The sequence below is a fragment of the Clostridiisalibacter paucivorans DSM 22131 genome, assembly GCF_000620125.1.
In the GTDB taxonomy this organism is placed as follows: domain Bacteria; phylum Bacillota; class Clostridia; order Tissierellales; family Clostridiisalibacteraceae; genus Clostridiisalibacter; species Clostridiisalibacter paucivorans.
In genome coordinates, this window is sequence record NZ_JHVL01000006.1 from 1 (window position 1) to 57,671 (window position 57,671).

Here is a 57,671-nt window from a genome sequence, read left to right on the forward strand (position 1 = left end):
AAAGAATTATCCTTCGCTAATTATTCTATAAGTATATTTTAGCCTTAGGATATCTCTTTGTAAAAGTGTAATAAGAAATAAAATAAATTAATATGCTTAGAACACTTTTAAGAGTGGTTCTAAACATATTATACGAGGAGATGAATGATATGAAAAAAGTTTTGAATTTAAAATCGATTTTATTAGCTATCATGATAGTTTTTGTATCTTTAGTGAATGTAGGCTGTGGTGGAAGTGCCAATGAAGATTCAATTGATGAAGGTGAAAAGGATGCTGCAAATAAAGAGATTGTGTTGAATACATTCGACCATGAGGTAAAATATGATAAAGTACCTGAAAGAGTAGTAAGTATGAACCTACATACTACTGAAAATTTATTGGCATTGGGTCTTGGAGATATGATTGTAGGAACAGCATATGGAAATGCAGAAATATTACCAGAATATAAAGATATATATGAGAGTATACCTGAATTGGCAGAAAAATATCCATCGATGGAGGTACTTCTTTCGGTAGAACCAGATTTTGTATATGGAAGAAGTTCGGCATTTGGAGAAAAGGGGACAGCTTCTGTAGATACTTTGGTTGAAAATGGTATAATGCCCTATGTATCTAAGGCTACTTATACTCAAGGAGCAACAATAGAAGATACATTTGAAGATTTTTATAATTTAGGAAGGATATTTGATATAGAAGATAGAGCGGAAGAGTTAGTAAATGAAATGAAGATGAAAATTGAAAATGTACAATCAAAGACAGATAAAATAGACAATAAATTGAGGATATTTGTATATGATAGTGGAATGGATCAGGCATATACCGCAGGAAAGAGTCTTCAGACTAATATAATATCTTTAGCAGGAGGTAAAAATATATTTGATGATATAGAGAAGACATGGGCTAAGGTCAATTGGGAAACTGTAGTTGAAAGGGACCCAAATTGTATAGTAATAAATGACTATGGCAATACATCAGCTGAAGAAAAGATAGAGTTTTTAAAAAGTAATCCTGCCCTTTCTGAAATAACAGCAATAAAAGAAAATAGATTTGTAATTTTACCATTACCCAGTGTATTTACAGGTGTGAGAAATGGGGATGCAGTTGAATATTTAGCTAAAGAATTTTATCCAGAATTATTCAAATAATTTGGTGGAAAATGATGATTGACATAGTTAGGAAAAACAAACTTATATTTTTTTGTATGTCCCTTATATTATTGCTAATTTCAATAATAATGGCAGTTGGATTAGGACCTGTAAATATAGAATTTGGAACAGTATGGAATGTGATATTTTACAAAATTATGCCTGAATCGCTTAAACCTAATAGAATATGGAAAATAAGTACAGAAAAAATAATTTGGAATATAAGGACTCCTAGAGTTATATTAGGATGTATTGTAGGTGGAGGACTTGCCCTTACTGGTGTATCCATGCAGTCTTTTACTAAGAATCCATTATCTGAACCATATATTTTAGGGGTATCATCAGGGGCATCTACTGGTGCTGTGGCAGTTGCATTAACTGGGGCATTAAAACATTTTGGTATATTTGCCATGCCTATGGGGGCCTTTTTTGGTTCATTGGCATCTTTAGTTCTAGTATATAATCTGGCTAAAACTAGACGGGGAATAATGCCAGTACGGCTTATATTGACAGGGATTGCAGTGTCTGCTATGTTTACATCTATAACTAATTTTATAGTATTTAATGCCAAAAATGAAACTGGTATTAGAACTGCTATGTTTTGGATGATGGGAAGTTTAGCAGGGGCCAAATGGGATTATGTATTTATTCCTTTATTTGTATTGGGTATTTCATTTTTAGTCCTTTTTTTCCTCAGTAGGGCGATGAATACCATGCTTCTAGGGGAACAAACTGCTATAACACTGGGAATAAATATAAATGTAGTTCGAAGGATTATAATTGTAGTATCATCACTTACAGCAGGGGTTATAGTAGCTGTAAGTGGTTCTATAGGATTTGTTGGACTAATTATTCCCCATATAGTGAGAAATATTATGGGTTCTAACCATAGATGGGTAATTCCCATGTCATTGATAAGTGGAGCTATATTTGTAGTATGGGCAGATGTAGCAGCAAGACTGTTGGTAGCACCACAGGAATTGCCCATAGGTATAGTAACTTCCATGACAGGAGCTCCATTTTTTGTATGGTTATTGAAAAAAAATAATTATTCTTTTGGAGGTTAAATATATGCACCTCAAAGTTGAACAATTGAAGTATAGAGTTGAAGATAAAATAATATTAAAAGATATAGATATGTATGTAAATCCTGGAGAGTTTATTGGATTAGTTGGTCCAAACGGCAGCGGGAAATCTACTTTACTGAAAAATATTTATAAGGTTTTGAAGCCTACTGTGGGAAATATATATTTGGATGATTATAATCTAAATAATATGTCTAATAAAGAAGTATCTAAAAAGTTAGCTGTAGTATCCCAAGAATTTGATTCTGGATTTGATTTTTCTGTGGAAGAGATAGTAACTATGGGTAGATATCCTCAAAAAAGTTTTTATGAAACTAGTAATAAAGAAGATAGAGAGATAGTGTTAAATGCTTTAAGAAAAGTAGGGATGTTTGATTTTGTAGATAGAAGTTTTTTTAGCCTTTCTGGAGGAGAGAAGCAAAGGGTGCTCATAGCCAGAGCATTGGCTCAAAAAACGGATTTTATTATAATGGATGAACCAACAAATCATTTGGATATAGGATATCAGATACAAATAATGGATTTAATTAAAGACTTGCAGATAACCACATTGACGGCAATACATGATTTAAACATGGCTGTGATGTATTGTGACCGTATATATGTTATGAAGGAAGGAAAAATAATTATATCGGGTAATCCTAAAGACATATTAGATAGAGCATTGATAAAAGATGTGTTTAATGTAGATTCTCATATTAGATATAATGGGATGCTCAAAAGGATACAAATAGATTTTATTTCAAAGAAAGATAGAATGATTTGATTATAGTATAAAATCTCCTTAAAAATTTAAATTTTTAAGGAGATTTTTATGTCTAATATTCTATACCTTTGTTTTTAGATATATCATCTGAAATTATTGATGTTCCTTTAAGTACAGTACCTGATTCAACTGCAGGTTGAACTGATGGGTTGCTGGGATAATTTTCACCATCATGCTTAAGCCTTGCATAGAAACTTTCAATTCCTCCTCCAGCTACATGCATGATAATATCATTCCAGCCATTAGTTTTTTCTTCACTTATTATTATTGGATTATTAACTAGACTGAATTTAGATATAAATTCATATTCTCCATCTTCTGATGAAAAAATAGCTCCACTACATCCACCAGAACCACAAACTGGCATTCCAACAAGGAATACAAAGGTTTCAGGATTTTCGTCTCCGTTTAGGTCGATTTTGTTATAATAGTATCTAATATCATCTCTGTCTTTTTCTAATTCATAAACCTTGGAAAAGGCTTCTTCTAATTCTTCATCTCTTTTAGTTTCTGATTTAACATATTCTAGATTTGAAAAATCTATTTCATCGGTATTCTCAAATTTAAGTAAATCATCTTGAGATATGTCTTCGGACTCACTATTTTCTGCATTTTCGTTAGCATCTTCTGTATTAGAATTTCCAGCACAAGCGGTTAAGGAAAATACTAATAGCAGTAGAACAATTGAAATATAACTTCTTTTTTTCATTAAAATCACTCCTTAATCAATATTATATATATATTATAATGAGTATTAAAGTATTAAAATTTACAATAAAATTACATAATGATTACATATTATTTAAACTGATGATATAAGTATCATGATTTTTTAATGATTTAAAAATAGTTATGGGTTACAATATATATATAACATATGAAGAATGGAGGATTAAGAGATGAGAATATTTAAGAAAGGCACTACATATGCAGTGGGTATATCTATAGTAATTGCATTAGCTGTAATATTATTAATAGATAGTGATGCTCCTGAAATTTATGGGGAGTCAGCTATAGTAGTAGATATTGATAATAATAAAATAATTTATGCTAAGAATATAGATAAGAGACTATATCCTGCCAGTACTACTAAATTAATGACTGCATTGATTATGGCTGATAGAAAAACAGAGAATGATATTTTCAACTATAGTGAAAGGGTAAGGAAATTGGATGGCAGAAAATTAGTGCTACCTCCAGGAGAAAAAATTTCTGCCAAAGAGGCTATGAACGCTATGTTGATTTTTTCAGCTAATGATGTAGCCCATATGATAGGAGAAAATATTGGTGGTAGTGTAGAAAAATTTGCAGAAACTATGAATAAAAAGGCAATGGAATTAGATTTACAAGATACTAATTTTATGAATCCTAGTGGATTACCTGATGAAAATCATTATACTACGGCATTAGATCTATCTAAAATAGCAATGGAAGTAGCTAAATATCCATGGATTATGGACACTATATCTAAAGATGAGCATATGTTCATAACTGAGACTAGAAAGATACAAATTCCAATCAATAATACCAATCTTTTGTTGGGAATTAATGGATGTAATGGTGGGAAGACAGGTCATACCGATGCAGCAGGATGGTGCTTAGTTTCATTTTATGAAAGAGATGAGAAAAGACTAGTAGGGGTAGTTATGAAATCTCAAGATCAAGATACAGTATTTAAAGATATGGAAGTTATTATAGACTGGAGCTATGATAGGATAAAAGAAATAAAAAATATAAATATATTTAATATGTAACTTCTGTTACGGCAATATTTTTAAAGGGCTAGTAGAATAATGTTAAAGGTACAGATTTTTAACTGAATATGAATTATTATAGATTATTTAAAAGTTTAAAATCTTTGATAGTTATAGTTTTGGCATTAAAATCTATAAGTTTATCTTTCCGCATTTTATTTAATTCTCTAGACAATGAAGGTCTCCTGATACCGAACCTTTCGGCTAAAGCTTTTTTTGAAATATTAAGTTCTATAACTAAACTATTTTGTCTATAGTACTCATATATTAAAAAATCTATAATACGCTCTCTAATAGTTTTTAGTGAGATAGAGTTAATTTTATCTGTAAGTATAAGGGCTTTATCTGATGTAGATTTAAGAAAATTTACTAAGAAAAGTTCATGCTTTTGACAGAGTTTAATGATTAGCTCTTTTTTTATGTGCAGAATAATGGTATTAGATCTACAACTTATGGTCATTGGATAAATATTTTTACTAGAAAAAAGCAAATTCCCTCCAATAGTATTTGGTGCAGCAAAAGATGACAAAGTTAATACACTGCCCTTCTCATCTATTTTTTGAACAAAAAGTTCCCCTTCTAAAATTATATCCATAGTACTACATCTTTCATTTTGAAAATAAAGGATTTCATCTTTTTTATGCTTAGAGATTCTGCAAAGGGTAACATGGAAAAATGTTGATAGTTCTTCATTTGAGAACATGTTAAAAAGTTCCATATGAGATATTATATCAATATATTTTTTTATATGCATAAATTACCTCCATTAGTAACCAAGGTTACTGATTATTTGTTTATTTAAAATTATAATATAAAAAAGATATATTATAAAGAAAAATGAACAATTGGAGGTAAAAAAATGATGGAGTTTTTAAGATTAGATATTTTTACCATACTGTTATGGGTTATAACGGTTATGGCTTTTTTTATTTCATTATTAAAGGATAAAAATAAAACTTTAAAATCCATGGCAAAATCTAAAAAGATGATGAAGAATATGGTTAGTCAGATTATAGCCATACTTCTTTTGATAGGACTGATGTTAACTTTTATGCCACCTGAAATTATAAAAGATTATTTAGGTAATGAAAATTCTTTTATAGCCACAACCATATCAGCATTAATAGGTAGTATTACTTTAATACCTGCATTTGTAGCCTTTCCGTTGGTTGGATCCTTGGTAGATATGGGAGCTAGCTTAGTACCTGTAGCAGCTTTTTTAACCACATTAACCATGGTGGGTGTAGTAACTTTTCCCATTGAAAGGAAAGAATTTGGTATGAGGTTTGCTTTAATTAGAAATTCTATGAGTTTCATATTTGCTATATTGATAGCTATTATTATGGGGGTATTGATATGAAATTGATTAAAAAAACAAAAGAGAACAAGTTGATAACTGGTATTATATTTATTTATATATTATTGAGTTTTTTAAATATAGATAAGGCAACCACATCTATGAAAAATAGTACTTATTATATTATAGAAATGATTCAAATTCTTCCCATAGTATTTATAGTGACTGGATTAATAGAAGCCTGGATACCAAGGGAAATTATAATGAAAAACTTAGGAGAACAGTCTGGCCTAAAGGGAGGAATTATTTCTTTTGTTTTAGGTAGTATTTCTGCAGGACCTATATATGCAGCATTTCCCATAAGCAAACTACTTCTTAAAAAAGGAGCTAGTATATACAATATAGTAATTTTACTTAGCTCTTGGGCGGTGGTTAAAGTACCCATGCTAGCTAATGAAGCTAAATTTTTAGGACCAAGTTTTATGACTATAAGATGGATATTTACTATTATTTCTATATTTTTTATGGCCTATATAATATCTTTAATGGTTGACAAGAAAAATATACCGGAGTTACTAGAAAAGTCTACAAATATGAATCAAGATGGAAATGGGGAGGAATTAAGTTGAAGAAAAAGGTAGTAACATCTATAATTGTAATAATAATTTTGGGGGGACTTTTCTCAATTATTAAGAAGGAAAAAAGCCGGGACCATACTCAAGTTAATAATAATAAGGATTTAGGTATTCCAATAAATACTACAGAGATTTCTATGGAAAAATTAGACAACAAAATTGTATATATGGGAGATTTAGTACCAAAGGAGATATCAAAGGTATCTTCTAAGGCTCAAGGACATATAGAAAAAATATATGTTGATAATGGTGACATGGTTAAAAAGGAACAAATTCTTATGAAATTAGAGGATAAAGATATAAAATTAAAAATTGAAAAATTAAATATACAACTAAAAGAGGCACAATTGAATCATGAGTATCTTTTAAAAGAATTAAAAAAGACCCACGAATTATTTGTTGAGGAAGCGATATCTAAAACACAGTATGAAAAAATAGAACATGAGGCAAATATGGCTGAATTAAAAGTAGAGGAGGTAAAATCTAGCTTAAAGGAACTTAGATCAAATTTGGAAGATACGGTTATTAGGGCTCCCATTGATGGAAGAATAACGGGATTAGACAATGTAGTTGGAGATATGGTACAGAGGGGAAATCCCATACTTATGATAGATAGTATAAAAGAACTTTATGTAGAGGTTCAGATGCCAGAATCGGATATTATGAAATTGAAAAAAAGTAAAAAAGTATATTTGAACTTTCCTAAGATAGACAAAGAAATGGAATCAATGATAAGTAAACTACCTGAAAACATCAGTACAAAAACCAGGGTAGGAGCAGTTGAAATAGGGCCTATAAAATTAAAAGCCTATGAAGATATTATATTAGGTAGGACCATAGAAATATATTTTATTATAGAAGAATATTCTGAAGCTTTAGTGGTTGAAAAAGACGCAATAAAAACCATAGGCAATAAAAATGTAGTATATTTAATAAAAGATAATAAAGCAATAAAGAAAGAGGTTAAACTAGGTTTTAGTCAAAGAAACAAGGTGCAAATAAATGGAGATATAAAAGAGGGTGAAATTGTTGCAAATAGTAATTTAGATTTATTATATGATGGTGCTAAGGTTTTTATTTTTGAAGGGATTGAGTAAAATGAATATAGGAAAAATATCTGTTAAAAATAAATATCTTGTAATTTCTATTGTAATAGCAATAATAATATTTGGGATATATTCCAACATGACTATTAAAACCCAATTATCTCCTGATACCAGTGCCCCTAAGGTTACAGTTATCACTCAATACCCTGGGGCATCGGCTCAAGATGTTTCTCAAAATTTAATAAAGCCTTTAGAAGAGGATTTTGGGAAATTAGAGGGTATATCAAAAATAAAATCAGACTCCTTAGATAATATGGGAATTGTTCATTTGTTTTTTAATTATGGTACTAATGTGGATAATGCATCTATTGATGTACAAAACACCATAAATAAAATTAAAGATAGATTACCAAAGAATATAAAAGACCCAAAAGTTCTCAAATTTAATACATCAGATAAACCTGTAATGACTCTGGCTTTAACCAGTAAAGATATGGATATACAAGATATAAGAAGAATGGGAGAAGACAAAATAGCCTATGAGTTACAACTTATAGATGGAGTTGCAGCTATTGAGATTTTTGGGGGATATATAGGAGAGATAAAAGTAACTATTGATGAAAATAAGTTAAGTGCTTATAATCTAAACTTATTCCAGATATCTAAGGTTCTTGAACAAAATAATATAATGGCACCGGGGGGGAATATTAGGGACGGAAATAAAGAAATTTCATTAAAAATAGATGAAGAATTTAGTGATATGGAACAATTAAGAGGTTTAAGGATTCCCTTAATGGATGGAAATTATATTAAATTGGGAGATGTGGCACAAATAAGTTACGGAGTAGAAGAATTGGAAAGCATGTATAGAAATAACGGTGAAGAAGGCATTGCATTGATGGTTATGAAAAAGCAGGATGCCAATACGGTGGAAACCATAGAAAATATAAAGGGAAGATTAAAGAGCTTAGAAAAAAAATATCCATCTATAAATTTTGAAATATCCCAAGACGATTCAATATTTACTAATCAGATGGTAGGGAATATGACATCTAGTGTATTTATGGCTATACTATTTACTGCCATAATAATTTTATTATTCCTTTCTAACATAGGCCAATCTTTAGTAGTGGCAATATCTATGCCATTGACATTTTTGAGCACATTGGGATTAATGAAATTTTTTGATATGAAACTGGATTTAGTAACATTATCTGCATTAATATTAAGCATAGGTTTTGTGGTAGATGATGCCATAGTTATAGTTGAAAATATAATGAGACATAGGGAAGAAGATATGGGAAAAGGGATTTTAAAAGCTGCAATAGATGGAACCAATGAGATAGCTCTTTCAAGCCTTTCGGGAAGTACTACCACATTAGTGGTACTTATACCTTTATTATTTATAGAAGGATTTGTGGGAGAGATGTTTAGACCTCTATCTATGACTTTAATATTTGCATTGACATCTTCGGTCATTATTTCATTTGTAGTTATTCCAATTATAACTATTGCTGTGGATAAATTTTCCTTTAAAAGATTACAAATCATAATAAATATACTTTCCAAACCCTTCAATAAAATAATGGATAAAATTTTAAAGTTTTATCTCCATATATTGAAAAAAGGGTTAAAGACTAAATTCATCTATATAGTAGTTATTATATTACTTTTATCTAGTGGTATGGCTTTAAAGAATAAAGGAATAGAAATGTTACCTAAGTTTGACAGTGGTACCACATATATAACTGTGGAAATGGAACCGGGTACATCTATAGAAGAAACTTCAGAAACTATGAAATATATAGAATCTATACTGGATAAGGAAGAGAATATTATGGGGTATGATACTCAAATAGGTTATGAAAGAGATAGTAATATAATGAATGACTTTAATACTATGGGGGTCAATCAAGGGGTTATAACCATAAATCTAAATACAAGAAAGGAAAGAGAAGAAACCATATGGGATTTTCAAGGGAGGATAAGGAAGGAAATAGAAAAAATTCCTGGTATAAAGAAATTTGTAGTCAAGGAACAAGGGGGTACTGCAACTACTGGAACAGTAGCACCAATAGATATAAAAATAAGTGGTGAAGACCAAAGAATACTATATAATATAGCATTGGAACTGGAAAGGGAAATTAAAAGTTTAAAGGGTATAGTCAACATCTATAAGAGTTTCCATATGGACAGTCCTCAATTGACCATAAAAACAGACCCTTGGAGAATACAAGAGTTAGGAATGAACAATAGTTCAGTTGCCAAGGAAATAGTGGCCATATCAGAAGGAGTTGTCTCCACCGATCTTAAAATGGAAGATAGGGATGAGGGAATAAAAATAGTATACAGTAAAGAATCTAGGGGGAACATTGAAGATATAATGGACAAAACTATAGATACTCCCACCGGTGCAAAAGTGCCTTTAAGAGATTTAATTTGGATAGAAAAGAAAACTAGATCTAATATAGTGACAAAGGAAGACTTGAAATATACTATTGATATTTTAGGATATACTGAGGGTAGAGCATTTAGTCATATAACAAAGGATATAGATAATGTAATAAAAAAATTCCCTGTACCTAAAGGTTATGAAATTTCACTTTCGGGAGAACAGGAGGACTTAAAAGATTCCATGAAAGATATGATTTTTCTATTGGTTTTAGCTGTAATATTTGTATATTTAGTGTTGCTACCCCAGTTTAAGTCATTTATATATCCACTAATAATTATGGCGGCTATTCCTTTGGTTATAATTGGAATTTCTCCTGCGTTGATACTAACTAATAAATATATATCTATGCCAGTACTTTTAGGATTCATTCTTTTAGCGGGTACCGTGGTAAATAATTCCATACTTCTTATAGATTTCTTCATAGAAAAGAGGAAATCAGGAGCTACTGCTGAAGAAGCAGTTATCTATGGAGTAAAAAATAGATTTAGACCAATAATGATGACAGTTCTATCAGATGTAGTAGGGATGCTTCCTCTAGCTCTTCAATTAGCATTGGGAGCAGAGAGATTCTCTCCATTAGCAATAGCAGTAATAGGTGGAATTTTGGCTTCGACTTTTATAACATTATTACTAATTCCTACGATTTTTTATTGTTTAGAAATTTAATTTATTTAGTCTAATGAAAAAGGTATAAAAGCAATCGCTGAGCTTATAATCATATGTTTATCAATAGTCTGAATTTATTATACAAATGTTTTTGACAATAGGTTTAAAACATTTGCATGAAAGGAAAGATATTTAGTAGAAAAACAAAAGGATATATGAAAATTTTGAAAAAAGTAGGGAATAAAAGGTTGAGAAAATAATAAAAAAATAGGAGGAAAAATATGAATTGTATACAAATCATGGTTGAAGAGCATGAAAATATAAAAAGAATGTTAAAAGTTACTACAAAATATTGTATGGATATATTGGAACATAAAAAAGTAGAATATGAAGACTTTTTTAAGATAATAGATTTTATAAGAAATTATGCGGATAAACACCACCATGGTAAGGAAGAGATAATGTTATTTAATAGAATGGTTGACGAAATAGGAGGAGCAGCAGAAAAGCTAGTCAAATTTGGTATGCTAGTAGAGCATGATATGGGAAGATTTTATATTCAAGAATTGGAATTTGCTGTTAGAGAAGTGTTAAATGGAAACCAAGAGGCAAGATTAAAGATTATAACATATGCTATGTCTTATGTATATCTTTTACAAAGACATATAGAAAAGGAAAATGAGGTTGCATATATATTTGCTGAGGAGAATTTGAAGCAAGAGACTTTAGATATAATAAATGAAGAGTGTGCCAAATTCGAAAAAGAGGCAAAAGAAAATCAAATGCAACAAAGATATTTAAATTTATTATATGAGTTAGAGAAAAAAATATAGAATAAGTTAGTAGTTTACAGTAAACTACTAACTATTAACTGTTTTTATACATCTATCGTTATATTAAAAACTATCTTTAATAAAGATAGTTTTTTTATATTATTCATATTTGATATAATAGATAAATGAGTAGGGAATCAATAGTATTTTATAAAATTATTGGGAGTGAGGATATTGATATTCCAAGAAGAGAGAGAATTAATTGTAGAGTATGGGAAAAAGTTAATTAAAAATAATTTAACTAAAGGTACTGGAGGCAATATAAGTATTTTTATAAGGGAGGAAGAAGTTATAGCAATAACCCCTAGTGGTATTGATTATTTCAAAATGAACCCAGAAGATGTGGTAATTATAGATTTACAAGGCAATGTGATAGATGGAAGTAATAAGCCATCAAGTGAATATTCAATGCATAAAATTTTTTATGAAAGAAGAGAGGATATTAATGCTGTAGTACATGTACATTCTACATATTCAACTACTTTAGCATGTATGCATTGGGATTTACCTGCTGTAAGTTATTTAGTGCCCGTTGCAGGAGGAAATAATGTAAGATGTGCTGAATATGCTACATTTGGCACTGATAAATTAGCTGAAAATGCCTTTGAGGCAATGGAGGAAAGGTATGCTGTTTTTTTGGCAAATCATGGTCTATTAACTGGAGCAAAGGATTTACCAAATGCATTTAGTAAGGCTGAAGAGATTGAATTTTGTGCGGAGATATATTATAGGACTAAGACATTGGGAGAACCTAAATTGATACCAGATGAAGAAGTCAATAATTTGTTAGGGCTATTTCAATCATATGGGCAAGTTAAAGTTAAAAAGTAATTCAAAGAAAGGTAGGTAGTTATGGAAAGAGTAGATGAAGGGTTAGCCTTTATGCTTAAATATGAAAATGTAGCATGGTATGAAGATGGCAAGGTACGTATATTAGATAGGAGGGTCTATCCTACAGAAGTAAGATTTGTCACATGTGATAACCATGGACAAGTGGCACAGGCTGTTGCAGATATGGTTACTCAAAGTGCAGGGCCCTATACTGCAGCAGGTATGGGGATGGCATTAGCGGCCCATGAATGTAGGGATTCATCATCTAAAGAGAAAATAGATTACTTAAATAAAGCAGGGCATAGATTGGCCAATGCTAGACCAACAACTGCAAATAGGATGTCTTTAGTAGTTAAAGGATGTTTGAAAGTTGCTAAAAGGGCCATGGAAAGTGGAGAAAAATTGGATGAAGCTATATTTAATCACACTGTTAATGCGATGAATAATCGCTATTCAAGGATAGGCATAGTAGCAAAATATCTAGCAGACATGTTTCCTGAAAATGGAAATGTCATGACCCAATGTTTTGGGGAAACTATTGTAGGTATGATGTTAAAAGAAGCCAAAAATCGAAATAAAAATGTAAAGTTATTTTGTCCAGAAACTAGACCATATCTACAGGGAGCAAGACTTACTGCCAGTGTAGCATATGACCAAGGATTTGATGTTACTGTAATTACTGATAATATGCCTGCATTTACTATGAAGACTAAGAATATAGATGTATTTACATCGGCAGCAGATTCAATCTGTTTAGATGGACATATAGTAAATAAGGTTGGCACTTTACAAATAGCTATTGCAGCTAAGTATTTTCAAGTACCGTATTTTGTTACGGGGATTCCTGATAAGGATTATAAGAATATTTCTCAAGTTAAGATTGAAGAAAGGGATCCTAATCAGGTATTAGAATGTAGAGGTATAAAGAATACTATGGATGGTGTTAAAGGCTATTATCCATCCTTTGATATAACTCCACCTAGTTTAATTAGTGGAGTAGTTACAGATAAGGGAATATTAAGTCCTTATGATGTGAATAGATATTTTGAAACTAAAGTAGAGGATTACTATTAGAGGAGTTGATGATTTGTCTAGATTCAATTCACATTTTAGAATGGAGCCAAAGGATGCAATACTTTATGCAAAGGAAAAGCTAAATATATTTGATGAAAATGACCATTTAGAAGCAAAAGAAATAGGTGATGGAAATATAAACTATGTATTTAAGGTATGGGATGTGGAAAACCATAAGTCAGTTATAATAAAACAAGCTGATATACTTCTTAGATCTTCAGGTCGCCCTTTAGATATTGATAGAAATAGAATAGAAGGGAATGCACTGATATCACAATGGAGATTGGCAACTGATCTAGTACCTAAAATATATAAATATGACCCTGTTATGTGTATATTGGCTATGGAAGATGTATCTGATCATGTAAATTTAAGGAAAGGACTATTACAGAGAAAAATCTATCCTAAATTGGCAGATCACATAACTACTTTTATGGTTAATACACTATTACCTACTACAGATTTAGTTATGGATTCGGGTAAAAAGAAAGATAATGTAAAAAAATATATAAATAAAGATATGTGTAAAATATCAGAGGATCTTGTATTTACAGAACCATATATTGACTATAAAGGAAGAAATATAGTGATAGATGAAAATATGAATTTTGTAAAAAGGGAAGTTTATAGTGATAATAAATTAATACTTGAGGCGGGAAAACTAAAAAATTTATTTATGAATAATGCTCAAGCATTAATCCATGGCGATTTACATTCTGGTTCTATATTTGTAAGGAGAGACTCCACTAAGGTCTTAGATCCAGAGTTTGCCTTTTATGGTCCAATAGGTTATGACTTGGGTAATGTAATAGGAAATTTATTTTTTGCATTGGCCAATGCTTACGTGACTGAGAATTTGGAGGATATAACAGAATTTATAAATTGGATGGAAAATACTATAAAAGATATTGTAAGTCTATTTAAAGAAAAATTTATAAGTTTGTATAGAGAAATAGTAACGGATGTAATGGCAAAACGGGAAGACTATATGAGGTGGTATTTAGATTCAGTATTATCTGATACTGCAGGTATAGCTGGACTTGAGATTATTAGGAGAGTAGTTGGAGACTCAAAAGTATTGGACATTACTAGCATTGAAGAAATTAGTCAAAGGGTTAGATGCGAAAGGATTTTGATATTAGCAGCTAAATCATTTATAAAAGATAGAGACAGTATAAATACAGGAGATAGATATTTAGAAATTTTTTATGAAGTTATGGAAATAGTTAATAGTTAGTGGTTAGTAGTTGTTGGTGGGAGTTTTATGGATTTTATAATTGTCAATCAATAGGGCTATCTTGATCAAGATAGCCCTATTAATTGATGTTTATCTATAGGGACAATCAGGTCTACCGGGTCTACCAGGGCCATAGCCAGGTCTACCAGGGCCATAGCCAGGTCTACCAGGGCCATAGCCAGGTCTACCAGGGCCATAACCGGGTCTACCAGGGCCATAGCCAGGTCTACCAGGGCCATAACCGGGTCTACCAGGGCCATAGCCAGGTCTACCAGGGCCATAACCAGGTCTACCAGGACCGTAACCAGGTCTGCCAGGACCATACCATGGGTTCCAAGGATTATACCCATAAAAATTCATGAAGGGATATAAAGACAAATATGGATTTTGTCTATATCCTGGATTATATTCATAATCGTCTCTGTTTTGGCTATTCATTTTGACTCCTCCTTTTGTAATAGTTTATTCATCAATTTCTTGTTAAGTTACTATATGTGGTATAATCATTGTATAGTTCAATATATAAGGAGTTGAGAAGATGAGCAGTGATAGATTAAAAAAACAGATAGATTTTTTGATAGAGATAGATAAGATTAAAAATATATTTAGACAGACAGACCTCATGGATGGTTCAAGAAGAGAAAATGATGCTGAACATTCTTGGCATCTAGCTATGATGACAATATTACTTTCTGAATATGCAAATGAAAAAATAGATGTACTTAAGACTATTAAGATGGTACTGATTCATGACTTAGTAGAGATAGATGCAGGAGATACCTTTTGCTATGATGAGAAGGGATATGAAGATAAAGAGGAAAGGGAAAAAAGAGCAGCAGATAGGATATTTAATATATTAGAAGAGGATCAAGCAAAGGAATTGAGAAGATTATGGGATGAATTTGAGGCAATGGATACCCCAGAAGCAAAGTTTGCAAATGCAGTAGACAGAATGCAACCAATGATACACAATTATGTAAATAAAGGTGGTAGCTGGATTAGACATGATGTAGAAAAAGAGCAAATAGTAGAAAGGGCTAGACCTATTGAAGAAGGGGCTGAAGAATTGGGCAAATATATAGATAAATTAATAGAAAATTCTCTAAAAAAGGGATATATTGCCCAGGAAAAACATAGTGAAGATTATAAGGCTTATGTAGATGGATCATATCTAAATGGCAATGTGGGATATGGTGCTGTTATTTTAAACGATAGTGATGTAGTTGAAGAGATTTATGGTAGAGTTACTCGACCTGACTATATAAACTCAAGACAGGTTGGAGGAGAAATAATGGCTGTAATCAACACTTTAAAATGGTGTGGGAAAAAAGGGCTAGATAAGATTTCTATATATTATGATTTTGAAAATCTTGAAAAATGGGCTACGGGTAGATATAAGACTAATAATAAAATGACTAAATCATATAAATCATATATAGATAATTGTAATATAGATATTAAGTGGTATAAAGTGGATAGTCATACTGGCGTAAAATGGAATGATAGGGCTGATGAACTAGCCAAGAAGGGAGCAAATATTAAAGATATAGAGGATGTAAGCAAAGACCCCTTTATAGAAGAATTAGAAAATGCAGTGGATTTATTAATTGACAAATTAGTTGATTGGGGATATGAAGTTAATTATAAAGGTATATATAATGGTAACTGTGCTAAATTACAAGTATTAAAGGACATAGAAAAGATAGGCCATATAAATATATATAATACTAAGAATAAACATCTGAAACCTTATTATGGAGAGATAAAAGACGAAGATGAGAAGAATAAATTAAGTGAGATTATAGATAGAGAGTTGGAAGAATTAAAATAATACATTGGAACATTCTTTGATAACAAAAAAACAATGGTGTAATATCTTTTTTTCTGGGTAATTTTAATAATAGGATTAAAATATAAAGGAGAGAATGAAATGCAGAAGAGAAGATTAATTGTTATCGGTGGTGTTGCTGCAGGAATGAGTGCGGCATCTAAAGCTAGAAGACTAGATCCAGATTTAGATATAGTAGTATTTGAAAGAGGAGAATATGTTTCTTATGGAGCATGTGGGTTACCTTATTATATAGGAGGACTTACAGAATCTAAAGAAAGACTCATAGCTAGAACACCTAGGGAGTTTGAAAAAATGGGTATAAAGGTATTTACTAGCCATGAGGTTATAGATGTAAATTTTGAGGAAAAAACAGTTAAAGCAAGGAATGTTAAAAATAATGGTATATTAACAAAATCCTATGATTCACTTGTTATAGCTACAGGAGCTGAGCCTATAATAGTTCCATTTCCAGGTGTAGATTTAGAAAATGTATTGACATTAAGTACTATACCAGATGCAGATAAAATTAAGGAAATTGCATCTAATGACGACATTAAAGATGTAGTTTTAATAGGTGGAGGTTATATAAACCTTGAATTAATAGATGCAATGACTTTATTAGGAAAAAATGTGAGAATAATAGAACGTATGGATACATTGCTAAATAAATTTGATAATGAATTTGGAGAAATGGTTAAAAAAGAATCAGAAAAGCATGGGGTATCAGTACACACTGGAGAGTCATTGGAAGAAATAATAGGCAATAATAAAGTAGAAAAAATTAAAACAGACAAAGGAGAATATCCTGCTGATTTAGTAATAATGGCATTGGGTATAAGGCCAAATACAGGATTTATAAAAGATAGTGGGATAGAGATGTTGAAAAATGGTGCAATAGTAGTAGATAAAAAAGGAAGAACTTCTATTCCTGATGTATATAGTGCTGGAGATTGTGCGACTATATATCATAAGATTAAGAAGGAGAATGTATATATTCCATTGGGAACTAATGCCAATAAACAGGGAAAAATAGTAGGCAGTGTAATTGGAGGAGAAGATATAAACTTCAGTGGTATATTGGGAACAGCTGTATTGAAGCTTTTAGATATGACATTTGGTATGACAGGTTTAACAGAGAAAGAGGCTAAGAATTTAAGTATTGATTATGGAACTATAACAGTTGATGCACCTAATCATGCAGGGACATATCCAGGTATGAAAAAAATTACTATAAAATTGGTCTATGAAAATAATACGCATAAGATATTGGGTGCACAATTGGCAGGTGAAGATGGAGTAGCTAAACGTGTTGATGTTTTAGCACTTGCTATAGATCGAGGTATGACAACAGAGGAATTGGGAATGGTTGATTTTTCATATTCACCACCATATGCAACCCCATGGGATGCAGTGGCTATAGCGGCCAATGCAGTAAAATAGAAATATAATTAGTACTTGTATAGCTAATAGTTGATATTTAGTAGTTTAATAATTACTAAATGTTAACTATTAGTTTTTTTATTTTATATCTTGTCAATAACCATAGGTCTATTTACTTTTTATAAAATAAAGGATAAAATAGAATAAAAATATGGAGAATAATGACTATGAAATTGGAAAATAAAAATATTAGAAAACAAATAATAAAGTTGGCATGGCCTGCAATACTGGAAATGATGTTACATACTTTAGTATGGACTGCAGATACTGCTATGGTTGGTAGATTAAACCCAGTTGCAATTTCCTCTGTTAATTTAAGTTCTCAAATTATGTTTACGGTGAGTAATATTTTGGGGGCATTTGGTATAGGGGCTACGGCTATGGTATCTAGATATATTGGATCTAAGGATAGACAAAGGGCTGAAGAGATTGCATCTCAAGCTGTGGGATTTAGTATATTAATAGGGCTATCAGTAGGGATTCTAGGTATTTTTTCTACAGACACTTTATTCAAATGGATAGTAAATGATACAGAGGTTATAAATCAGGGAACAATGTATTTGAAAATAGTATATATAGGTGCAATTTTCTTAATACCTCTTATGGTAGGCAATGCTGTATTACGAGGAGCAGGGAATACAGTGATACCCCTTGTTGCAGCAGCATTTGCCAATGTTTTCAATATAATAGGTGATTACTTGCTTATATTTGGTAAATTTGGGTTTCCAGAGATGGGCGTAAAAGGTGCTGCTATTGCAACAGGAAGTGCACAGATAGTAGGTGCTTTAGTAACCTTCTTTTTCTTGATTAGGGGAAAGTCTGGTATAAAAATAGATATTGTTAAAATATTTGTATTTAAGTTAGAATCTCTAAAGAAACTAATCAAATTAAGTGTTCCAGCTATTTTTGAGATGTTCATGAATGAAGGAAGTAGATTAGTGTCCTCTTTTTGGATAGCCCAATTGGGAACAGTGGCATTTGCAGCCCATTCTTTAGCTGTAGCGGCAGAGTCCATATCTTTTATGCCTGGATTAGGATTTGCTATAGCGGCTACAACTTTAGTAGGTCAAAATCTGGGTTCTGAGAATGTAGAAAAAGCTGAATTAAGTGCAAAAAAATCTACAGAATATGGTGTCTTCTTTATGGGATTAATAGGAATTGTATTTTTTGTATTTCCTTTTCAGATAATGAGATTATTTAGTACCGATTTAAAGACGGTGGGATTAGCTGCACAGTGTATAAGAGTCGGTGCATTTGAACAAATACCTATGGCATTGGGGATGGTAATGTCAGGTGCTTTGAAAGGAGCAGGAGATACTAGAGGACCATTTAAAATATCTCTGATAACTAATTTGTTAGTAAGAATGCCATTGATATTTATAGTTGTGTTTATAATTAAAGGACATATTGCATATGTATGGGCTATAACTGCATTTCAATTTTTGGTGGAAGGTACATTAATGACTATTAGATATAAGAAAGGAAATTGGAAAAAGATAAAGATTGAATAAAGGAAAGTTAGTAGTTAACGGTTAGTAGTTATTAGTTTAATGATGAAATCCGTAGGATTTCTACCATCAACTACTAACTACGAACTACCAACTATTAACTAACTCTCCTTTATTCATTTTCGATTTTTGAACCATAACATTCTAATACAGGAACTACAAACATGAATCCGATACCAGGTTTAGATATATAATTTAATTTTTTATTTATCATTTCTGTTGCTTTATTTAATTTATTTTTTTCTCGTATAATACTGATGATGGTCTTATTATAGGGTTTATCACCTTCCAAAATTTTTCTTATACTGGCAAACATGGGTATGTCAACATTATGCTCAATAAGCACTTTTCCCATACCTACACTGTCTATGGTGGTAGCACCTACACCAATTTCATAAAAGATTTCCATGATTTCATCTAACATATGTACATCATTTAATATTAAAAATAAAGCATACATTTTAGGAACCCCCTTTGTTGAAAATATAATTTATATAAATATATTATAGCATTTTTAACTGATGTATAGTTAAAATGTTTAAAATTTTTACATCTAGGAGGAAATTTCTCTAAAAATTTTGACAATAACCTTGCTTTTAAATGCTCTCCATGTTATAATTATAAAAAATGAATATTATTATTGCACAATGGGGTGCATTAGTTAAGGCGAAGAGGCTTGCAATGGAATGTATAACTATGTTCTAGAGCAGGCCTTTATTTTATTCGGAATAATTATTTAAGGAATGATTATCTATGGAAAAATTAGAAAAGCAAAGAATTGTTCAAGAATATGTACCGGGCAAACAAGTTACATTGGCGCACCTTATTGCCAACCCAGAGAAGAGCATCTATACAAAATTAGGTCTAACTGATGAGTATACAGATGCCATAGGAATACTTACAATAACCCCCAGTGAAGCAGTGATAATAGCAGCAGATGTAGCGACTAAAGCAGCAAATATAGATATAGGATTTATAGATAGATTTAGTGGCTCTTTAGTTATTACTGGTGATGTGGCCAGTGTAGAATCAGCTTTAAAAGAGATATTACATTTATTGAGTGATGTATTACTATTTACTCCTACTAAAATTACAAGATCATAAGAAGGAGATATAATGAAAAAAATTATATTAATTGGTCCAATAGGATGTGGGAAGACTACCTTTGTTCAATCCTTAAAAAATATATATAGGAGATATAAAAAGACCCAGACTATGGAATATTATGGTAATATCATAGATACTCCAGGAGAGTACTTAGAAAATAGAAGGTTTTATAATGCACTAATTGTAGCATCTTTTGATTGTGATGTAATAGCGTTGCTTCAAGACAGTAGTAGTAAAAGATGCATTTTTCCTCCAAATTTTGCAAATATATTTACTAAACCTGTTATAGGTATAATCACTAAAATTGATAAAGAAAGTAAGTGTCTAGATTTTTCTGAAAAGTGCCTCAAACTAGCAGGAGCATCAAAAATTTTTCAAATAAGTGCAATAGAAGGAATTGGGTTAGAGGATGTAGAAGAATATATAAAATAAAGCTGTTAATTATTTGCCTTTGTTAATGGGTAAATATCATATAAATGAAGATATGTTAAGGGGGACAATGCAATGAAATACAGAATAGTAGTAGCCGATGATGAGCCTATTACTAGGATGGACCTCAGTGAGATTCTCAAAGAGGAAGGCTACAATGTTGTAGGGGAGGCTTCCGACGGATTTGACGCAGTAGAATTATGCAGAAAATTCAAACCAGATTTAGTGCTCATGGATGTAAAGATGCCTATTTTAGATGGAATAAAGGCATCCAAAGTTATTATTAATGAAAAATTAGCTAAAAGTGTGGTTCTATTGACGGCTTATAGTGGAATGGAGTTTATAGAACAAGCTAAGGAATCGGGAGTTATGGGATATATAGTTAAGCCCATAAGCAAAAAAAATTTGATACCTACAATTGAAGTTGCAATATCTAAAGGAGAAGAGATAGAAAAAATCAAAGATGATGCACAGAAAATAAAGGATAAATTAGAGGCTAGAAAGGCAATTGAGAAAGCAAAAGGGATACTTATGGAGACAGAAAATATATCAGAAGAAGAAGCCTATAATAAAATTAGAAAGCTTAGTATGGACAAACGATGTCCCATGAAGAGCATTGCATCTGCAATTATAATGAATAATTTATAGTACACAGTATATGGGAGAGATTATAATGCTTAGAAAGTTATGTAAAAAATATACTGAGCTTGATCAGTCGGATATAAAAAAGCTTGAAAACATATCGCAAATACTTCCGATAATAGCAGATTTAGTAAGGGCAAATGTATTTATAGACTGTGCGACCAGTGATCCTAATGCTGCCATAGTAGTTGCAGAAGCTAAACCTACTACATGTCCTTCTATGTATGAGTATTCTGTAGTTGGAGAACTGGCATTAAGAAAAAATGAACCAGCAGCCCTTAGAACATTGGAAATAGGTATGGCGACTAGAGATTTGAAAGCCATAACCCAGGAGAACAAAACAGTAAGACAAAGCGTTGTTCCTATACATAACGATGCTGGAGATGTTATTGGGGTATTGATAATGGAGGAAGACATAACTAAAGATGTAAAACAGGATAGAAAGATGGAGTTCTTGGCTGAGACAACAGAGCAGTTGACCGAGACATTACTAAATTTTAGAGATAGTGAATACACTGTGACTTACCATATAAATGATGCAATAGTAATGTTTGACCAACAGGGTATTGCAACGTATGGTAATCCAGGAGCTAAAAAACTATATAAAAAATTAGGATATAGAGACAGTATAATAGGGATGAACTTCGATAATTTAGTCTTAGATGGAAATTCTTTTAATAAACTTATAAACGAGCCTTGCCTAAAGGTATCAGAAGCAACAGTTGGAAAGTTGACACTGCAAATAAAATATGCGGCAATGAAGCAAAAAAATAAGATAGTAGGCGTTACAATGTTGATAAAAGATATTACAGAGGTGAGGGAAAAGGAAAAGGAACTTATACTTAAATCTGTTGCAATAAGGGAAATACACCATAGAGTTAAGAATAATTTACAAACTATTGCAAGTTTACTGAGTTTACAGTCAAGAAGAATAAATAATGATTTAGTAAACAAGGCATTTAATGAAAGTATAAATAGGATACTTAGTATAGCTGTTACCCATGAAATATTAGCCCAAAATGGTGTAGATGATGTAGATTTAAAGACTATAGTTACAAAGATAAAAAACAGCACTATAAAATATGGATTGCCTTGTATGAAAAATATAAAGATATCTGTAGAAGGGGATAGCCTTACTATTAATTCAGACAAGGCCACATCTATAGCGTTGGTAGTAAATGAATTATTACAAAATTCCTTAGAACATGCCTTTGATGGTAAAACGGAAGGGTTTATAGAAATTTGGATTCAAAAAGGAAGTATGTATTCTAGTATATCAATCATTGATGATGGAAGAGGATTTGATGTTAAAGCTATTAAGATGGGTAGTTTAGGATTAAATATAGTTAAAAGTATAGTTAAGGATAAATTACATGGTCACTTAAACATAGATTCCACTGAAAATGGAACGAAGATAATATTTGACTTTAAAAATGAATAGAAAACACAAAGACGTGTTTTTGTAAAAAGGCGAAGGGGCCTAAAGGGTATGGAGACATACTTTTTAGGCCCCTTTTTGCATTTGACTGGAGGGATTGTTTTGAAGGAAGAAATATTAAGCGTAGGAATAGATATCGGAACATCGACTACCCAATTAGTATTTAGTAAGTTGACCATTGAAAACACAGCATCTGCCTTTTCCATACCTAAGATAAACATAGTAGATAAAGAAGTAATATATAAAAGCGAGATTTATTTTACTCCTCTAAAATCGGATACAGAGATAGATGGAGAGGCAGTAAGGAGAATAATAGAAGATGAATATGGCAGAGCAAATATAAAACCTAAGGATGTAGATACTGGTGCAGTGATAATAACAGGTGAAACAGCTAGAAAAGAGAATGCCAGTTTAGTTTTAAATAAGTTAAGTGGATTGGCTGGTGACTTTGTGGTTGCCACAGCGGGGCCAGATCTTGAATCAATAATTGCGGGAAAGGGAGCAGGAGCAGATTGTCTTTCTAAAGAGAGAAGGACTGTAGTGGTCAATTTGGATATAGGTGGAGGCACTACAAATATATCAGTGTTTAAAGATGGAGAGATTTTAGATACCACATGTTTAGATATAGGTGGTAGATTGATAAAGATTGATCCAAATAATATGAAGGTAAGGTATGTATCGGAAAAAATAAAAAGATTAGCCAATGGTATAGGGGTTGTGATAGAGGTAGGCAAAGGTATAACCCTTAACGAAATAAAATCCATAACTAATAGAATGGCAGAAATAATTGAAGAGGTATTGGGGGCTAAGAAGATTACAGAAGATCTAGGGTTAATCTTAACCACGGAGGATTTAAATAGAGATTATGATATACAATACATATCTTTCTCGGGAGGGGTTGCTGACTGTATATATGATGAAGATACTGATAGAGATAATTTTCAATATGAAGATATAGGGGTTATTCTTGGAAGAAGCATAAGAAATAGTGATATGTTTAAGAAATTCAATATATATGAATCCTCTGAAACCATAAGGGCAACAGTTGTTGGAGCAGGAAGTCATACAACAGATATAAGTGGAAGCACTATAACATTTACTAAGGATGTTTTCCCATTGAAGAATATACCTATTCTAAAACTGTCCAAAGAAGATGAAAGCCTAGATTACAAAAGATTAAGTGAGAGGATAAGACAAAAAGTAAACTGGTTTAATCTAGATAATGGAAATCAACAAGTTGCATTGGCATTAAAGGGGGTGAAAAACCTAAGTTTTAAAGAACTTCAAGATATGGGTCAGAGTATTATTGCTGGAATGAAGGACATATTGAACATGGATATACCATTGATAGTAATAGTAGAAAATGATATAGCAAAGGCATTGGGTCAAACAATGCATAGATATCTGGAATATAAGAAGGACGTAATCTGTATAGACAGTGTAAAGGTTAAAAACGGGGACTTTATAGATATAGGAAAGCCGTTGGCTAATGGTAGAGTTGTTCCCGTGGTAATTAAGACATTAGCTTTTGGATATTAATATTTAAATATTAATTATAAAACTAAGAGGTGAAGATGTATGAGATTAAAAACTAAGTTATTTGGTGAAGTGTATCAATTTAGTTCAGTAAAAGAGGTGTTGGCTAAAGCCAACGAAGAAAAATCTGGGGATAGATTGGCAGGAGTAGCAGCAGAATCAGTAACAGAAATGGTAGCAGCAAAAGAGGTGCTTAGCAATCTTACCCTTAAAGATTTGCGTAATAATCCAGTGGTTCCCTATGAAGAAGATGAAGTAACTAGAGTAATACAAGATGCAGTAAATGAAAAAATATATGGGGAAATTCAGAATTGGACAGTGGGAGAGCTTAGGGAGTGGATTTTGGATCATAAGACTAAGGAAAGCGATATCAAGAGGATTAGTAGAGGACTTACCAGTGAAATGGTTGCAGGGGTTGCAAAATTGATGTCAAATCTTGACCTGATATATGGTGCTAGTAAGATTAGAATAACTGCTCATTGTAATACTACTATAGGTCTTCCAGGTACACTTTCTGCCCGTGTTCAACCTAACCATCCTACAGACAATATTGACGGTATATTGATATCTGCAATGGAGGGTCTATCCTATGGGTGTGGAGATGCTGTAATAGGATTGAATCCTGTGGATGACACAGTTAACAGCGTAAGTAATGTATTAAAGGCATTTGCAGACCTCAAGAATAAGTGGAAGATACCTACTCAGGCATGCGTATTGGCCCATGTTAGCACTCAAATGAAGGCCATAAGAAATGGAGCACCATCTGATTGTATATTCCAGAGTATAGCAGGTACCCAAAAGGGTAATGAAGCATTTGGTATATCTACTGCTATGTTAGATGAAGCCAGAGAATTAGCATTGAAGGAAGGCACAGCCACAGGCCCCAATGTAATGTATTTTGAAACTGGTCAAGGATCTGAATTGTCTTCTGATGCTCATCATGGCGCAGATCAAGTGACATTGGAGGCAAGATGTTATGGATTTGCTAAGAGATATGAACCATTTTTAGTTAATACAGTGGTTGGATTTATAGGACCTGAATTCTTGTATGACAATCATCAAGTTATAAGGGCAGGACTAGAAGATCATTTTATGGGTAAATTGACAGGTATATCAATGGGGGTTGATGCTTGCTATACAAACCACATGAAGGCAGATCAAAATGATATAGAAAATTTAGCAGTATTACTTACAAGTGCAGGCTGTAATTACTTCATGGGTATACCAGCAGGCGACGATGTAATGCTCAACTACCAGTGTACTGGTTATCATGAAATACCAACATTGAGAGAACTATTAAATTTGAGACCTACAAAGGAATTTGACCAATGGTTAGAAAAAATGGGCATATATAAAGATGGTAAGTTAACAGAAAGGGCAGGTGACGCATCTATATTTCTTAAGTAGGGGGAATTTAAATGAAACTTAAGACTAAGCTGTTTGGAGTTACTTATAAGTTTAATTCTATAAAAGAAGTATTGGCCAAGGCTAATGAGGAAAAGTCAGGCGATGGTTTGTTAAAGATAGGCGCTGAGACATCTCAAGAAAGGGTTGCAGCCAAGAGAGTTTTAAGTGAACTGACATTGGAAGATTTAAGAAAGCATCCCACTATTCCCATGGAAGAGGATGAAGTCACAAGGATGATAGATAATCTGATAAATGAAAGAATTTATAATGACATAAAAAACTGGACAGTGGGATATTTAAGAGAGTATATATTGCAACATGATACCAGCGAAGAGGATATAAAAAGGATTAGTAAGGGGCTTAATGGTGAAATGATAGCTGGGGTTGCGAAATTGATGTCTAATATGGATTTAGTTTATGGAGCAAGCAAGATTAATGTCTGGGCTAAAGCCAATACTGTGATAGGTAGACCTGGAACATTGTCTTTTAGACTTCAAGCAAATCACCCTACTGATGATATAGATGGTATATTGGCATCTATGATGGAAGGTCTATCCTATGGATGTGGAGATGCAGTAATTGGAATAAACCCAGTGGAGGACACAGTGGGAAATACTATGAAAATTATGAACTGCTTATACGACTTTATGATGAAATGGAATATACCTACCCAGACATGTGTATTGTCCCATATATCTACCCAGATGGAAGCAGTAAAGAGGGGAGCTCTGGTATCAGTATTTTTCCAAAGTATAGCAGGCACTGAAGATGCCAATAAAGCCTTTGGAATAAATCAGTTATTATTGGATGAAGCTTTTGAGCTTATAAAGAAGCAGGGAGCGGCTCCTGGTCCCAATCTTATGTACTTTGAAACGGGTCAAGGTGCAGAGATGTCATTGGATACAGACCATGGTGTAGATGAGATGACATTAGAGGCTCGAACTTACTGTATTGCTAAAAAGTATTTTCCTTTTATGGTAAATAATGTATCAGGTTTTATAGGACCAGAGACATTGTATGATGGTAAACAGATGATACGGGCTAATCTAGAAGACCATTTTATGGGTAAACTTGCAGGGCTACCTATGGGAATGGCACCATGTTATACCAATCATACAAAGATGGATCAAAATGACCAGGAATCAGCAACTATGTTATTGGCATTAGCTGGGTCTAACTATTATATGGGAGTACCAGTAGGGGATGATGTAATGCTAAGTTATCAGGATACCAGCTTTCATGATGATGCAACCTTGAGAGAGCTGTTAAATAGAACACCAGCCCAAGAGTTTTTTCATTGGTTAATTAATATGGGGATAATGGATCAAGATGGCAAACTAACAGCAAAGGCTGGAGATCCTTCAATATTTCTAAAAAATGGAGAGGTGAATTAAATGGTATCTGAAAGAGAATTAAAGAAAATTGTAGAACAGGTATTAACAGAGTTAGGGAGCAAATCTCCTGTAGAAGCTGAAAAATGTACTACACCACAGTGTACAGAAGTAAATGACATAGATGATGGTGAGTTGACTGACATAACAACGATTAATTTAAAAGAGCAGTTATTGGTTCCAAATCCAGAAAATAAAGAAGAATATTTGAGTATGAAAGCCAAGACACCTGCTAGAGTAGGTGTATGGAGGGCAGGTCCAAGATATAAAACTGAAACTTTGCTTAGGTTTAGAGCGGACCATGCAGTTGCAATGGATGCTGTATTTACTAATGTAGATGAAGAGATTATAGGGGAAATGAATCTATTTACTGTCAAGACTAAATGTAAAGACAAAGATGAATATCTTACAAGACCAGATTTGGGAAGAAAATTTGATGATGAAGAGATTAATAAGATGAAAGAAAAATGTCAGATGAATCCACAAGTTCAAATAGTAGTTGCAGATGGTCTAAGTTCAACAGCTATAGAGGCTAATATCAGGGATATACTACCTGTAATAACTCAAGGACTAGAAGGATATGGAATAAAGATTGGAACGCCTTTTTTCATAAAATTTGGTAGGGTGCCTGCAATGGATGTTGTATCAGAAGTTACTGGGGCAGAGGTTACTTGTTTATTGGTAGGAGAAAGACCTGGTCTTGCTACTGGAGAAAGTATGAGTGCATATATCGCATATAAGGGTACAGTGGGAATGCCAGAGGCAAGAAGGACAGTAGTTTCTAATATACATCAGGGAGGAACAGCATCAATAGAAGCAGGAGCACATATAGCGCACATTATAAAAGAAATGTTAGATCAAAAGACCAGTGGTCTAGATCTTGAATTGTAGAAAAATGGGAGGGATTATTAATGAGAAACGATCCAATTCGTGCACAAGTACTAAGTGTTAAATTGATTCCAAATATTGACCCAGATTTGGCTAAGGCACTAGAGCTGGGACCTGAGCATAGGAGTATAGGGTTAATAACTACTGATATTGACGATGTTTCTTATACAGCTTTAGATGAGGCCACTAAAAAGGCCGATGTAGATGTGGTTTATGCAAAGTCTTTTTATGCAGGAGCAGCAAATGCCTCTACTAAGTTAGCAGGTGAATTTATAGGTATATTGGCAGGGCCAAATCCTGCAGAGGTAAGAAGTGGATTAGATGCAGCAGTTGATTTTATAGAAAATGATGCATGTTTCTATAGTGCCAATGAAGATGATTCAATTGCATATTATGCCCATTGTATATCAAGAACTGGAACATATTTATCTAGTATGTGTGGAATACAGGAGGGGGCAGCTATAGCATATTTGATAGCACCTCCAATAGAGGCCATGTATGCTTTAGATGCTGCATTGAAGGCAGCTGATGTTAAGATGGTACAATTTTATGGGCCACCATCTGAAACAAACTTTGGTGGAGGATTATTGACAGGTAGTCAATCAGCATGTAAGGCAGCTTGTGATGCTTTTGCTGCAGCAGTACACTTTGTTGCAGATAATCCAGCCAAATATTAATTGAGAAATTGTGGTGATAATTATGAAAAATAGAGCCCTAGGAATGATAGAAACATATGGATATGTGGGAGCAATCGAAGCCGCCGATGTATGTGTAAAGGCAGCCAATGTTGAATTGGTGGGCTGTGAATTTATAAGGGGTGGATTAGTGACCATTCATATAAGAGGAGATGTAGGAGCTGTAAAGGCATCAATAGATGCAGCAGAGACTGCTGTGGTAAAGGTAGGAACACTAATATCTACCCATGTAATTCCTAGGCCCAGTGATGATGTAGAAAAGATATTGCCTTCTTACGATCCAGATCCAGAAAAAAAAGAAGAAGATATACAGCAGGATGACAAGGAGGATAAAAAGGATATTGAAGAAGATGAGATACATTCAGCAGAAAAAAATGGGGAAACAAGTGGGGAATATGTAGACGAGGATGAGGAAGAAGAAATAGATACAAATGAAGACGAATTGAATGATGAAGAAATAGATTTATCATTTAAAACTGGGGATGAGCTTAAGGAGATTAAAACAGTTAAGCTAAGATCATTGGCTAGAAGTTTAGATGATAAATTTGAAGAACCTTTCCCTATAGAAAGAAATCAAATTAAATATTCTAGAAAAAAAGAACTTATAGAAGCTATATTGAAATTTTATGAAAGGGTGAAGTAGGTGGTGATTAAGGATAAAGATTTAAAATCTATACAAGAAGTGAGAGAACTAGTAGAAAAAGCTAAAGAGGCTCATCGTATATTTAAAAAGAAGAGTCAAAAGGATATCGATAATATAGTAAAGGCTATGGCAAATATAGCTTATAGAGAGTCAGATAGATTGGCAAAAATGGCAGCAGCGGAAACAGGGTTTGGTGTATATGAACATAAGATAATAAAAAATAAGTTTGCAAGTAAAGCTGTATATGAATATATAAAAGATATGAAGACCATAGGCATAGTTAATGAGGATAAAGAGAATAAAGTAATAGAGATAGCAACACCAGTTGGAGTAATAGCAGGGCTAGTACCTTCGACAAATCCTACATCTACAGCTATTTATAAGGCGCTTATAGCAGTAAAATCAGGAAATGCCATAGTATTTAGCCCTCACCCATCGGCACTTAATTGTATTAGAGAAACTGTGCGAATATTGGAAGAAGAGGCAAAAATAGCAGGGGCACCAGAAGGATTGATAAGTTGTATGTCTATACCTACTATGGAAGGAACAGATGCATTGATGAAGCATAGAGATGTTGCATTAATATTGGCCACAGGTGGTTCAGGCATGGTGAAGGCTGCATATAGTTCAGGAACTCCAGCATTGGGTGTAGGCCCTGGAAATGTACCTGCATTTATAGAAAAGAGTGCAGATATACCTCTAGCAGTGAAGAGAATAATGGACAGTAAGACATTCGACAATGGTACAATATGTGCTTCAGAACAAGCTGTAGTTACACAAAATTGTATAAAAAATCAAGTAAAGACGGAATTCGTAAAACAAGGTGGATATTTTTTAACTGGAGAAGAACTAGATAAAGTAGGGAACACAATCCAAGACAGAAGTGGCAAATTCAACTCAGCTATTGCAGGAAGGTCTGCTATAAAAATAGCAGAAATGGCAGGAATAAAAGTGCCTAATGATACAAGGGTGCTAATAGCAGAGCAGACAGAAGTTGGCAGACAATATCCATTTTCTAGAGAAAAGCTTTCTCCCATATTGGCTTTATATGCTGAAGAAGATTGGGAAAGGGCTTGTGACAAATGTATTGAATTGCTGAATTATGGTGGGCTAGGTCATTCTTTAGTTATTCATTCTAAAGATGAAGATATAATAAAAGAATTTGCATTGAGGAAGCCTGCATCAAGGATATTGATAAATACACCTTCATCGCAGGGAGGTATAGGTGCAAGTACTAATTTAGCACCATCATTGACATTGGGTTGTGGGGCTATAGGAGGAAGTGCTACATCAGACAATGTAAGTCCATTAAACCTAATAAATATTAGAAGGATGGCCTATGGCATAAAGGAATTAGAAGATATAGCAGACGAGTATAAAGATGAGTGTAGTCAAAGAGAAGAAAGATTTAATAATGTGGATGTTGAAAGAATAGCAAAACTTGTCATAGCCGAATTAAAAAAAGGTAAATAGTCTTAATAAAAATAAATTTTAATGAAATTAAAGGAGGAATATACAAATGGCTAATACGAATGCATTGGGAATGATAGAGACTAAAGGATTGGTAGGTTCTGTAGAGGCAGCAGATGCCATGGTAAAGGCGGCAAATGTAACACTTATTGGAAAGGTACATGTTGGTGGTGGCCTTGTAACTGTAATGGTTAGAGGAGATGTAGGGGCTGTTAAAGCAGCTACAGATGCTGGGGCAGCGGCAGCAGAAAGAGTTGGAGAATTGGTTTCTGTACATGTAATTCCAAGACCTCATAATGAAGTGGAACTAATATTACCTAAACTTGAAGGATAATCATTCTAGGTATTGCCTGGTCTATATGGACCAGGTTTAGACCTAAAAAAGGATGTGATAATAAATGAAAGTTTTGACTGAGGCAGAACTTAGGGCAAGGCTTAAAAAGGAAAAAACAGATGAGCTCATTGTCAATTCTAATATTATAATTACTCCTTCTGCTAGGGAATATTTGAATGAAAAAAATATTAAATTGGTATTTGAAGATGAGGTAAAACAGGCTAGTTCAAAACCAGATAATCAAAAGCATAAAGAAGATAAAGAGGAGAGGTTTGTACCAAAATATATATGTAGATATACTGGAGGGTATTTTGATGACAAACCTGAACATATGACTCAGTTATATGGTAATGAATTGGTTTTTAAAGATCATCCCAGTATAGTATTTAGGGGTAAACTTGATAGTCTCCAATCGAAAATACTTGAGGTACAGGTGATGGCAGATAGAGATAAGTGCCAGAAGTTGGTTGATGAGATACAAGAAATACTTCGATTTGTAAGAAATATACTTAAAGCAGAGGTTATTAATGAAAAAATAGAAAATATAAGTATCCTGGGACTAAAGGAAGAAGAGGTTAGGGAAATGTCACATAACCCTAAAAAGCATCTAGGAGTAGAGCATATATTGCCTGATTATAAAATGGGAGAATTGGTAATAGGATTAAATGCCATTCGAAGTAGTGTTAGAGAAGCAGAATTGAGTTCTATATCTCTGGAAAGAAAAGATATAATAAAAGCCCTCAATAGATTGAGTAGTGCAGTATATGTAATGATGTGCAGGTATTTGGCTGGATATTACAACTAATGGGAGGTGAACCGATGGATGAAAGAATGATAAAGGAAATAATAGGTAGAGTAGTAGAGGGACTATCACAAGAAGAGAGTGAAAAAGGTATTATACCCATTGAGGCATCAGCAAGACATGTACATCTTAGTAAAGAGGATGTAGAAAGACTTTTTGGAAAGGGCTATAGGCTCACTCCTAAGAGAGAATTATCCCAGCCAGGACAATTTCTGAGTAATGAAAGGGTCACATTAATTGGACCTAAGGGCATGTTTAAAAATGTGGCTGTATTAGGGCCAGAGAGGAAAAACACCCAAGTAGAGGTTTCCAAAACAGATGCCATATCTCTAGGGATAAAGGCACCTGTTAGGGAATCAGGAAAAACAACAGGAAGTTCATCCATATATCTATCATCGGGAAAAGATATGATAAAGGTTGATGAAGGAGTTATTATAGCAAAGAGACATATTCATATGCCACCAGATATAGCCAATAGCTTTGGAGTAGAAGATAAACAAATAGTATCGGTGAAGGTATTCAGTGATAGACCAGTTATATTTGAAGATGTATTAGTAAGGGTAAGCAAAGACTACAGTTTAAATATGCACATAGATTTTGATGAGGCAAATGCGTGTAACTTTGAAAATGGCATTAAAGGAAAAATATTGACAGAAGAGGGGAAATGGCAATGATAGATTTTACAAATTCCGATAGTATAATCGCCCAATTGGAAGAGACTATTAAAAACCCTAAAAAAGTGAAGCAAGGAGAAGAATTGCTGGTAGGTGTGGATTTAGGTACAGCATATATTGTATTGGTTGTATTAGATAAGGACAAAAGACCAGTAGCATGTGAAATGGAATTTGCTCAAGTAATAAGAGATGGACTGGTTGTAGACTATATAGGTGCTATGAAAATAGTGAGAAGTCTTAAGGAAAGAATAGAAGAAAAGATAGGAGTAGAGCTTACCAAGGCAGCCATAGCAGTTCCACCAGGAACAGGTGAGAGGGACAGTAAGACCCATATGTATGTAGTACAGGGAGCAGGTATGGAAGTAACTAATATATTAGATGAGCCTACAGCTGCCAATGCAGTGCTGAATATAGATAATGGAGTTATTGTGGATATAGGTGGAGGTACCACTGGATTATCTATAATTGAAGATAGTGAAGTAGTATATGTAGCTGATGAAGCTACAGGAGGAACCCATTTAACATTGGTTATAGCTGGAAGTTACAAAGTTAAATTTGAAGAGGCAGAAAAATTGAAGACATCTTCGGACAAACAAGATGAAGTTTTTCCTGTGGTAATACCTGTAGTTCAGAAAATGGGAAATATAGTAAATACTCATATTAAAAATCATGATGCTAAAGAGATATATCTTGTGGGAGGTACTAGTTGTCTAAAGGGAATAGAGACAATTATAGAAAAAGAAACGGGAATAACTACTATCAAACCTAAAAATCCATTTTTAGTAACACCTTTAGGTATTGCTATGAATTGCAGGATATAAAGGATGTGATATTTAGATATGAATTCAATGGATACTAAAGAGCTGATTGAATATATAACTAGGGAAGTTATGAAGAGGATTCAAAACACTAATACAGATAAGTTGAATGAAAGAAAGGATAAGATTTTAACTGTAGATTTTTCAATAGAAAATGTATTGGAAAAAGTCAAGGAAGATTTTCATATAGATCATTTGGAAGATTTAAATGAAGATGTAGTTGTAGATTCCTATAAATATATTTTAATAGGGAGTATGACTAATAAGGAACTAGTTAATATTGCATTGGGATTGCCAAATGATAAAATCTCTTCCATTATAATAGACTTTATATTACAAGGCAAAAGGGTGTATGTGTTAAATGAAGGCATCAAATATCACAAATATAAGGACAGTTCCAATATACCATTTTATAATATGATGAAATCTTATGAAGAAAGGCTTGAAACCTTTGGAATAAATTTTGTAAATGAAAAAGAGATATCAGGATTGTTTGCTGATAATATGAGGGCAAAAGAGTCTGTTGATGAAAATGTTGATAAAAATAACCAATATGTAATTAAAGAAAAAATAGTGACGGAATCTCTAATAAGACAGATTCACCAAGGAGGATATACAGAGGTTGTAACAAATAAAGCCACTATAATAACTCCTTTGGCAAAAGACTATATAAGGACCAATGGCATTGGTATCTTTACCAAATAAATTTAAACGAGGAGGAAGGTATTTATGATAGTTGGAAAGGTAGTTGGAAATATATGGGCTACAAGAAAAGATGAGGCTTTAAATGGACTAAAGTTTTTAGTTGTAAAACCTTTAGATTATTCTTCGGGTAAAGACCTTCCTACTGTGGTAGCAGCTGATACCATTGGAGCAGGAATAGGAGAAACGGTATTAATAGTAAATGGTAGTTCGGCTAGAATGGCCTTAGGAAGAAAAGACATTCCCATTGATGCAATAATAGTTGGAATAATTGATGTAGTTGATGTAGAGGAAGATTAAATGGGAAAAGAGGTGTTGGTAGAACATGGATTTATTACAGAAAATATATGAAGCGGGAGTTGTGGGAGCGGGAGGTGCAGGATTTCCTACCCATGTAAAATTAGATTGCAAAGTAGAATACCTTATTATAAATGCAGCTGAATGTGAACCTCTATTAAATACAGATAAATATATCATGATGAATAGAGGGGAAGAAATAATAAAGACTGTAGAAGAGGTAGGAGAGTTTGTAGAGGCTAAACATCTTATTATAGCCCTTAAAGAAAAATATACAGAGGAAATAAATAGTCTGAAGGACATAATTAAAAGATTAAATTCAAATGTGGAATTATTCTATCTAGGTAATTACTATCCAGCAGGAGATGAGCAGATGATGGTATATGAAGTAACAGGTCGGTCTATTCCTGAGGCAGGGATACCATTGGATGTGGGTGCAGTAGTTACCAATGTAGGGACTATAGTCAATATTGGTGAAGCAATGAAGGATAATCCTGTTGTAGATAAGTGCATAACTGTAGTGGGAGAAGTAAATAATCCTACAATGCTTAAGGTACCAGTAGGTATATCGGTTAAAGAGTGTATAGATGCAGCAGGTGGCACTGATCTCAATGAATATGCTGTCATAATAGGTGGCCCTATGATGGGGACTATAATAGATGATAATGAAACCCATAAAAATCACATCAAAAAGACTGATGGTTCTTTGATAATATTGCCTAAAGATCATTATATAGTACAAAGGAAGAGGAAACCTCTTCAGACTATAATAAATGAAACTAGATCGGCGTGTATCCAATGTAGATATTGTACCGATTTATGTCATAGATATCTCATAGGTCACAAATTGAGACCACATAAAGTTATGAGGAATATAGGTATGTCGGAGCAGGATGAAGAGATAATGAAGGAAGCGTTGATATGTTGTGAGTGTGGAATATGTGAGTTGTATTCTTGTCCTATGGGACTTTCACCTAGATTAGTAAATGTATATGTTAAAGGAGAGCTGAGAAAGAAAGGTATAAGACCAGAAAAGGGTAGTACAGATATTGAGAGCAGAGATATGATTGAATATAGGAAGATTCCTACAACAAGGCTTATGGCAAGATTAGATATACTTAAATATTATAATCAAAATATAGATGATATAAAGGAATTGTTTCCTAAAGAAGTTACCATACCATTGAGTCAACATATAGGAAAACCTGCCAGTGCCGTAGTAAAAGTTGGAGATAATGTATCTAAGGGTCAACTTATAGGAAAGGTAGAAAGAAATGATATGGGGGCAAATGTACATGCAACCATAGATGGAAAGGTGTTGGAGGTATCAGATAAGGTAATTATTCAAAGGGAAGATAATGGGGTGATTTTATGATAAGGACCATAGGACTTCTGGAACTAAATAGTATAGCTAAGGGGATAGAAACAGCTGATGCTATGATAAAGGCTGCCGAAGTAGAATTAATACTTTCAAACTCCATATGTCCTGGGAAATATATAGTGCTTATTTCGGGGGATGTAGGAGCGGTAAAATCCTCTGTAGAGGCAGGAAAAGAAGTAGGAAGACAATATGTAGTAGATGAGTTGATTCTACCCAGTATACATCCTCAATTGATTAATGCTATAAATGGTGCTACACAAATAGGGGAAGTAAATGCCATAGGAGCAATGGAATTTTTCAGTGTAGCTACATCAATAGTAGCAGCTGATGCGGCAGCAAAGGCTGCATTGATAAATCTTATAGAAATAAGATTAGGTTTTGCTATAGGAGGAAAGTCTTTTGTTACATTGAGTGGAGATGTAAGTGCTGTAAAGGAGGCCGTCGAAGCGGGAAGTATGATAGGTAAAGACAATGGTATGCTTATAAGTAAGGTGGTTATCCCATCTCCTAGAAAAGAATTATTTGAAAAATTGTTATAGATGGGAGGGATAATATGGGAAAGGTATTGCTTACTAAAAAGAATATAAATCAATATGTATCTAAGGGTGATGAAAAAATATATATTGGTAAGGATATGATACTAACTCCCGGTGCTAAGGACATAATTAGAAATATGGGCCTAACAATAGTATATGGAGAAAAACCAGAGGAGAAAGATTGTGACTACTGTTTTGACCCTGAGATTGTTAAAAAGGATATATTGAAGATGTTAAAAGAAGATTATGGTATTAGTGATGAGGTAAGACTTAATGAGCTGTGTAATGAGACTTTAAATAGGATTAATAAAAAATAAAGGAGGCAAATATTATGGCTGTTAAAAATGCGTTGGGAATGGTAGAAACTAGAGGTTTAATAGGATCTATTGAGGCAGCAGATGCTATGGTAAAGGCAGCAAATGTCACATTAATAGGTAAGGAGCAAATAGGAGGAGGATATGTAACTGTGATGGTTAGAGGGGATGTAGGTGCAGTAAAGGCATCAACAGATGCAGGAGCAGCCGCCGCCGATAGAGTTGGTCAATTGGTATCAGTACATGTAATTCCAAGACCACATGAAGAAGTAGAATGTATTTTACCCAAGGTTAAAACTGAATAGGTAGAGTGGAGAGTAGCATTGAAATCCTTATTTCGATGATAAAGGGGGAGAATAAATGAGTATTAATGAAATTATTGTATATATAATGGTAGTTTTTATGGTATTAGGTGCAATAGACAAGATAATAGGAAATAAATTTGGTCTAGGTGAACAGTTTGACGAAGGTTTTATGGCAATGGGTTCTTTGGCTATAGCTATGGTAGGGGTTGTATCATTGGCACCAGTACTTGCTAAAATACTTACTCCAGTGGTATCTCCTATATATAGTGCATTGGGAGCAGATCCGGCGATGTTTGCTACAACACTTTTAGCCAATGATATGGGAGGATATCCCTTGGCTATGGAAATGGCCCAAACTAAGGAAGCAGGACTTTTTGCAGGACTTATCCTTGGAGGTATGATGGGACCTACAATAGTATTTACAATACCGGTAGCATTAGGGATAATTGAAAAAAGAGATCATAAATTTTTAGCTACAGGTATATTAGCAGGTATAATAACTATACCTATTGGATGTTTAGCTGGAGGAATTGCAGCAGGATTTGAAATATCTATGATACTGAGCAATTTAGTACCTATAATTATAGTATCTTTGCTTATAGCACTGGGGCTTTGGAAAATGCCCAATAAGATGATAAAGGGATTTACTGTATTCGGTAAGGGAGTGGTTATAGTTATAACTGCAGGAACGGCAGCTATAATTGTAGAAACCCTTACAGGAATAGTTATAATACCGGGAATGGCACCAGTTTGGGATGGTATAGAGATAGTTGGATCTATTGCATTGATGTTAGCAGGAGCATTTCCTATGGTTCACTTTATAACTAAAGTATTTAAAAAGCCATTGCTTAGTATGGGTAAAGTTTTAGGTATGGGAGATGTGGCAGCAGCTGGTATGGTAGCTACATTGGCAAATAATATACCTATGTTTCAATTGATGAAGGATATGGATGATAGAGGAAAAATTTTGAATGTGGCCTTTGCAGTAAGTGCAGCATTTGTATTTGGTGATCATTTAGGATTTACTGCAGGAGTTGCAAGAGATATGATATTCCCTATGGTTGTTGGAAAACTTGTTTCAGGTATTACAGCTGTTATGGTGGCCATGTTAATTGCCAATAAGACCCTTGGTAAGACAGCCAAAGCTGAAGAGTAATGGGGGTATAGATTATGGTAGATATAGATACTAAGATAGTGGAAGAAATTGTTAGAAGGGTATTAAAAGAACAGTTGGATGCAAATAATGATTTTAAAAAGGAAACTGACAAAAGTGGAGTTGCAGTTATAAAGACAAGTACAGTAAAACCAGAAAAATTTGATACAGGAAAAGAAGGAGATAAGGTATATCTGAAGGATGTATTGAATCTAGAGGAGAGTCCTAGGTTAGGGTGTGGAGTAATGGAGATGGAAGAATCCACATTTGATTGGACATTAAAATATGACGAGGTTGACTATATAATAGATGGAACATTGGAGATAGTTATAGGAGATAGAAAAATAGTAGGAAATAAGGGGGATATAATCTTTATACCTAAAGATACAGCAATAAAATTTAGTTGTCCCCAACATGCAAGATTTGTATATGTTGTATATCCAGCAAATTGGGAAGCATTATAAAGCTAAGAGTTAAAAGATAAGAAAGAAGTTAGTAGCTATTAGTTAGTGGTTAGTAGTTGATGGTTGAAATCTTATGGATTTCATCATTAAACTACTTATTACTAACCATTTAACTACTAACTTTTTCATATGGACACAAATTTTATTAAATATTTATTTTATACCTCTATCATAATTGTATGTTATTGACAATATGGGAAAAAGATTCTCCGTCTATTTTTATAATGTAAAACAATGTTAAATGGGTATAAATAAATAATAAAGAGTTTTTTAGAATAATAGTAAATTATATACAAAAAATGGGGGGACAAAAATGTCTAGAAAAAATGGCTTTAAGGTTTGGATGAAGATAGCATTATTGTCATTTGTAATCTTAGGTGTGTCTGTTTATCTAGAGATGGACATTCTTTCGGAACTAAAAAATGTTAGTTTAAACAAAACCCAAAAAGAGGTAGAAGAAATATCTAAAGGGGAAGCATTGAGATTGGAAAAGGAAATAGAAGTGGTACAGCGTACAGTGGAAGGCCTTGCACAGCATATAGGACTGCTTACAGAAAACAATAAATTAGATAGGCAATCGGTTATAATGCTTTTAAAAAATAGTTTAGAAAAGAATAAAAATATTATAGCCCATGGTTCTGGATGGGAAGTGAATAGTTTTGACCAAGATGATTCATCATATGCAGGACTAAAGTCACTGGGAAGTGATAAAAATGGAAGATTTCTACCATATGCCTATAGGGGTGATGATGGCCAGATAGGGGTAGATGTATTGGTAGAATATGATGTGGAGGGTGCAGGAGATTGGTATCTAGTACCTAAAAGGACTAAAAAACCCATATTGACAGAGCCGTACATATATCCAGTAAATGGAGTGGATGTGTTGATGACTACTATATCCTATCCTGTATTGGACAGCAAAGAAAACTTTTTAGGAGTAGTAACAGCAGACATAGGGTTGGATTATTTGAGTAATAGAATAGAAGAGATTGAAAGTATAAAGAATTTAAAAGGATCATCTACAATAGTCTCTAAAGAGGGAACAGTAATATGTAGTAATGTAAATGAAAACCCTACATTCCAGTCTCTAATGGATGAAGGAATAATCAATGATGAAATAATGGATAATTTAAGTAAATATAATAAAGGGAGTTTTTTTACTGAATTAGCTGGAGAAAAGGAAGAAGATTTAGTTGTCTATCAGCCTATTAATTTTAATGATATGGACACTGTGTGGGGCTATATAACCAATATACCTAAAGCTCAAATACTTAAAGAATATAATTCAATATATAGAACAGATATAATTTCCATAGCAATTATAATAATTATATCTATAATATTGATAATACTAATTACTAGAGGTATAAATAACCCTATAAAAGAAATGATACTGCTTATGCATAAAGCAGAGCAGGGTGATTTGACCAATGTGTGGAAAAAAGAACGGGGAGACGAGTTTGGAGTATTATTTAAGAGTTATAACAATATGGTAGTAAATATCAAAAGTTTAATAAATAGTGCTAAAGAGTCAGGGATTGTTGCTAACGAAGAAACAAAAGCATTGTCAGAAATATCAGTACAAAGTGATAGAGCTGCCAATGAGATAGCAGAAGCCATGGACCAGATGGCGAATAGTATATCTGACCAGGCTAAAGATGCTGAGGAAATAGCCCAAAAGACTACTGAATTAGGAAATGGAATAGAGAGAATAGGTAGACTAATAGAGGGAACGTTTGACATTGCTCAGGAAAGCAATAAGATAGGTGATAACGGCATTGAAATAATAAAAAAATTGAGCACCAAAACGCTAGACATAGCAAATAGCATAAAAGTTGTGGATACTACTATAGATGATGTAAATGAATATGCTCACAATGCTGAATCTATTACTCAATTGATTGATGATATAGCCGAGCAAACGAATCTATTGGCATTAAATGCATCTATTGAGGCTGCTAGAGCAGGAGAGGCAGGTAAGGGATTTGCAGTAGTAGCTGATGAGATAAGAAAGTTAGCTGTTGAAGTCTCTCAAGCTACAAATGATATAAGAGAGAGGATACACAATATTCAAGACAGTTCTAAAAATGCTGTAATGGCCACAGAGACTGTAAAAGAAATGCAGGAGGAACAAGAAAAATGGCTCAATGATACTAATGAAATATTTAATCATATATCTAATTCACTTTCAGATTTAGTTGGAAACATGGAAAATGTGACCAAGTACGCCCATGAAATAGAAGAAGGAAAAGATACGATTGTTGAGGCCATAAATAATATTTCAGCAATAACTGAGGAAAACTCTGCTGGAACTCAAGAGGTTTCTGCTTCTGTAGAGGAGCAACTAGCAACTATGGAGTCATTGAATAGACATGCTGAAAATACAAAAAAATCATTTGAAAAACTATTGGAAGATATAAAAAGGTTTAAAGTAGATTAATTTTAATCTACACTCCCGCAAAAAAAGTTAAAAAAATCCTTGACATAAGTTAATAAACTTTGTATAATATCTTTTGTCGGTATCAGTAAATAATGCGGGAGTGGCGGAATTGGCAGACGCGCTAGACTTAGGATCTAGTGCCATTGGCGTGGGGGTTCGAGTCCTCTCTCCCGCACCATAGACATAAAAAAACCAATGGTTTGTCCATTGGTTTTTTTAATATGTATCTCATAATTGAATTAGAATAAGTAATCTTAAAAAATGACTATATTGGATAGGCAAATTATTTATGATATAATATAATGGTTAATTGATTAGAATATATTGACTGGACAAACATTTAGTATTTTAAAAATACATAAATTAAATTGGATGAGGAGGAACGAAGTTGAGTTCAACAATCGTAAAAAAAGAAAATAATAATGTAACATTAAAAATTGAGGTAAGTTCAGAAACATTCGAAAAGGCTATACAAAAATCATATTTAAAAAACAGGGGTAGATTTAATATTCCTGGATTTAGAAAGGGTAAAACTCCAAGAAAAATAATTGAATCTAGATATGGGGTAGAAGTTTTTTATGAAGATGCAGTTAATTTTGTATTACCTGATGCATATGATAAAGCAATAGAAGAACATGATTTAAAACCTGTAGATAGACCTGAGATAGATATAGAAGAACTTGAAAAGGATAAACCAGTTGTATTTAAAGTAGATATAACAGTAAAGCCAGAGGTTAAACTAGGAGAGTATAAAGGAATAGAAGCAGAAAAAGTAGAGTATAATGTAACAGAGGAAGATGTGGAAGCAGAGCTTAAAAATATGCAAGAGAGAAATTCCAGATTAATAGCTGTTGAATATAGAGCTGCTAAAGAAGGAGATACAGTAGTTATAGATTATGAAGGATATGTGGGAGATGAACAGTTTGAAGGAGGTACAGCTGAGAATCAAACACTGGAATTAGGATCAAATACCTTCATACCTGGATTTGAAGAACAATTAGTAGGTAAAAATGTAGAAGATGATGTAGATGTAAAAGTTACATTCCCAGAAGAATATCATTCAGAAGAGTTAGCTGGAAAGGAAGCAATATTTAAAGTTAAAATTCATGAAGTAAAAGAAAAAGAATTACCAGCATTGGATGATGAATTTGCTAAAGATGTAAGTGAGTTTGATACATTAGAAGAACTAAAAGCAGATCTAAAGAAAAAAATGGAAGATGAAGCAGAGCAGAAAGAAAAAAATGAAACTCAAAGTAAAGTTATAGAAAAAGTATTAGAGGGAGTCGAAGTAGATATCCCAGAAGCTATGATAGAAGCTCAAATAGATTCTGAAATAAAGAATTTCGAATATAGACTACTTTATCAAGGACTTAATATGGAAAAATATCTCTCATTAACAAATACAAAAATAGAAGACCTTAGAGAACAAATAAAACCTACTGCAGAAAATTTTGTTAAAACAGATTTAGTTTTAGAAGCTATATCTAAAGCAGAAGAAATCGAAGTAACAGAAGAAGAAGTAGAAAAAGAGTTGGCTAAATTAGCTAAACAATATGACCAAGACTTAGATAAATTTAAGAAAAATATGAGAGATGAAGATTTAGAATACATCAAAATGGGTATAATTAAAAGCAAGACGGTAGATATGCTTGTAGATAATGCAAAGCTTGTTTAATCAATATACTATCGTCGGTTTAATTTGCAAAAAATTAACATGGAGGGATAGATATGGCTTTAGTACCTGTTGTTGTGGAACAAACTAATAGGGGAGAAAGATCTTATGATATTTATTCTAGACTTTTAAAAGATAGGATAATTTTCTTAAGTGACGAAATCAACGATACCACAGCAAGTTTAGTGGTTGCTCAGTTGTTATTTTTGGAGGCTCAAGATCCAGATAAGGACATTCAAATATATATAAATAGTCCAGGTGGATCAATAACAGCGGGTTTTTCAATATATGATACTATGCAATATATAAAGCCTGATGTATCTACTATATGTGTAGGTATGTGTGCTAGTATGGGAGCATTTTTACTTACTGCTGGCGCTAAAGGTAAGAGATTCGCCCTTCCAAATTCAGAAATAATGATACATCAACCATTGGGAGGAACTAGAGGTCAGGCAGAAGATATAAGAATACATGCTGAAAGAATATTGAAGATGCGAGATAAATTAAATGAAATAATAAGTGATAGAACAGGCCAACCACTAGAAAAAGTTGAAAAAGATACCGATAGAGATTTCTTTATGTCAGCAGAAGAAGCTAAAAAGTATGGTATAATAGATGAAGTGATAACTTCTAGGAAATAATTTTGAGAGAGGTGTCTTAATGTCAAGATTTGACGATAAGCAACTCAAATGTTCTTTTTGTGGCAAATCACAGGATCAGGTTAGAAGGCTTATAGCTGGACCTAATGTATATATATGTGATGAATGCATTAATTTATGCCAAGAGATAATTGATGAAGAATTCGATGAAGCTGTGGATGTGGAGATGAAAGAACTGCCAAAACCCATGGAAATAAATGAGATTCTTAATCAATATGTCATTAAGCAAGATAGGGCAAAAAGGGCATTAGCAGTTGCAGTTTATAATCATTACAAAAGAATAAACAAGAAAACTTCTTCTTCAGATGTTGAATTACAGAAGAGTAATATAATTATGCTTGGACCCACAGGTTCAGGTAAGACATTATTAGCCCAAACATTGGCTAAGATATTAAATGTACCATTTGCAATAGCTGATGCAACATCATTAACTGAAGCGGGATATGTTGGAGAGGATGTAGAAAACATACTCTTAAAACTTATTCAGGCAGCAGATTATGATATAGAAAGGGCAGAAAAGGGGATAATATATATTGATGAGATAGATAAAATAGCAAGGAAATCAGATAATCCATCAATAACAAGAGATGTCAGTGGTGAAGGTGTTCAACAGGCATTGTTAAAAATACTTGAAGGAACTGTAGCCAGTGTACCACCTCAAGGAGGCAGAAAACATCCCCATCAAGAGTTTATTCAGATAGATACTAGTAATGTATTATTTATAGTTGGTGGAGCTTTTGATGGTGTAGAAAATATTATTCAAAATAGAATAGGTAAAATGTCTATGGGATTCGGGGCAGACATAAGAAGTAAAGAAGCGAAGGATATAGGCGAAATATTAAAGCATATACAGCCTGAAGATTTATTGAAATATGGTCTCATCCCTGAATTTGCAGGAAGATTACCAGTCATGGTGTCTCTTGATCAATTAGATGAAGAAGCCCTTATAGACATATTGACTAAACCTAAAAATGCATTGGTTAAGCAATATAAGGAACTGTTCATGATGGATGGAGTAGAATTAGAATTCGAAGACCAAGCACTAAAGATAGTAGCACAAAGGGCAATAGAAAGAAAAACTGGAGCCAGAGGATTGAGGGGCATACTTGAAGAAATAATGTTGGATATAATGTATGAAATACCCCATAGATCTGATATAGAGAAATGTGTTATAACAAAGGATACCATCCTTAAGAAATCTGAACCTACTTTAGTTCTTTCTGAAAAAAGAAAGAAAAAGGGAAAGAAAGGTGAAGAAGAGTCAGCTTCTTAAAAAAATGTCCACATTGGTGTGGACATTTTTTTATATATTGACTATTTATATTTGTTTGGGTAACATTGTAGTAGCATGGGTAAAATATTTATAAATATATTTTAAATTAAAAGAGAATAATAGTTTTGCTATTTGAAGGAGTTGATAGTGTGGATAGCTATAAGATAAAAAGTGAAAAACGAGAAATACCATTGATACCGTTGAGGGGATTGTCTGTATTTCCTTATATGGTAGTCCATTTTGATGTTGGACGGGATAAATCTATAAATGCATTGGAAGAGGCCATGGTAAATGATTCTTTGATATTTTTGACGGCACAAAAAGAAGCAAAGGTGGATATTCCTACCCCTGAAGATTTTTATAAAGTGGGAACAGTTTGTAAAATAAAGCAAATGTTAAAATTACCGGGAGATACCATAAGAGTTTTAGTAGAAGGTATAAATAGGGGAAGAATAACGGAGATATTAAAGGAAGAACCATACTTTGAGTCAGAAATAGAGGAAGTAATCTATGAAATAGATGAATCCAATAAAGAAATAAAGGCAATGATGAGATTAGTGGTAGAGAGATTTGAAGAATATGTAAGTTTAGGCAATAAAATTTCTCCCGATGTAATAGTTACTGTAGATGAGATCAAAGAACCTGGAAGATTGGCAGATGTTATTTCTTCGTATATACATTTAAAGCCAGATAATAAACAAAAGATATTAGAGGCATTTGATCCATATAAAAGGTTAGAGGTATTGCATATAATACTTGAAGAGGAAATAGAAGTATTACAAATAGAAGATAAGATATCTAATAGAGTAAAGAAACAGATAAATAAAGTTCAAAAGGAATATTATCTTAAAGAGCAGTTAAAAGCTATACAGAAAGAACTAGGAGAAGGGGAAAGCTTAGAAGAAGAGGTCTTAGAATACGAAGAAAAAATCAATAAAATTAAAATGCCTGATGAAGTAAAGGAAAAGGCATTAAAGGAAGTAAATAGGCTTAGAAGGTTGTCTCCTGCATCGGCAGAAACTGCTGTAATTAGAAATTATGTAGAATGGATTATAGAGTTACCTTGGGATAAACAGACTAAGGATAGAGTAGATATAAAAAAATCTAGAGAAATATTAGACAAAGACCATTATGGACTTAAGGATGTAAAGGAAAGAATTCTAGAATATCTAGCTATAAGAAAATTGGCTAAGGATATGAAGGGTCCTATATTATGCTTAGTTGGTCCTCCTGGTGTAGGTAAAACATCAATAGCTAAATCAATAGCGAGATCAATAAATAGAAAATTCGTACGAATGTCTTTAGGTGGAGTAAGAGATGAAGCAGAGATAAGGGGACATAGAAGGACATATGTAGGAGCTATACCAGGGAGAATAATATCTTCTATAAAAAAGGTGAAGTCCAAAAATCCTGTATTTTTATTTGATGAAATAGATAAAATTAATAGTGATTTTAGAGGAGATCCAGCTTCAGCTTTATTGGAAGTATTGGACCCCGAACAAAATAGTACATTTACAGACCATTTCTTAGAGGTACCCTTTGATTTGTCCAAGGTTATGTTTATAACTACAGCAAATACAATCAATACTATTCCGAGACCATTATTAGATAGGATGGAGATAATTCGAGTATCTGGTTATACAGAGGAAGAAAAATTGGAGATAGCTAAGGGATATTTGGTAACTAAACAGCTTAAGGAACATGGTTTAAAGGAGAAAAACATAAATATATCAGAAAATGCATTGAGAGATATAATAAATAACTATACCAGGGAAGCAGGTGTTAGGAGTCTAGAGAGGAGTATTGCCACTGTATTTAGAAAGTCTGCAAAAAGAATTGTAGAAGATAAAGTAAAGACTGTAAGGATAAATAGTGGAAATCTAGATAAATACTTGGGCATACCTAAATATAGATATGAAATGGCAGCTAAAGAAAATCAGATAGGTATAGCGACTGGTCTTGCATGGACAGCAGTTGGAGGAGAAACATTGTCTATAGAGGTTACTCCAATGGGTGGAAAAGGCAAATTACAGCTCACAGGGAAACTGGGAGATGTGATGAAGGAATCTGCAATGACAGGAATAAGTTATATAAGATCTAAAGCGAAGGATTTAAATATAAATGATGATTTCCATGAGAAACAAGATATACACATACATGTGCCAGAGGGAGCAATACCTAAAGATGGACCATCGGCAGGGATAACTATGGCTACAGCAGTTATATCAGCCCTTACCAATATCCCTATAGATAGTGCATTGGCAATGACTGGAGAAATAACGTTGAGGGGCAGAGTTTTACCCATAGGAGGAGTAAAAGAAAAGGTACTTGCAGCTAATAGGGCAGGTATAAAGAAGGTATTATTGCCATATGAAAATAAAAAAGATATGGAGGAAATACCAGATAAAATTAAGAAGAGGTTAAATATAGTATTTGTCAAAACCATGGATGAGGTTTTAGACCATGCCTTAGTTACAGAGGAGAATGAACATGAAAATTAAAAAGGCAGAGATACTTGCAACTGCTGTTAGGGAGAATCAATATCCTGAAATTGGTCCTCCTGAAATAGCATTTGCAGGTAAATCAAATGTGGGAAAATCATCTTTGATAAATACCCTTGTAAATAGAAAAAATCTAGCCAGGACCAGTGGACAACCAGGGAAAACTCAAACTTTAAATTTCTACAATGTAAATGATGAATTTAGGTTCGTAGACTTACCAGGATATGGATATGCTAAGGTATCCATGAAGGAACGAGAAAGATGGGGAACGATGATAGAAAATTACTTGGTAAATAGGCAAACCTTAATAGAGGTATTACAATTAATAGATATAAGACATCCTCCAGGAGAGCATGATATAATGATGCATAATTGGATAAGATCTTTTGGATATAAGGGGTTAGTCATAGCTACTAAGGCGGATAAAATATCTAAGGGAAAATGGATGAAACATATGGCTATTATAAAAAGAGATCTAGGCATACAAGATAATAATCTAATCATACCATTTTCAGCATCAAAGAAAATAAATAAAGATAAGGTATGGGAAACATTAGAATCAATAATCCCTGTGGAATAGTATCCACAGGGATTATTTAACTTTAAAAACAAAAACGGCCATTTGGCCGTTTTATGTAATATTAGTCTTCTTTTTCAAACATATCTTTACCTGCACCACAAACTGGGCAAACCCAATCTTCTGGTAATTTGTCAAAAGGAGTTCCTGGTTCTACACCGTTATCAGGGTCTCCTTCAGCAGGGTCATAAACATATCCACATGGTACGCATACATATTTGTCCATAATAAAAAACCTCCTTTGAAAGTTTCACTATAATTTAGTATAATTGTCTACGAGAATTATATACCCTCATAGTGATATTTTAAACTAAAAATAATAAAAAAGCAATAGAGTCTAAATTGGACAAAATAAAGATTACAACATATACTTTTTGGGTAGAATATAATTAGAAAATCGAAATAATATATAATAAGGGGATTAAATAAAATAATTCTAGGTGGGTGTGGTTAAATTGTGCTATATAATAAAGAAGACTTTATCCAGTGATTTATTAGAAATGAAATCAGCATTGCAAGAAATATTAAAAAGTTTACAAAATGTTTTAGTGGACGAAACAACCCTATTTGATGCAAGACTCATACTAGACGAGTTAATATGCAATGGTATAATACATGGAAATAAATCTGATACTAGAAAGAAGATAGATGTATTTGTAGAAGTAAATGTTGATAACAATAAATACATCAAAATAGAGGTATCAGATGAGGGCAGTGGATTTAAATATGAAAGGGAAGCATATGATCCAATGAAATTGACCATAGGTGGAAGAGGGCTAAAGATTGTAGATGAATTAAGTGACGAGTTTTTGATATTTGAAAACAGGGCCATATCTATAAAACATCTCTAATAAACTCTAATATGCTTTGTTTACTTTTGATTGATTAGTAAATAAAGTATATTAGAGTTTTTTTAATGAAAAATAACTATTAACTAATAAATATATATGTTATAATATCCTATAAAAATTGAAAGAAAAGGTGATGTAATGGTAAAAAAGAATGACGTCTTAGAGCTTACTATAGAAGATGTAAAATTTCCTAATAAGGGAATATCAAGTATAGATAATGAGAATATAATTATAAAGAACACTATTAAAGGACAAAAAATTAAAGCTAGAATAAGTAAAAAAAGGGGCAAAAAGATAGAGGCAAAGGTAATAGATGTATTACAGAGATCTCCTCAAGAAATAGTGCCTAAATGTGTACATTTTGAAAACTGTGGAGGATGTATATATCAAAACTTACCTTATGAAGAACAGCTTAAACTCAAATCTTCACAGGTACAAAGATTATTGTCAGAAGCAGGAATAGAGGGATATGAGTTTTTAGGCATAGAGAAAAGTCCATTAGAATATGAATATAGAAATAAAATGGAATTTACTTTTGGAGATGAAAAGAAGGATGGACCATTGACATTGGGGATGCATCAACAAGGGAAATTTTATGAAATACTCACAGTGGATAAATGCCAGATAGTAGACAATGATTTTACAGAGATATTAATGACTGTGTTGGAATATTTTAAGGATGAGGGGACATCTTTTTATCATAAAAAGACTCACCAAGGAGTAGTTAGACATTTGGTAGTAAGAAAGGCTGCTAAGACAGGAGAAATACTTATAAACTTGATAACATCGTCTCAACAGAAACTTCAACTGGAAGATTTGGTAGAAGATTTGAAGAATATAGATTACAAAGGTGTATTGAAGGGAATACTTCATACAATAAATGATGGTCTAGCAGATGCAGTAAAGAGTGATGAAATGCATATACTGTATGGTAGTGACTATATCACAGAAGAATTATTGGGGCTTAAATTTAATATATCGGCATTTTCTTTCTTCCAGACAAATTCATTTGGAGCAGAGAAGCTATATTCCATAGTTAGAGATTTTATAGGGGAGACAGAAAACAAGACTATATTTGACCTATACTGTGGTACAGGAACTATAGCCCAGATAATGGCACCAGTAGCTAAAAAGGTAATAGGCATAGAGATAGTAGAAGAAGCAGTAGAAGCAGCTAGAAAAAATGCTAAACTAAATGGATTAGATAACTGTGAGTTTATAGCAGGAGATGTACTTAAAAAAGTAGACGAATTAAAAGAAAAGCCAGATATAATAATATTAGACCCTCCAAGGGATGGCATACATCCAAAGGCTATAAACAAGATAATAGACTTTATGCCCGATGAATTCATATATGTATCATGTAAACCTACATCCTTAGCTAGAGATTTACCTGTATTTGTAGAAAGGGGATATAAGGTAGATAAGGTAAAATGTATGGATATGTTTCCTCATACACCACACGTTGAAGCAGCAATTCTGATGACGTATTGTGGTTTGGGTAAAGAATAATAGGGTTTGACCACAACATGTAGTGGTTTGAAGATGAAATTTGGGTCAAAAATTGGTGAAAAAGCACCCTTTTTTGACCCTTTTAAATAGGGAGTTTGACAGATGACATTGGATAAATATGGATATTTGAAGGGCAATTTGAAAAAAGTAGATAAACACTAGGAGCAAATTAGAACTTAAATATTTTAATGCTTTCCGCTTTATGTTAAATTTATAAATAATATAGTTAGTTATTTAGGCTGGTTATTATTTTCAGGATAATTTATATTCTTTTCTTTAAATTTTAAAAAACTTATAAAATTTTCTAAGTCCTTCAGACTACTAGTTGTTAAATTATAAATATCATCTAAAGGGAAAGCAGAGCAGTAATTATCCTCATTTTCTTTTATCCATTTATAATCCTGGAAATTAGATATACCGACTAAATAATCTAAACTGGTATTTAAAAGTTTTGCTATAATTATAGCATTTTGTAATGTAGGCATTTTTCTGCCACTTTCATAATATGATATGGTACTCTGGGTTAGGTTAAGTTGCTTTGCTAATTCATCCTGGGTTAAGCCCAAATATTCTCTTAGCTGTTTTAGCCGATGTGAAAACATTAAAATCACCTCTAAATTAATTATAATATGATTTTAATAATAAAATTAAACATATGACTTATAGAAATATTATTTGAATTATATGTCCAATAGGCATATAATTAAATTGTCTATATATTTGTTTATATGTCTTAAAATAAGTTTTAAAGCTTATATAAATATGGAACATTGGGTCTAAAGATGTTATATTTTAGTTATATGCTAGCAAAAATATAAGTTACAAATATAACTAATACGAGGGGTTAATGATATGGATTTAAAAGATAAATTAAAATAGTAAATTTCAGCGCTGTAGTGCTTCCAGTTAGTATAGGAATAACTGAATTTATGAAGATGGATAGCATTGAACAATTAATAGGGCGAGCTAATGAGGCACAATATATGGAAAAAGCAAAGGGCAGAAATAATGTTCAAGTTATATAAAGAAATATATAACTGTATAGGAGGGATTCTATTGTATAGAATGTTTGATGGGTCAAATAAAGATTTTAACCTGAATTATAAATTAAAAGAACAATTATCTGATTTTTGCAAATCTCTTAATTTTGATGGTTGGAATATTTTAATGCTTAACAGAGATAAAAGATATGCTTTCGTATTCATGTCTTCAATGGAGGATTCAATAGATAGCTTAAATATACAATCTAAAGTATTCTTTGATATCTCAAAGGAAGATTCCTACCTATGTAAAGCAATTAATGAAAGTAAAATTATTATTTATGATGGAGATTTCAAGAATGATACCCAAAAGTCTTTAAACAAATTAAATGAGGAAAATGCATCAGAAATGTATATTCCTATAAATTCCACAAGGTCTAATAATAGTATCCCTATAGCATGCATCTATTTATTTAAGAAAAGTGCAATAGATAATAATGTTAACAACTTAATTAAAAAAAATTGTATTATTTGTCAAATGGGATATATTGAATCTCTAGTTCAACTACATAATTATGAGTATGTAAATAACAGAAGATTCTTTGACATTATCCATACAATTACTGAAATAATTGGAACAAGGGAACCCTATATGAAAAATCACCCTTATAATGTAGCATACTTAAGCAATATAATTGGGGTTGAGATGAAACTGAGTGATATTCAATTATATAAATTATATATATCATCCTTACTCCATGATGTGGGCAAGCTTTATGTCTCAGAATATATTTTAAATAAGACAGGGCAATTAACAGAGGAGGAATTGCTTGAACTACAAAACTATCCTATTCATAGTGGTAGAATAGTTGAAGATTTAATATATGGCTACTACAATCTTGAGGGAGTTGATGAAATCGTACTAAACCATCATGAAAGATATGACGGAGCTGGTTATCCAAATGGGATTAAAGGTGATGATATCCCCTTAGAAAGTAGAATTATTTCCATTGCAGATGCAGTTGATGCAATGCTTTGTGAACGAAGTTATAAAAAGCCAAAAACAATAAGTGAAGCTATACAAGACCTTAAAAAGAATAGGGGTAGTCAATTTGACCCACAAATTACAGATATAATGATAAATAGATTAATACGAAGACAAGAGGATAGGGAAAAGCTCTTGGAAGAACCAGTTATAAGTGGTACCATAGAATTTTTAACAGAAACAGAGTCATATCAACTACAGGGAACCCTAATTAAAACTGAATTTGCCTATAGATTTAAGGTAAGTAAATATGACCAACACCTACTAAAACAAGTATCTGATCCTTCAGATATTAAAAAGGTTAGCTTCCACACAGAGGTTACTGGAATCATTTTTGAATATGGTGCTACAATTATGGAGATAAAAGAAGCAGAGGTATATATTTCAAAGCTTACACCAAAGGTTACAAAGAATGCCTTTAGTTTACCCTGGTTACTAGATGGGATTATAAGGTTTAAAAATAACACTGTACTTAAAATTACTATAAATAAGGTAGGTGGTAATTATCTTGACTTCTATATACTAGACGAAGATTATAGTGATGTTAAGATATTTGATGATGTAAATATGGTAAGAATAAAATTTGAAGAAGAAGATATAATAGTTTCCGGGAAAATAGATAAAAAAATAAAGCTAGGAAGAAAATTGCACTGTACCTTTATTTACTTAAATATTCTGGAAAGCACAAGAGATACTATTTTCAAGCATATATTTAGTAAACAAACTGCTTTTACTAGAAATCTTAATAATATGCTTAAATAATATGGTTAATTGGTCTTTGAATGTCTATTATTACTTGGAAAAGCCTGTATGTTTATCTATAAATTATAAGGGGTTTATAATAGTAAAGCATCTAATCATCTCAAATCCATTATAATAGTATTTTATTGTATATTTATGCTATATTATAATAGGTTAAATTCAGTATAATGATGAATTATACTGAATTAGGGGGGAGAGAGTTGAAATTTAATAAAAAGTTTAAAAATATTAAATCAAAAGCCATTTTTATTCCACTAATAATAGTATTAATGTTAAGTATTATTGCTAGTGGTATTATTAATGGAATAAAAAAATCACAATACAATAATTTAAAAACGGAGTCGTTAATTTTTGCTAAAAATCACTCCCATAGTTTAAGTAAAGTCATTGAAGCAAATGAAATTATCAATAGGTTACTTGAAGAAAAGTTACAAATTTCCAGTAGAACAATAACTTTTTACGATGGGGAATTTAGTAATAATTTACTTAATGAAATGGCTCAAAATTTAAAAATAGATAAAATATATTACTATAGCTCAGAAGGTAAAATAATATATTCTAGCGATGCAAACTATATAGGGTGGAAGGTATATGAGGGGCATCCAGTTTATGAATTTATGAACAGTAAAAATGAAAATCTTGTAGAAGACATAAGAAGGGATACGGAATCAGAATTTTATTATAAATACGCTTATTTTAGATTGCCACATAACGGTTTTATCCAGGTAGGTATTTCGGCTGATAAAATACACGATTTTCTCGAAAACTTTGATGTACAAGATGTACTTGAAAATCTAAAAGAAAATACAAAGGCTGTTGAGATTTGTTTAATTGATAATAATTTTAAAATTATAAGCAGCACTAATCTGGAGATTATTGGACAAGAGATAGTTGATGATAAAGTTAGAGAGATGATTTTAAAAAACAATGAATACAGCCAGATAGATAGTACTGGTGATGAGAATGTATACGATATCTATGTACCAGTAGATTATAATAATGATAGGATAGGTACTCTTCACTTTACTAAATCCTTAAAAGAGATGGAGGACTTTGTAAAATCAATAAATGTGGTATGGAAGATAAGCATTTTTGTAATATTCATTTCTATGGCATATATAATTTTTTATATATATTACGAAAATAAGCAATTAATAAAGTTAGCTTACTATGATTCACTAACAGATCTACCTAATAAAAAATACCTAATAGATCATTTGACAGAGGATATTGGAAAAGATAAAGATTATAACAGAGCAATATTACTAATCAACTGTATTGATTTTAAGTCTGTCAATTTACTATCTGGTTACCAATATGGCGATAAGGTCCTAAAGAAAATGTCTATTGAAATAAAAAAGATTCTAGATTCAAATCATATGGCATTTAGATTTACAGCTGATAGGTTTGTAGTCTATGTAAACAATTATCAAGATAAGGATGAATTAATCTTACTATCAAAAAGGATTGAAAGTGCACTAAAGGGAATTTCCATAATTGAAAGTAAATATATAGATATACAAATTGGAATCGTTGAAATAAACAACAACTACGAAGATGTGGATCAAATATTAAAGGATGTTTCCATTGCTTTAAATCATATTAATGATAATGATAATAATTATATATTCTTTAATAGTGAAATGGAGAAGATAATTACACGGGAGAATTATATAGAAGGAGAACTCAGAAAATCTCTTGCTCAAGAAAATACTGAAAAGATATATTTGGAATATCAGCCTCAGGTAGAATTAAAAACTAATAGAGTCATTGGATTTGAAGCATTAGCACGTATGAAGACTGAGAAGCTTGGATTTATTTCTCCACTAGAGTTTATTGATGTAGCTGAAAGAAAACATTTGATTGCACCACTGGGTGACTTTATTCTTAAAAAAGCCTGTAGTTTTTTAAAAAGATTAAATATGGATGGGTATAAAGAAGTTAAGGTTGCAGTTAATGTTTCAGGTATTCAATTATTACGTGATGATTTTAATATCAGCGTAGAGAATACTATAAACAAAGCAGGAATAAATGGGTCAAACTTAGAACTAGAAATAACTGAATCAATATTAGTTAAAAACTTTGATTTGATAAATGAGAAACTTGAAAAATTAAGAGGAATGGGTATAACAATTGCACTAGATGACTTTGGCACAGGATATTCATCATTTGCCCGCCTTAGGGAGTTAAATATTGATTTAGTAAAAATTGATAAACTATTTATTGATGGGATAATTTGCAGAAAATATAATGAGCTAATCACTGGGGATATTATTTCCATGTCTCATAAAATCGGACTAGCTGTTGTGGCTGAGGGTGTGGAGGTTGAAGAACAGAAGCAATACCTAATTGACTATAACTGTGATTTCATGCAAGGATACTTATTTAGTAGACCCCTTGCAGAGGAGAATGCTTTGCAAATTTTACAAGATAATATGAACAAATTATCTAAAAAAGATGGTTAAAGATAAGATATGAGATACCATGAATTTATTATCATTTCTATGTTAATTTATAGCACAATAATCTCTTTGATGTACAGAAGTTTAAAGTTTAAAACGAAAAAGGTTCCAAATTTAGAAGAGCTGAGGGATAGTAAGGAGAAATTAGAGCTTATACTAAACTCTACAGCTGAAGCAATATATGAGATTGATGATAAAGGGAATTGTACTTTTTGCAATAGGCGTTGTTTAGAAATCCTTGGATACTATGACCATAGTGATCTTCTAGGTAAGAACATGCATACTCAGATTCATCATAGTTATAAAGATGGTAGTCCTATGTTTATAAAGGATTGTAAAATCATTGAATCTTTGAAGACAGGTATAGGAGCACATTCGGATGATGAGGTTTTTTGGACATCAGATGGAAAATTTTTTGATGTAGAATATCGTTCTTACCCCAAATTAAAAGATAGAGAGGTTATTGGTGCTGTAGTAACCTTTGTTGATATAACAGAGGAGAAAAAGACGCGGGAGGAAATAATTTATTTAAGTTGTCACGATCCACTGACAGGCCTTTATAATAGGATGTTTTTTGAAACTGAACTGAAACGTTTAGATACTGAAAGGAATTTACCTATATCTGTTATTGTTGGGGATGCTAATAATCTAAAGCTTACTAATGATGTATTTGGGCATTCTGTTGGTGATGAACTATTAAAGAAGATATCAGAAGTATTTAAAGGGGTTTGTAGGTCTGATGATATTATAGCACGTATAGGTGGGGATGAATTTGTAATCCTTTTACCAAATACAGAGGCAAGGGCTGCAGAAAAGATTATTAAAAGGATAAAAGATGAAATTTCTAAGGAAGAAATTATGGCTATTAAAACAAGTATATCAATGGGGACTAGCACTAGGGAAAATATCGGCCAGGATATTTTAAATGTATTAGAGGATGCTGAAAATAAAATGTATTACGATAAAACAATTAATAGTAAAAATAACAATATAGATCAGATAAGAGGAATAATAGATTCATTACATGAAAATTATCCTAGAGAAAAAATACACTCTAAGAATGTTAGCAGGTTAAGTCAAGCTATAGGTAGAGCAATGAATCTATCTAAAGAAGAAACGAGGAAACTACAAGACGCAGGATACTTGCATGACATAGGTAAATTAGTTTTAGATGATAGGATAATTGGAAATGGGCCAGTTACTGAAAAAGAGATTCGAGAGTACAAGCGGCATTCTGTTGTAGGCTATAGAATTTTAAATTCATTTGATAAGACTTTAGATTTAGCCAATGTTGTTTTAGCACACCATGAACATTGGGATGGATCAGGATTTCCCAAAGGATTGAAGGGTAATGAAATTCCATTGTTAGCTAGAATCATTGCAGTAGCAGAGGGCTACGATTCAAAAACAAATGAAATGAATAAAATTATTATGAAGAAAGAGGATGCTATAGACTATATTAAAAAAGAGTCAGGTATAAAGTTTGACCCATATATTGTAGATATTTTTATAAAAAGTATAAAGTAACAATTACAAGTTCAATGATGAGTAAAAAAACTAACATATTTAAGCTATAGTCAAGAAATAAGCTGTAGTTAAAAAAACAGAGGGTATAACGAGGGCAAAGTTGAGGTCATGAAAGACCAAATAAACTTTGCTCTTTTTTGTGCCTAAAAACAGAAAGGAAGGATTGAGATCAATGTCAAAATTCTTTATGTATGAAACATCCTTGGAGGGGATAGAGCAAGTGGCCGTAGAATTCACCAATTATGCCTCCTTACAGTCACATTCTTGGGAATTCCTGACATGAGACCTAATCCTATTTATTTCATAAATAGGATTAGGGTTTCAAAGGCTATGGTAGACATATGATTTGTGGATCAGGACATTTTGAATATGACCATAATCTAGAAGAGTATATTGATTTTAAAAGATATGGACAAGTAAAAATGAATAATGAAATTGGAA

General features: G+C 32.5%; 55 protein-coding genes, 1 tRNA gene and 1 pseudogene (1 of these 57 running past the window's edge). 51 read left to right on the plus strand and 6 right to left on the minus strand.

Annotated features, from left to right (window positions below; genetic code table 11):
* Positions 1–149 precede the first annotated feature (149 nt).
* The 3 genes from Q326_RS0103825 to Q326_RS0103835 are packed head-to-tail and all read left to right on the plus strand — an operon-like array spanning position 150 to position 2,996.
* On the plus strand, positions 150–1,145 hold the full coding sequence (locus Q326_RS0103825; protein WP_026894178.1) for an ABC transporter substrate-binding protein: 996 nt from the start codon (positions 150–152) through the stop codon (positions 1,143–1,145).
* A 14-nt stretch (positions 1,146–1,159) separates the two neighbouring features.
* The gene (locus tag Q326_RS0103830) at positions 1,160–2,212 is read left to right on the plus strand and encodes a FecCD family ABC transporter permease (protein WP_051531099.1); all 1,053 of its coding nucleotides are present in this window, start codon (positions 1,160–1,162) and stop codon (positions 2,210–2,212) included.
* A gap of 4 nt (positions 2,213–2,216) precedes the next feature.
* Positions 2,217–2,996 carry an ABC transporter ATP-binding protein gene (locus Q326_RS0103835; protein WP_026894180.1) on the plus strand — a complete coding sequence of 260 codons (780 nt, stop codon included), beginning with the start codon at positions 2,217–2,219 and terminating at the stop codon, positions 2,994–2,996.
* A 52-nt stretch (positions 2,997–3,048) separates the two neighbouring features.
* Here the strand turns inward: Q326_RS0103835 and Q326_RS16545 are convergent, their stop codons facing one another.
* Positions 3,049–3,705, minus strand: a complete 657-nt coding sequence (locus tag Q326_RS16545; protein ID WP_026894181.1) for a hypothetical protein — start codon at positions 3,703–3,705, stop codon at positions 3,049–3,051.
* A 190-nt stretch (positions 3,706–3,895) separates the two neighbouring features.
* On the opposite strand from Q326_RS16545, the gene Q326_RS16550 reads away from it, so the two are divergent.
* Positions 3,896–4,750 (plus strand): D-alanyl-D-alanine carboxypeptidase family protein, encoded by an 855-nt coding sequence (locus Q326_RS16550; RefSeq protein WP_051531101.1) that lies wholly within the window; start codon positions 3,896–3,898, stop codon positions 4,748–4,750.
* Between the two features lie 76 nt (positions 4,751–4,826).
* Here the strand turns inward: Q326_RS16550 and Q326_RS0103850 are convergent, their stop codons facing one another.
* On the minus strand, positions 4,827–5,504 hold the full coding sequence (locus tag Q326_RS0103850; protein WP_026894182.1) for a Crp/Fnr family transcriptional regulator: 678 nt from the start codon (positions 5,502–5,504) through the stop codon (positions 4,827–4,829).
* A 105-nt stretch (positions 5,505–5,609) separates the two neighbouring features.
* Here Q326_RS0103850 and Q326_RS0103855 point away from each other — a divergent pair, with 105 nt between their 5' ends.
* From Q326_RS0103855 to mtnK, 8 genes are all read left to right on the plus strand, one after another.
* Positions 5,610–6,110 (plus strand): permease, encoded by a 501-nt coding sequence (locus tag Q326_RS0103855; RefSeq protein ID WP_245592054.1) that lies wholly within the window; start codon positions 5,610–5,612, stop codon positions 6,108–6,110.
* On the plus strand, positions 6,107–6,676 hold the full coding sequence (locus Q326_RS16555; RefSeq protein ID WP_051531102.1) for a permease: 570 nt from the start codon (positions 6,107–6,109) through the stop codon (positions 6,674–6,676). The genes Q326_RS0103855 and Q326_RS16555 overlap by 4 nt, the downstream gene beginning before the upstream one ends.
* Positions 6,673–7,779, plus strand: a complete 1,107-nt coding sequence (locus Q326_RS0103865; RefSeq protein WP_026894184.1) for an efflux RND transporter periplasmic adaptor subunit — start codon at positions 6,673–6,675, stop codon at positions 7,777–7,779. The genes Q326_RS16555 and Q326_RS0103865 overlap by 4 nt, the downstream gene beginning before the upstream one ends.
* Before the next feature lies 1 nt (position 7,780).
* Positions 7,781–10,849 carry an efflux RND transporter permease subunit gene (locus Q326_RS0103870; RefSeq protein ID WP_026894185.1) on the plus strand — a complete coding sequence of 1,023 codons (3,069 nt, stop codon included), beginning with the start codon at positions 7,781–7,783 and terminating at the stop codon, positions 10,847–10,849.
* Between the two features lie 221 nt (positions 10,850–11,070).
* Positions 11,071–11,622, plus strand: coding sequence for a hemerythrin domain-containing protein (locus tag Q326_RS0103875; RefSeq protein ID WP_026894186.1), 552 nt, complete (start codon positions 11,071–11,073; stop codon positions 11,620–11,622).
* A 165-nt stretch (positions 11,623–11,787) separates the two neighbouring features.
* The gene (locus Q326_RS0103880) at positions 11,788–12,453 is read left to right on the plus strand and encodes an L-fuculose-phosphate aldolase (RefSeq protein WP_250160299.1); all 666 of its coding nucleotides are present in this window, start codon (positions 11,788–11,790) and stop codon (positions 12,451–12,453) included.
* Between the two features lie 21 nt (positions 12,454–12,474).
* Positions 12,475–13,527: an S-methyl-5-thioribose-1-phosphate isomerase gene (locus tag Q326_RS0103885; protein WP_026894188.1), complete on the plus strand. Its 1,053-nt coding sequence runs from the start codon at positions 12,475–12,477 to the stop codon at positions 13,525–13,527.
* 13 nt (positions 13,528–13,540) lie between these two features.
* Complete coding sequence (gene mtnK / locus Q326_RS16560; protein WP_034601029.1) at positions 13,541–14,764, plus strand: S-methyl-5-thioribose kinase; 1,224 nt, start codon at positions 13,541–13,543, stop codon at positions 14,762–14,764.
* Positions 14,765–14,854: 90 nt separating this feature from the next.
* On the opposite strand, the gene Q326_RS16565 is transcribed toward mtnK, so the two are convergent.
* Positions 14,855–15,202: a hypothetical protein gene (locus tag Q326_RS16565; protein ID WP_051531106.1), complete on the minus strand. Its 348-nt coding sequence runs from the start codon at positions 15,200–15,202 to the stop codon at positions 14,855–14,857.
* Between the two features lie 100 nt (positions 15,203–15,302).
* Between Q326_RS16565 and Q326_RS18970 the strand changes: the two genes are divergently transcribed.
* The 3 genes from Q326_RS18970 (at position 15,303) to Q326_RS0103910 (ending at position 19,546) form a co-directional block, all read left to right on the plus strand.
* Positions 15,303–16,595, plus strand: coding sequence for an HD domain-containing protein (locus Q326_RS18970; protein WP_084489524.1), 1,293 nt, complete (start codon positions 15,303–15,305; stop codon positions 16,593–16,595).
* 99 nt (positions 16,596–16,694) lie between these two features.
* Positions 16,695–18,035 carry a CoA-disulfide reductase gene (locus tag Q326_RS0103905; protein WP_026894189.1) on the plus strand — a complete coding sequence of 447 codons (1,341 nt, stop codon included), beginning with the start codon at positions 16,695–16,697 and terminating at the stop codon, positions 18,033–18,035.
* A gap of 167 nt (positions 18,036–18,202) precedes the next feature.
* Positions 18,203–19,546: an MATE family efflux transporter gene (locus tag Q326_RS0103910; protein ID WP_026894190.1), complete on the plus strand. Its 1,344-nt coding sequence runs from the start codon at positions 18,203–18,205 to the stop codon at positions 19,544–19,546.
* Positions 19,547–19,655: 109 nt separating this feature from the next.
* Here Q326_RS0103910 and Q326_RS0103915 read toward each other — a convergent pair whose 3' ends face one another.
* Entirely contained in the window at positions 19,656–20,003 is a 348-nt protein-coding gene (locus tag Q326_RS0103915) for a hypothetical protein (RefSeq protein ID WP_026894191.1), read from the minus strand.
* Between the two features lie 293 nt (positions 20,004–20,296).
* Here Q326_RS0103915 and Q326_RS0103920 point away from each other — a divergent pair, with 293 nt between their 5' ends.
* The 30 genes and pseudogenes from Q326_RS0103920 (at position 20,297) to yihA (ending at position 48,094) form a co-directional block, all read left to right on the plus strand.
* Positions 20,297–20,647, plus strand: a complete 351-nt coding sequence (locus Q326_RS0103920) for a BMC domain-containing protein (RefSeq protein ID WP_026894192.1) — start codon at positions 20,297–20,299, stop codon at positions 20,645–20,647.
* Between the two features lie 12 nt (positions 20,648–20,659).
* Positions 20,660–21,082 carry a EutP/PduV family microcompartment system protein gene (locus tag Q326_RS0103925; protein WP_026894193.1) on the plus strand — a complete coding sequence of 141 codons (423 nt, stop codon included), beginning with the start codon at positions 20,660–20,662 and terminating at the stop codon, positions 21,080–21,082.
* Between the two features lie 72 nt (positions 21,083–21,154).
* Positions 21,155–21,727 carry an ANTAR domain-containing response regulator gene (locus tag Q326_RS0103930; RefSeq protein WP_026894194.1) on the plus strand — a complete coding sequence of 191 codons (573 nt, stop codon included), beginning with the start codon at positions 21,155–21,157 and terminating at the stop codon, positions 21,725–21,727.
* Positions 21,728–21,752: 25 nt separating this feature from the next.
* A complete protein-coding gene (locus Q326_RS0103935; RefSeq protein ID WP_026894195.1) occupies positions 21,753–23,162 on the plus strand; it encodes a sensor histidine kinase in 1,410 nt (469 codons plus the stop codon).
* A 99-nt stretch (positions 23,163–23,261) separates the two neighbouring features.
* The gene (gene eutA / locus Q326_RS0103940) at positions 23,262–24,698 is read left to right on the plus strand and encodes an ethanolamine ammonia-lyase reactivating factor EutA (protein WP_026894196.1); all 1,437 of its coding nucleotides are present in this window, start codon (positions 23,262–23,264) and stop codon (positions 24,696–24,698) included.
* Positions 24,699–24,737: 39 nt separating this feature from the next.
* Positions 24,738–26,102 (plus strand): ethanolamine ammonia-lyase subunit EutB, encoded by a 1,365-nt coding sequence (locus Q326_RS0103945; RefSeq protein WP_026894197.1) that lies wholly within the window; start codon positions 24,738–24,740, stop codon positions 26,100–26,102.
* An 11-nt stretch (positions 26,103–26,113) separates the two neighbouring features.
* Positions 26,114–27,496, plus strand: a complete 1,383-nt coding sequence (locus tag Q326_RS0103950) for an ethanolamine ammonia-lyase subunit EutB (RefSeq protein WP_026894198.1) — start codon at positions 26,114–26,116, stop codon at positions 27,494–27,496.
* On the plus strand, positions 27,497–28,384 hold the full coding sequence (eutC, locus tag Q326_RS0103955) for an ethanolamine ammonia-lyase subunit EutC (protein ID WP_026894199.1): 888 nt from the start codon (positions 27,497–27,499) through the stop codon (positions 28,382–28,384).
* Between the two features lie 20 nt (positions 28,385–28,404).
* On the plus strand, positions 28,405–29,058 hold the full coding sequence (eutL, locus tag Q326_RS0103960) for an ethanolamine utilization microcompartment protein EutL (RefSeq protein WP_026894200.1): 654 nt from the start codon (positions 28,405–28,407) through the stop codon (positions 29,056–29,058).
* A 22-nt stretch (positions 29,059–29,080) separates the two neighbouring features.
* Positions 29,081–29,347: pseudogene (locus Q326_RS18865) on the plus strand (BMC domain-containing protein); the annotation flags it as partial.
* Positions 29,348–29,722: 375 nt separating this feature from the next.
* Positions 29,723–31,192: an acetaldehyde dehydrogenase (acetylating) gene (locus Q326_RS0103970; RefSeq protein ID WP_250160300.1), complete on the plus strand. Its 1,470-nt coding sequence runs from the start codon at positions 29,723–29,725 to the stop codon at positions 31,190–31,192.
* 46 nt (positions 31,193–31,238) lie between these two features.
* Positions 31,239–31,523: a BMC domain-containing protein gene (locus Q326_RS0103975; RefSeq protein WP_026894202.1), complete on the plus strand. Its 285-nt coding sequence runs from the start codon at positions 31,239–31,241 to the stop codon at positions 31,521–31,523.
* Between the two features lie 64 nt (positions 31,524–31,587).
* Entirely contained in the window at positions 31,588–32,328 is a 741-nt protein-coding gene (locus tag Q326_RS0103980; protein ID WP_026894203.1) for a hypothetical protein, read from the plus strand.
* A gap of 14 nt (positions 32,329–32,342) precedes the next feature.
* Positions 32,343–32,999 (plus strand): phosphate propanoyltransferase, encoded by a 657-nt coding sequence (gene pduL, locus Q326_RS0103985; protein ID WP_026894204.1) that lies wholly within the window; start codon positions 32,343–32,345, stop codon positions 32,997–32,999.
* Positions 32,996–33,820, plus strand: a complete 825-nt coding sequence (gene eutJ, locus Q326_RS0103990; protein WP_034601036.1) for an ethanolamine utilization protein EutJ — start codon at positions 32,996–32,998, stop codon at positions 33,818–33,820. Before pduL ends, eutJ begins: the two co-directional genes overlap by 4 nt.
* Positions 33,821–33,838: 18 nt before the next feature.
* Positions 33,839–34,522, plus strand: a complete 684-nt coding sequence (locus Q326_RS0103995) for a hypothetical protein (protein WP_026894206.1) — start codon at positions 33,839–33,841, stop codon at positions 34,520–34,522.
* Between the two features lie 24 nt (positions 34,523–34,546).
* On the plus strand, positions 34,547–34,819 hold the full coding sequence (locus Q326_RS0104000) for a EutN/CcmL family microcompartment protein (RefSeq protein ID WP_026894207.1): 273 nt from the start codon (positions 34,547–34,549) through the stop codon (positions 34,817–34,819).
* A gap of 25 nt (positions 34,820–34,844) precedes the next feature.
* Positions 34,845–36,191, plus strand: a complete 1,347-nt coding sequence (locus Q326_RS0104005) for a 4Fe-4S dicluster domain-containing protein (protein WP_026894208.1) — start codon at positions 34,845–34,847, stop codon at positions 36,189–36,191.
* A complete protein-coding gene (locus tag Q326_RS0104010; protein WP_026894209.1) occupies positions 36,188–36,736 on the plus strand; it encodes a BMC domain-containing protein in 549 nt (182 codons plus the stop codon). The genes Q326_RS0104005 and Q326_RS0104010 overlap by 4 nt, the downstream gene beginning before the upstream one ends.
* A gap of 14 nt (positions 36,737–36,750) precedes the next feature.
* The gene (locus Q326_RS0104015) at positions 36,751–37,050 is read left to right on the plus strand and encodes a hypothetical protein (protein WP_026894210.1); all 300 of its coding nucleotides are present in this window, start codon (positions 36,751–36,753) and stop codon (positions 37,048–37,050) included.
* A 14-nt stretch (positions 37,051–37,064) separates the two neighbouring features.
* Positions 37,065–37,352: a BMC domain-containing protein gene (locus Q326_RS0104020; protein ID WP_026894211.1), complete on the plus strand. Its 288-nt coding sequence runs from the start codon at positions 37,065–37,067 to the stop codon at positions 37,350–37,352.
* A 55-nt stretch (positions 37,353–37,407) separates the two neighbouring features.
* Positions 37,408–38,508 carry an ethanolamine utilization protein EutH gene (eutH, locus tag Q326_RS0104025; RefSeq protein ID WP_026894212.1) on the plus strand — a complete coding sequence of 367 codons (1,101 nt, stop codon included), beginning with the start codon at positions 37,408–37,410 and terminating at the stop codon, positions 38,506–38,508.
* 14 nt (positions 38,509–38,522) lie between these two features.
* Positions 38,523–38,969 (plus strand): cupin domain-containing protein, encoded by a 447-nt coding sequence (locus Q326_RS0104030; protein ID WP_026894213.1) that lies wholly within the window; start codon positions 38,523–38,525, stop codon positions 38,967–38,969.
* Positions 38,970–39,282: 313 nt separating this feature from the next.
* Positions 39,283–41,409: a methyl-accepting chemotaxis protein gene (locus Q326_RS0104035; RefSeq protein ID WP_026894214.1), complete on the plus strand. Its 2,127-nt coding sequence runs from the start codon at positions 39,283–39,285 to the stop codon at positions 41,407–41,409.
* A gap of 94 nt (positions 41,410–41,503) precedes the next feature.
* Positions 41,504–41,587, plus strand: a tRNA-Leu gene (locus tag Q326_RS0104040).
* Positions 41,588–41,797: 210 nt separating this feature from the next.
* A complete protein-coding gene (gene tig, locus Q326_RS0104045) occupies positions 41,798–43,084 on the plus strand; it encodes a trigger factor (protein WP_026894215.1) in 1,287 nt (428 codons plus the stop codon).
* A 53-nt stretch (positions 43,085–43,137) separates the two neighbouring features.
* Positions 43,138–43,722, plus strand: coding sequence for an ATP-dependent Clp endopeptidase proteolytic subunit ClpP (gene clpP / locus Q326_RS0104050; RefSeq protein WP_026894216.1), 585 nt, complete (start codon positions 43,138–43,140; stop codon positions 43,720–43,722).
* A gap of 19 nt (positions 43,723–43,741) precedes the next feature.
* Complete coding sequence (clpX, locus tag Q326_RS0104055) at positions 43,742–45,013, plus strand: ATP-dependent Clp protease ATP-binding subunit ClpX (protein WP_026894217.1); 1,272 nt, start codon at positions 43,742–43,744, stop codon at positions 45,011–45,013.
* Between the two features lie 149 nt (positions 45,014–45,162).
* Positions 45,163–47,514: an endopeptidase La gene (gene lon / locus Q326_RS0104060; protein WP_026894218.1), complete on the plus strand. Its 2,352-nt coding sequence runs from the start codon at positions 45,163–45,165 to the stop codon at positions 47,512–47,514.
* Positions 47,504–48,094 carry a ribosome biogenesis GTP-binding protein YihA/YsxC gene (gene yihA / locus Q326_RS0104065; RefSeq protein ID WP_026894219.1) on the plus strand — a complete coding sequence of 197 codons (591 nt, stop codon included), beginning with the start codon at positions 47,504–47,506 and terminating at the stop codon, positions 48,092–48,094. The genes lon and yihA overlap by 11 nt, the downstream gene beginning before the upstream one ends.
* 61 nt (positions 48,095–48,155) lie before the next feature.
* Here yihA and rd read toward each other — a convergent pair whose 3' ends face one another.
* Entirely contained in the window at positions 48,156–48,317 is a 162-nt protein-coding gene (gene rd, locus Q326_RS18155; protein ID WP_084489525.1) for a rubredoxin, read from the minus strand.
* Between the two features lie 229 nt (positions 48,318–48,546).
* Here rd and Q326_RS0104075 point away from each other — a divergent pair, with 229 nt between their 5' ends.
* Both Q326_RS0104075 and rlmD read left to right on the plus strand, forming a co-directional pair.
* A complete protein-coding gene (locus Q326_RS0104075; RefSeq protein WP_034601039.1) occupies positions 48,547–48,942 on the plus strand; it encodes an ATP-binding protein in 396 nt (131 codons plus the stop codon).
* A 138-nt stretch (positions 48,943–49,080) separates the two neighbouring features.
* Positions 49,081–50,454: a 23S rRNA (uracil(1939)-C(5))-methyltransferase RlmD gene (gene rlmD, locus Q326_RS0104080; protein WP_026894221.1), complete on the plus strand. Its 1,374-nt coding sequence runs from the start codon at positions 49,081–49,083 to the stop codon at positions 50,452–50,454.
* Positions 50,455–50,684: 230 nt separating this feature from the next.
* Here rlmD and Q326_RS17840 read toward each other — a convergent pair whose 3' ends face one another.
* A complete protein-coding gene (locus Q326_RS17840) occupies positions 50,685–51,056 on the minus strand; it encodes a helix-turn-helix domain-containing protein (protein ID WP_051531110.1) in 372 nt (123 codons plus the stop codon).
* A gap of 463 nt (positions 51,057–51,519) precedes the next feature.
* On the opposite strand from Q326_RS17840, the gene Q326_RS17845 reads away from it, so the two are divergent.
* The 4 genes from Q326_RS17845 to Q326_RS0104110 form a co-directional block, all read left to right on the plus strand.
* On the plus strand, positions 51,520–53,241 hold the full coding sequence (locus Q326_RS17845) for an HD-GYP domain-containing protein (protein ID WP_245592059.1): 1,722 nt from the start codon (positions 51,520–51,522) through the stop codon (positions 53,239–53,241).
* A 200-nt stretch (positions 53,242–53,441) separates the two neighbouring features.
* Entirely contained in the window at positions 53,442–55,706 is a 2,265-nt protein-coding gene (locus Q326_RS17850; RefSeq protein ID WP_051531114.1) for a putative bifunctional diguanylate cyclase/phosphodiesterase, read from the plus strand.
* Between the two features lie 9 nt (positions 55,707–55,715).
* Entirely contained in the window at positions 55,716–57,230 is a 1,515-nt protein-coding gene (locus Q326_RS16595; protein ID WP_051531116.1) for a diguanylate cyclase, read from the plus strand.
* 341 nt (positions 57,231–57,571) lie between these two features.
* Positions 57,572–57,671, plus strand: partial view of a hypothetical protein gene (locus Q326_RS0104110; RefSeq protein WP_026894222.1) — the beginning only. The gene runs 245 nt beyond the window's last position; 100 of the gene's 345 nt are visible here — the first part of the coding sequence; it begins with the start codon at positions 57,572–57,574; its stop codon lies beyond the right edge, outside the window.

Excerpts from the sequence above, each read along its gene's own strand:
- Q326_RS0103825 (WP_026894178.1), top strand. The coding sequence starts at position 150 with ATGAAAAAAGTTTTGAATTTAAAATCGATTTTATTAGCTATCATGATA.
- Q326_RS0103830 (WP_051531099.1), top strand. The coding sequence starts at position 1,160 with ATGATTGACATAGTTAGGAAAAACAAACTTATATTTTTTTGTATGTCC.
- Q326_RS0103835 (WP_026894180.1), top strand. The coding sequence starts at position 2,217 with ATGCACCTCAAAGTTGAACAATTGAAGTATAGAGTTGAAGATAAAATA.
- Q326_RS16545 (WP_026894181.1), bottom strand. The coding sequence starts at position 3,705 with ATGAAAAAAAGAAGTTATATTTCAATTGTTCTACTGCTATTAGTATTT.
- Q326_RS16550 (WP_051531101.1), top strand. The coding sequence starts at position 3,896 with ATGAGAATATTTAAGAAAGGCACTACATATGCAGTGGGTATATCTATA.
- Q326_RS0103850 (WP_026894182.1), bottom strand. The coding sequence starts at position 5,504 with ATGCATATAAAAAAATATATTGATATAATATCTCATATGGAACTTTTT.
- Q326_RS0103855 (WP_245592054.1), top strand. The coding sequence starts at position 5,610 with ATGATGGAGTTTTTAAGATTAGATATTTTTACCATACTGTTATGGGTT.
- Q326_RS16555 (WP_051531102.1), top strand. The coding sequence starts at position 6,107 with ATGAAATTGATTAAAAAAACAAAAGAGAACAAGTTGATAACTGGTATT.
- Q326_RS0103870 (WP_026894185.1), top strand. The coding sequence starts at position 7,781 with ATGAATATAGGAAAAATATCTGTTAAAAATAAATATCTTGTAATTTCT.
- Q326_RS0103875 (WP_026894186.1), top strand. The coding sequence starts at position 11,071 with ATGAATTGTATACAAATCATGGTTGAAGAGCATGAAAATATAAAAAGA.
- Q326_RS0103885 (WP_026894188.1), top strand. The coding sequence starts at position 12,475 with ATGGAAAGAGTAGATGAAGGGTTAGCCTTTATGCTTAAATATGAAAAT.
- Q326_RS16565 (WP_051531106.1), bottom strand. The coding sequence starts at position 15,202 with ATGAATAGCCAAAACAGAGACGATTATGAATATAATCCAGGATATAGA.
- Q326_RS18970 (WP_084489524.1), top strand. The coding sequence starts at position 15,303 with ATGAGCAGTGATAGATTAAAAAAACAGATAGATTTTTTGATAGAGATA.
- Q326_RS0103905 (WP_026894189.1), top strand. The coding sequence starts at position 16,695 with ATGCAGAAGAGAAGATTAATTGTTATCGGTGGTGTTGCTGCAGGAATG.
- Q326_RS0103910 (WP_026894190.1), top strand. The coding sequence starts at position 18,203 with ATGAAATTGGAAAATAAAAATATTAGAAAACAAATAATAAAGTTGGCA.
- Q326_RS0103915 (WP_026894191.1), bottom strand. The coding sequence starts at position 20,003 with ATGTATGCTTTATTTTTAATATTAAATGATGTACATATGTTAGATGAA.
- Q326_RS0103920 (WP_026894192.1), top strand. The coding sequence starts at position 20,297 with ATGGAAAAATTAGAAAAGCAAAGAATTGTTCAAGAATATGTACCGGGC.
- Q326_RS0103925 (WP_026894193.1), top strand. The coding sequence starts at position 20,660 with ATGAAAAAAATTATATTAATTGGTCCAATAGGATGTGGGAAGACTACC.
- Q326_RS0103930 (WP_026894194.1), top strand. The coding sequence starts at position 21,155 with ATGAAATACAGAATAGTAGTAGCCGATGATGAGCCTATTACTAGGATG.
- Q326_RS0103935 (WP_026894195.1), top strand. The coding sequence starts at position 21,753 with ATGCTTAGAAAGTTATGTAAAAAATATACTGAGCTTGATCAGTCGGAT.
- Q326_RS0103945 (WP_026894197.1), top strand. The coding sequence starts at position 24,738 with ATGAGATTAAAAACTAAGTTATTTGGTGAAGTGTATCAATTTAGTTCA.
- Q326_RS0103950 (WP_026894198.1), top strand. The coding sequence starts at position 26,114 with ATGAAACTTAAGACTAAGCTGTTTGGAGTTACTTATAAGTTTAATTCT.
- eutC (WP_026894199.1), top strand. The coding sequence starts at position 27,497 with ATGGTATCTGAAAGAGAATTAAAGAAAATTGTAGAACAGGTATTAACA.
- eutL (WP_026894200.1), top strand. The coding sequence starts at position 28,405 with ATGAGAAACGATCCAATTCGTGCACAAGTACTAAGTGTTAAATTGATT.
- Q326_RS0103975 (WP_026894202.1), top strand. The coding sequence starts at position 31,239 with ATGGCTAATACGAATGCATTGGGAATGATAGAGACTAAAGGATTGGTA.
- Q326_RS0103980 (WP_026894203.1), top strand. The coding sequence starts at position 31,588 with ATGAAAGTTTTGACTGAGGCAGAACTTAGGGCAAGGCTTAAAAAGGAA.
- pduL (WP_026894204.1), top strand. The coding sequence starts at position 32,343 with ATGGATGAAAGAATGATAAAGGAAATAATAGGTAGAGTAGTAGAGGGA.
- eutJ (WP_034601036.1), top strand. The coding sequence starts at position 32,996 with ATGATAGATTTTACAAATTCCGATAGTATAATCGCCCAATTGGAAGAG.
- Q326_RS0103995 (WP_026894206.1), top strand. The coding sequence starts at position 33,839 with ATGAATTCAATGGATACTAAAGAGCTGATTGAATATATAACTAGGGAA.
- Q326_RS0104000 (WP_026894207.1), top strand. The coding sequence starts at position 34,547 with ATGATAGTTGGAAAGGTAGTTGGAAATATATGGGCTACAAGAAAAGAT.
- Q326_RS0104005 (WP_026894208.1), top strand. The coding sequence starts at position 34,845 with ATGGATTTATTACAGAAAATATATGAAGCGGGAGTTGTGGGAGCGGGA.
- Q326_RS0104010 (WP_026894209.1), top strand. The coding sequence starts at position 36,188 with ATGATAAGGACCATAGGACTTCTGGAACTAAATAGTATAGCTAAGGGG.
- Q326_RS0104015 (WP_026894210.1), top strand. The coding sequence starts at position 36,751 with ATGGGAAAGGTATTGCTTACTAAAAAGAATATAAATCAATATGTATCT.
- Q326_RS0104020 (WP_026894211.1), top strand. The coding sequence starts at position 37,065 with ATGGCTGTTAAAAATGCGTTGGGAATGGTAGAAACTAGAGGTTTAATA.
- eutH (WP_026894212.1), top strand. The coding sequence starts at position 37,408 with ATGAGTATTAATGAAATTATTGTATATATAATGGTAGTTTTTATGGTA.
- Q326_RS0104030 (WP_026894213.1), top strand. The coding sequence starts at position 38,523 with ATGGTAGATATAGATACTAAGATAGTGGAAGAAATTGTTAGAAGGGTA.
- Q326_RS0104035 (WP_026894214.1), top strand. The coding sequence starts at position 39,283 with ATGTCTAGAAAAAATGGCTTTAAGGTTTGGATGAAGATAGCATTATTG.
- clpP (WP_026894216.1), top strand. The coding sequence starts at position 43,138 with ATGGCTTTAGTACCTGTTGTTGTGGAACAAACTAATAGGGGAGAAAGA.
- clpX (WP_026894217.1), top strand. The coding sequence starts at position 43,742 with ATGTCAAGATTTGACGATAAGCAACTCAAATGTTCTTTTTGTGGCAAA.
- yihA (WP_026894219.1), top strand. The coding sequence starts at position 47,504 with ATGAAAATTAAAAAGGCAGAGATACTTGCAACTGCTGTTAGGGAGAAT.
- rd (WP_084489525.1), bottom strand. The coding sequence starts at position 48,317 with ATGGACAAATATGTATGCGTACCATGTGGATATGTTTATGACCCTGCT.
- rlmD (WP_026894221.1), top strand. The coding sequence starts at position 49,081 with ATGGTAAAAAAGAATGACGTCTTAGAGCTTACTATAGAAGATGTAAAA.
- Q326_RS17840 (WP_051531110.1), bottom strand. The coding sequence starts at position 51,056 with ATGTTTTCACATCGGCTAAAACAGCTAAGAGAATATTTGGGCTTAACC.
- Q326_RS17845 (WP_245592059.1), top strand. The coding sequence starts at position 51,520 with ATGTTTGATGGGTCAAATAAAGATTTTAACCTGAATTATAAATTAAAA.
- Q326_RS16595 (WP_051531116.1), top strand. The coding sequence starts at position 55,716 with ATGAGATACCATGAATTTATTATCATTTCTATGTTAATTTATAGCACA.